The sequence below is a fragment of the Aeromonas sp. ASNIH1 genome, assembly GCF_002934285.1.
GTDB classification, from domain to species: Bacteria; Pseudomonadota; Gammaproteobacteria; order Enterobacterales; family Aeromonadaceae; genus Aeromonas; species Aeromonas caviae.
Map to the genome: position 1 here is coordinate 2179582 of NZ_CP026228.1, position 54979 is coordinate 2234560.

Here is a 54979-nt window from a genome sequence, read left to right on the forward strand (position 1 = left end):
GGACTGGATGGAACGGGTGAGCCGCGGCCTGCCTCTGCATGCAGCCCCTTTCACGGCGGCGCACCTCACGGAGGTCGGCTTCACCCCAAGCGCCCTCGACTACCTGGCCGGCATGGGGGTGCTGGCCCCGCGCGATGCGGCCTGAGGGCTTTCATGAACGGTATGCGCTCGGCAGGCTGTTGAGCTGATGTGACAAGGCCCTCGTGAAGAGGGCCTTGTGCGTGTCAGGCGCCGAGAGGGAGCAGGTCGGCGTAGTCGTCGAGCGCCGGGAAGTGCTGGAAGGTGAGCGGCGGCATCTGGCTGTCGGGGTGACGGATGCCGAGCTGGTGGGCGATGCCGAACTCGGCCGAGGCGGCCAGGATCCGCTCGCTGTCATCCACGAAGAGGGTGCGGGCCGGGTCGAACGCCAGCCGCTCGGCCAGTGCCTGCCAGCAGTGCTGGCTCTCCTTCGACCACCCGAGCTCATGGGTGCTCACCATCAGATCGAGGTGCTGGGCGAGGCCGAGGCGTGCATCCTTCACCGACAGACTGGCGGGATGGGCATTGGTGAAGAGTACCACCTGCTTGCCGGCGGCCTTGAGTGCGGCCAGGAAGGGAATGACGTTGGGGCGCCACTGGATCTTCTCCAGGATCTCCTGTTTGAGGGCGCGGATGTCGAGCCCGAGCGTCCGGGTCCAGTAATCCACGCAGTACCAGTCGAGCGTGCCGTTGACCGCATGATAGTGAGTGTCTATCTGCGCCTTCGCCTCGGCCAGCGGCAGGCCGAGTCGCTCGGCGTAGCGCGCCGGCACCAGGGTTTGCCAAAGATGGCTGTCAAAATGGAGATCGATCAGGGTGCCATCCATGTCGAGCAACACGGTATCAATCTGGTGCCAGGGCAGGGGAGTCGACATGGGGCCTCGCGATGTCTGTGGTGATGGGAAAAACGGGGCGCATTATAACGGATTTTTCAGACATCTTTCCCCTCTTTGCCCCGTGGTGTTCGGCAGGGGAGTCGTTTACTCTTGAAACACGATTTTTTAACGAGCAGTCAGCCCCCGATGAGCGATCCCCACAAGCGCAATCCCGTCCACCTCAGTGTCGAGACCATGGCCCATGACAAGAGCAAGCCGGAGATCCTCAAGGCCGAGATCGTGGCTGAGAGCCGGCTGTTCAAGGTGGAGTCCCTTCACCTGAAATTCTCCAACGGCGAGGAGCGGGTCTACGAGCGGATGCGCGGCGGCAATCGGGGTGCCGTCATGGTGGTGCCCCTGTTCGATGCCCACACCCTGCTGCTGGTGCGCGAGTACGCGGCGGGCACCCACTCCTACGAGCTGGGTTTCCCCAAGGGATTGATAGACCCCGGTGAAGATGCCTTCGAGGCGGGCAACCGGGAGCTGATGGAGGAGGCGGGCTTCGGGGCGAGCAGCCTGACCCTGCTCAAGCAGGTGTCGCTGGCGCCGGGGTATTTCTCCAGCCGGATGGACATCTTGCTGGCGCGGGATCTCTACCCCGAGCAGCGGGTCGGCGACGAGCCCGAGCCCCTGGAGGTGATCCCCTGGCCCCTCAACCGGATCGACGAGTTGCTGGCGCGCCCCGACTTCAGCGAGTCGCGCAGCATCAGTGCCCTGCTGCTGGCCCAACGTTGGCTGGCGGAGCAGCAGGATTAGCCCGTTCAGGGCGGTTAGGCAATCAGAGACAGAGGGAAGCACCATGCAGGAGTTGTTGGCCTGGATACCTGAGGTCAAGGCGATCGCCCGCGAAGCGGGGCGGATCCTTCACGAGATCTACCGTGGCGGGCAGTTCGAGCGCCAGTTGAAGGAGGATGCGACCCCGGTCACCAGTGCCGATCTTGCCGCCGACGCCTACCTCAAGCAGGCGTTGTCGGCGCTCACTCCCCATGTGCCCGTGCTGACAGAAGAGGCGGCAGACATCCCCTTCAGCCAGCGTGCGAACTGGCGCCAGTACTGGCTGGTGGACCCGCTGGACGGCACCGGCGAGTTCATCGCCGGCAGCGGTGACTTCGCCACCCTGATCGCCCTGGTACGGGACAATGTGCCCGTGCTCGGGGTCATCTATGCCCCCGAGTCGGATCTGCTCTACTGGGCGGTGCGCGGCCACGGCGCCTTCAAGGAGGCGAATGGCGAGGTGCGCCCCATCAGCGCCATGCACCATGAACACGATCAGCCTGACTCCCTGGTGGTGGCCATCAGCCGCCGCCAGAAACTGGAGAACCTGACCCGTCGCCTCAACCCGACCATCCACTACGAGCTGATCCCGCTCGGCTCCAGCTCCCTCAAGTCCTGCCTGGTGGCGGAAGGCGTGGCGGATTGCTACGTGCGCCTGGGCCCCACCGGGGAGTGGGATACCGCTGCCGCCCAGTGCATCGTGGAGGCGGCAGGGGGCCGCATCCTCAGCCTGGCGCTGCAACCGCTGAGCTACAACGAGACCGAGTCGCTGGAGAACCCGGACTTCATCGTGATGGGGGACCCGGATCTCGCCTGGGGACACATTCTGGCCCACTGACGGGTCGACCAGCTCGCAGGGAATGCAATCAGGCGACCACAGGGTCGCCTGATTGCATTGGTTTGATCCACTGGCTGGTTGCGGGGATTTTAGGGAGATTCGCTAGTGATGGCGATAACGGCAGTGGATCATCACATCCAATCTGGCTGCACTGGCATAAATTTCAGTTAATTCTGAAAACATGCATTTCATCGAAACAAAAAATCGACGTCGGTTTTAGTTTTGGTTTTATATTCCTAGCTTTCGGTTAATGTCAGGATTAATTGAATAATCCGGGGTGAAATTTCCTCCCAATCTCACTGGTGGAACAGGGCTTTGCCAGTGAGATCTGCCAGTCTCCATTTTTGAGAATTAAATGCTAAAGGAGCACAATGTTTTTAGATTTTAATACTACGTAGAAGTGATTTATAGATGAGTTTATCTGCAGACGTCTCACGGGAGCTGTCCGGTTCCCCCTCCACCATGGCCAGCACCGGCTGGCGTCGCCACGACACCCACTGGGTCATCAGCCTGTTCGGCACCGCCGTCGGCGCCGGCATTCTGTTCCTGCCCATCAACCTGGGTCTGGGGGGGATCTGGCCCCTCGTCATCGTCGCCGTGCTGGCCGGTCCCATGACCTTCCTGGCCCACCGCGGGCTGGCGCGTTTCGTGCTCTCGTCGTCGCGCCCCCAGGCCGACTTCACCGAGGTGGCCGAGGAGCACTTCGGCAAGATGGCCGGGCGCCTCATCTCGGCGCTCTATTTCCTCTCCATCTTCCCGATCCTGCTCATCTACGGCGTCGGGCTGACCAACACGGTGGAGAGCTTCATGGTTAATCAGCTCGGCCTGGCCTCCCCGGATCGGGTGATGCTCTCCGGCGTGCTGGTGTTCGCCATGATCGCCGTGATGCTGGCAGGCGAGAAGGCGATGCTGCGGGCCTTCGCCGTCATGGTCTACCCGCTGGCGGCGATCCTGCTGGCCCTCTCCTGCTATCTCATTCCCCAGTGGCAGTGGCCGGAAGTGACCGCCTTTGAAGGCACGAGCTTCCTCAACACCGTCTGGCTGGCGCTGCCGGTCACCGTGTTTGCCTTCAGCCACGCCGCCGCCATCTCGGGCTTTGCCAATGTGCAGCGCCGGGAGTACGGGGAGCAGGCCGAAACCAAGAGCGGCCTGATCCTGCGCAACACCACCGTCATGCTGGTGGGCTTCGTGCTCTTCTTCGTCTTCTCCTGCGTGCTGAGCCTCTCCCCGGCTCAGTTGGCCGAGGCCAAGGCCCAGAACGTCTCCGTGCTCTCCTATCTCGCCAACATCACCGACAACCCGGTGATCGTGACCCTGGGGCCGCTCATCGCCTTCATCGCCATCAGCTCCTCCTTCCTCGGCCACTTCCTCGGTGCCCGCGAGAGCCTGAAAAGCCTGATCGCCAAGCCCACCGGCCTGCCGCTGGCGAAGGCGGACAAGCTCGGCATCGCCCTGATGTTCTTCGCCATCTGGGGCGCCGCCATCATCAACCCGGGCATTCTGGGGTTGATGGAGACCCTCTCCGGCCCCGTCATCGCCATGATCCTCTTCATCATGCCGGTGGTGGCCATCTACAAGGTGGAGGCGCTGGCCGGCTTCCGTCACCGTTGGGTCAACGGCTTCATCCTGCTGACCGGTGCCCTGGCGGTCTCGGCCCTGCTGTTCAGCCTGCTGAAATAAGCCAGGTCGTCAGCATCAAGCAAGAGAGGCGACCCCCGGGGGTCGCCTCTCTTGTTTCTGCTCTCTGGTTGCCTTGCCGTCGTCTCACCCCAGCTTGGCGCCGTTCTCCACCGCCTGCTCGGGGATGGCGATCACCACGGCGCCATCCGGGCGATAGAAGCCGGTCAGCAGAAACTCCGACTGGATGGGGCCTATCTGCTTGGGGGGAAAGTTCACCACAGCGACGATCTGGCGGCCCACCAGATCCTCCGGTCGATAGAGGTCGGTGATCTGGGCGCTGCTCTTGCGCATCCCGAGCTCGGGGCCGAAATCCGCCCACACCTTGTAGGCGGGGCGGCGCGCCTCGGGGAAGGGCTCGACCCGCACCAGGGTGCCCACCCTGAGCTCCACCATCTCGAAATCCTGCCAGCTTATGGTCTGCATCTTGGCTCCTCGTTGCCCATACCTTGCATGAGCCTCAGCATGCCTCGAGTGCCCGAGAATTGTCTTCGGCAAAGAGCCGACCGATTACGGCAGGCAGCCGTTTTGCCGGCGCCAGAGGGAAGGGGTCAGTCCGGTCTCGGCCAGGAAACGCTCGGCAAAGGCTCCCTGGTTCTGGTAGCCGCAGCGGCTGGCCACCTCGCCTATGGGCAGGGCGGTCTGGGCCAGCAGGGTGCGGGCCAGCGCCATGCGCCGCATCCTGAGGTAGTGGGAGACGCTCGTGCCCACCTGCTGGCGAAAGGCGTGTTTGAACTGGCTCAGGCCGAGGCAGGCGATGGCGGCGAGTTCCTCGTTGGTGAGGGGGTCTGCGAGGTGGGATTCCATATGGCGCTGCACCTTGGCGATACGAGGGGCTATGCGGGGAGCGACGGCGGGGCCCATGCCGCGTCCCTCGGTCAGCAGCCCGAGCCACACCTGATCCATGCCGGCCACGTGGCGCCCCTCGGCCACCATGCGGTGCAGGAAGGCGAGGTAGTGGCGCTGGGCCTCATCCAGCTCGACGAAGGGGTGGTCCCCCAGGACGGCCGGCAGCCAGTGGCTCTCCTGCACCAGAAACACGTGCGCCGGGTCGGCGGCGTAGTCGTGGCGAAGGCCAGGGGCGATGATGCAGGCAAAGCCGGGCGCAAGCCGCCGCCCCAGGCCCTGCACCTCGATCTCGAGGGGGCCGACGAGTGGGATCACCAGCTGGGCGTGGTCATGACTGTGGCTCTGCATGTCGCTCTGGTAGTGACGCAGGCTGAAGGGGGAGGCGGCAGATAAGCATGACGCGGCACCGGGCCGCGTCATTGAAAGGGATGCATCGTTTGCCATGGGCAGCCGCATTACTCGGCGTCGAAGTCTTCGATCTCTTTGCCAAGGGCTTCCATGATGGCGCGGGCCTCGGCGGGGACGCTGTCCGGGTGATCCTTGCGCAGGTCGTCGTCACAGGGCAGCGGCTGGCCGGTGAAGGCGTGCAGGAAGGCTTCGCAGAGCAGCTCGCTGTTGGTCGCATGACGCAGGTTGTTCACCTGGCGACGGGTGCGCTCATCGGTCAACACCTTCAGCACCTTGAGCGGGATCGAGACGGTTATCTTCTTGACCTGTTCGCTCTTCTTACCGTGCTCTGCATAGGGGCTGACGTAGTCGCCGTTCCACTCTGTACCCATGTTCCACCTGTAGTCGTTTGGCCGTGAGCGCGGATTTTAACCCTTAAGGAATTCAATGGCAATCCAACAGCAAAGCCATTTAGACGTCTAGAAGTGTTGACGGCTTTTTTAAGGTGGCGTAGTGTGGTGCACCATGGGCCGGCAGTCCGGCCAGCGAAAATGAGAGCGGGGCTGGACGACCCACGAGGCGGACCGGCTCCGGCAACCCATCAAGGAGAGTGACATGACCCACAAGGCCACCCTGGCGGTACGCACCGGGATTGAGACAGATACGCAGCACGGTGCCGTGGTGCCCCCCATCTACCTCTCCAGCAACTACACCTTTGCCGACTTTGGCGAGCCCCGTCAATACGACTATGCCCGCTCCGGCAACCCGACCCGCACCAATCTGGCGGATGCCCTGGCGGCCCTGGAAGGGGGGGCCGGCGCCGTGGTGACCGGCACCGGCATGGGGGCCGTTCACCTGGTGACCACGGCTCTGCTCAAGGCGGGGGATCTGCTGATCGCCCCCCACGACTGCTACGGCGGTACCTGGCGCCTGTTCGAGTATCTGGCGGCCAAGGGCCACTACCAGGTGCAGTTCGTGGATCAGGGAGACGAGGGGGCGCTGGCCGCCGCGCTGGCCCAGAAACCCGCACTGGTGTGGGTGGAGACCCCCTCCAATCCGCTGCTGCGGGTGGTGGACATCGCCGCCATCGCCGAGGCCTCCCACGAGGTGGGGGCCCAGGTGGTGGTGGACAACACCTTCCTCTCCCCCTTGCTGCAACAGCCCCTGGCCCTTGGTGCCGACGTGGTGGTCCACTCCACCACCAAGTACATCAACGGCCACTCCGACGTGGTAGGGGGGGTGGCGATCGCCAAGGATCAGGCTCTTGCCGACTCCCTGGTGTGGTGGGCCAACTGCCTGGGGCTCACTTCCGGTGCCTTTGACTCCTACCTCACCCTGCGGGGCCTGCGCACCCTGGCCCCGCGCCTGCGCACCCATCAGGAGAACACGGATCGCATCCTCGCCTTCTTGCAGCAGCAGCCGCTGGTCAAGCGGATCTATCATCCCAGCCTGCCGAGCCATCCGGGCCACGACATTGCGCGCCGTCAACAGTCCGGCTTTGGCGCCATGCTAAGTTTTGAGCTCGATTGCAACGAGACGGGGCTGCGCGCCTTCCTCGCGGGACTGCGCCTCTTCTCGGTGGCGGAGTCCCTCGGCGGTGTGGAGAGTCTGGTGGCCCATCCGGCCAGCATGACCCACAGGGCCATGACCCCTGCGGCCCAGCAGGCGGCGGGTATCAGTGCCCAGTTGCTGCGCCTGTCGGTGGGGATCGAACACGGTGAGGATCTGGTGGCCGATCTGGCCCAGGGGTTTGAACAGGTGCAGTTGGCACAACAGGCAGAGCAGGTGAAGTAATGGAACAACAACAAGGAGAGTGTGTGGTGGCAACAGAGGCAGTCTTCAAGCGGCGCCATGTACACAAGTTCGGCGGCAGCAGCCTGGCGGATCCGGTCTGTTATCGCCGGGTCGCCAGCATCGTCGAGCAACAGGTGGGGGGCAACGAGCTGGTGGTGGTCTCCGCCGCGGGCAAGACCACCAACCGGCTGATCCAGCTGGTGGAGCTGGCGGAAGCGGGGGATGAGGCCGCAGGCGAAGCCATCACCGCCCTGCACGCCTATCAGCAGAGCCTGATCGACGGCCTGCTGGAAGGGGAGCTTCACCTCGATCTGAGCCAGCAACTGACGGACGACATGCAGCTGATCGCCAAGACCCTGGAGGGGCAGTTTGACCGCTTCGAGCGCAACGGCCTGCTCGCCTTTGGCGAGGTGTGGTCCGCCCGCCTGCTGGCTGCCCTGCTCACCAGCCGGGGTGAGGCGGCCGCCTGGCTCGATGCTCGCAGCTTCCTGCGCGCAGAAGACGGCGCCCTCATCAAGGTGGACACCGCCCTCTCCAGCGAGCTGCTCAAGGCTCGGCTGGCCGAGCACGCCGGTCGCATCGTGGTGACCGGCTTCATTGCCGCCGACATGGAGGGGCGTTCCCTGCTGCTGGGGCGCAACGGCTCCGACTACAGTGCCAGCCTCCTGGCGGCGCTGGCGGACGGCGAGTCCACCACCATCTGGAGCGACGTGGCCGGGGTCTACAGTGCCGACCCGCGCCGGGTGAAAGAGGCGCGTCTGCTGGAGCGCCTGAGCCTGGCCGAGGCCAACGAGCTGGCGCGCCTGGGCTCCTCGGTGCTGCATTCGCGTACCCTGCAGCCGGTGGCCGACAGCCGTCAGCGCCTCACTCTGCGCTGCAGCTACAATCCGGACGAAGGCTGCACCCACATCCTGCGCCGTGCACCCCGCTCCGGCGGTGCCCGCATCGTCTCCTCGGTGGATCAGATAGCCCTCATCGAGCTCAAGGTGCTGCCGCAGACTGACTTTGAGCAGACAGTGGCGGCCATCGAGGCCCATCTGGCCCGCCATCGCCTCCATCCGCTCACCCTGCAGCGCCAGCCGGATCGGCGGGTGCTGCGTCTGGCCTACACCCTGGAGGTGGCACAAGGGGCCTTCGAGGTGCTCCGTGACTTCCAGTTGCAGGGCAACTTTACCGGCCTCATCCAGAAGGAGGGGTTCAGCCTGGTCGCCCTGGTGGGGGCCGGCGTCACCGACAACGCCGAGCAGTGCCATCGCTTCTACCAGCTGCTGGCGGATCAGCCTCTCGAGTTCGTGCAGGTGGCCAAAGACGGCCTGAGCCTGGTGGCCGTGCTGCGCCAGATCGTGCTGGAGCCGCTGCTCATCGCTCTGCACAGTGCCCTGTTCAGCCGCCCGACCCGTGTCGGGCTGGTGGTGTTCGGCAAAGGCAATATCGGCGGTCACTGGCTGGGGCTCTACGCCCGCGAGAAGGCGCGCCTCGAGCATGAGCTCAATCTGGCGCTCACCCTCTACGGGGTCTTCGACTCCAAGGGCGGGCTGCTGGACGAAGAGGGGCTGGATCCCCTCAAGGTACAGGACAACTTCAATCCCAAGCCGTTCATCTGGCCGGAGCTGCTCTCCCAGCTGGAGCAGCACAGTTTTGACTCCCTGATCGCGCTCGACATGACCGCCAGCGAGACGGTGAGCCGCTACTACCCGGACTTTGCCCAGCTCGGCATCCACATCATCGCCGCCAACAAGTTTGCCGGTGCCGCCGACAGCGAGTTTTACCAGCGCATCAAGCAGACCTGCCGCGACCATCAGGTGCAGTGGCGCTACAACGCCACCGTGGGGGCCGGGCTGCCCATCCAGTCCAGCATCCAGATGCTGCGTCAGAGCGGTGACCGCATCCAGGGGGTTTCCGGCATCTTCTCCGGCACCCTCTCCTGGCTGTTCCAGCAGTATGACGGCACTCGCCCCTTCTCCGAACTGGTGGACGAGGCGTGGCAACACGGCCTGACCGAGCCGGATCCCCGGGAGGATCTCTCCGGTCAGGATGTGCGCCGCAAGCTGCTCATCCTGGCGCGGGAGGCGGGCTTCGAACTCGACTCCGCCGACATCGAGCTGGAGAACCTGGTGCCGGTGGTCCTGCGCAAGGTGAGTGCGGATCAGTTCATGGACAGGCTCAAGGAGCTGGATGACCCTATCCAGACCGCCTTCGAGGGGGCGCGCCGGGTCGGCAAGGTGCTGCGTTATGTCGCCCGCTTCGAGCACGACGGCAAGGCCCGCGTCGGGCTGGAGGCGCTGGAGCCCCATCACCCGTTTGCCAACCTCTTGCCCTGCGACAACGTGTTCGCCATCGAGAGCGACAGCTATCGCACCAACCCCCTGGTGATCCAGGGGCCGGGAGCGGGCCGGGAAGTGACGGCCGCCGCCATCCAGTACGATCTCTGGCAGATCTGCGCCAGCCTCTGAGGCTGCGTGACACGATGCAATGAGAAGAGGCGCCCCAGGGCGCCTCTTCTGTTATCGGGTAGCGGAGTTACCAGAACAGCCGGCCCAGGAGGGGGGCGAGCAGCACGGTGGCCATGCCGGCGATCATCATCACCATGCTGGAGACCACCCCCTCCTCGTTGCCCATCTGATAGGCCCTGGCTGTCCCGGCCCCGTGGGCCGAGGCACCAAAGCCCGCGCCCTTGCCAAGGCGGCTGCGGATGGCGAGCACGGTGAGCACGCTTTCTCCCACCGCCATGCCGATGACGCCGGTCAGCACCACGAACAGGGCGGTGAGATCGGCGTTGCCACCCACGGAACGGGTCGCCTCCACCGCGAAGGGGGTGGTGATGGATCTCATGGCCATGCTGCGTTGCAACAGCTCGGAGAGGTTGAGCCAGCGGGCCAGCAGCACTGTGCTGCCCACCGCCATCACCACGGACGCCACGACCCCGACCGAGAGGGAGAGCCAGTGGCGGCGCATCAGCTGGCGATTCTCGTAGACGGGCACCGCGAAGGCGACGGTGGCAGGGCCCAGCAGCCAGAGCAGCCAGTGGGATTCGGCCATGTAGTCCCGGTAGGGAATGTGGAACAACATCACCACGGCCACCAGCAGGGTGGGGGCCAGCAGCAGCGGCATCAGGGGCAGGATGCGCTTTTTGCCATAGAGCCACTTGCTGGCGTAGTAGAAGAGCAGGGTCAGGGCGAAGCAGAGCAGGCCGAGCAGGGTGTCAGACATGGCGGCGACTCCGGCGGGCCAGCTTCAGCTCGAGGCGATAGACCCTGTCCACCACCAGCGCCGTGGTGCCGAGCACCAGCACGGTGCTGACGATCAGGACCACCATGATGCGCCACCCCTCCTGCAGCAGCAGCTCCTGATAGTTGACCACGGCCACTACGGCAGGGACGAAGAAGAGCAGCATCTCCGCCAGCAGCCAGCGGGCCCCGGCACTGAACCACTGGGCCTTGACCACCCCGAGCAGGATGCAGACCAGCAGCAGCAACATGCCGGTGAGGTTGGCGGGCAGGGGCAGGTGCAAGGTGCGCACTGCGATGTCGGCCAGCAACCAGATGGCCGCCAGCAGGGCGATTTGGAAGGGGGTTTGCAACCAGCGAAGGCAGAGGGTTTTCATGGCAAGCGTCTTTCTGTGAACCTGCTCACAGTATAGAGAGGGACCAAACCTGCAAAAAATGAATTTAAATTATCAAAATCATGCCAAAGAGGCATGATTTAGCCAGCCATCCCCGTCAAGAGAGCACCATGGATATTCGAGCCCTGCGTTACTTCGTCGAGCTGGTGCGGGAGCAGAGCTTCACCCGCGCCTCCGAAAAGCTGTTCGTCACCCAGCCCACCATCAGCAAAATGATCCGCAACATGGAAGAGGAGCTAGGCCAGCCTCTGCTGAGCCGGGTCGGCCGCCGCTTCACCCTGACCGACAGCGGCCAGGTGCTGTTCAATCGGGCCCAGACCATCCTGGCGGAGATGCAGCAGCTGGAGGCGGAGCTGGCGGATCTGCAGAGCCTGCAATCCGGGCGTCTTGCCCTCGGCATCCCGCCCATGGTGGGTCATGTCTATGCGGATCTCATCCGTACCTATCGCAGCCGCTACCCCGGTGTGGAGCTCTCCATCGTCGAATATGGCGGGCGGCGCATCGAGCAGGCGGTGCTGGCGGGGGAGCTGGATCTCGCCATCACCATGCTGCCGACCAGGGAAGAGGGGGCCCTCTGCGCCCTGGATCTGGACAGTTACCCCATCCGGGTGGTGCTACCGGACCTGCCCCGCTGGCGCGAGGGGGGCGAGATCCGGCTGGAGGCTCTGCGAGACGAACCCTTCCTGCTCTATACCCAGGCCTTCACCTTGAGCGAGCGGCTGGAGCAGGCCTGCGAGCAAGCCGGGTTCGTGCCTCAGGTGGCGGCCCGCAGCAGCCAGTGGGACTTCCTCACCGCCATGGTGCGAAGCGGTATGGGGGTCGCTTTCCTGCCGGAGCCCATCTGCCGGCGGCTGACGCCGGACGGCCTGGTGTTGCGCCCTCTGGCCCCGGAGCTGAGCTGGCGGCTCGGGGTGATCTGGCCAGGGGATCGCTACCTCTCCCGCACCGCCGAGGCCTGGCTTGCCCTGTGCCGCGAACAGGGCTGAAGAGCGGGTCTGGGGTTAGGGGGTCCCCGGTGACGCCATGCCTGTGACGAAGCGGGCATAGGCTGCGGAGTGTCGCACCTCCTCAATCTCGTCCCACACCTGTTGGCTGAGATCGGGGTGGGCTTGATGGAAGGGGTGGGAGAAGATGAGGTAGTAGGGCTTTTCGACCAGGGGAGGGGTGATCCGCTCGAGTGTGGCCTGCAACTGCGGGTGGGCGGCCAGGGTCCGTTCTGCGACCCCGGTTTGCAGGGCGGCGGCAACGGCGCGCTGCATCGCGACCTTCTTGAGCAGGATCAGTGGCTCCCTGCTGGAGTCATCCACCCTGACACCGCTCTCCTGCAACTGGGCGACGATGGAGAAACCGGACTGCGCCGCAATGACGCCATGGGCGACGAGCTGCCGGCCATCCCAGCGAACCTGTCCGCCTTTTGGCTGGTAGAGGCTGTAGCTCTCGGTGAGCAGGCGCTTGGCGGGATCAGGTGCCCCGTGTCGCATGGGGTAGACCCCTATGGTGCGAGCACGCTCTTCGCTGTAGCTCAGCTTGACGGCGGCATCGAGCTGGCCCTGGCTGACGAGGGAGAGGCAGCGTTTCCAGGGCAGGGGGGTGAGAATGATGGGATGCCCGATCCGGTTTGCCACCTCCTTGAGGTGGAACTGCACTATCCCCTCGCCGGACATCAGCAACCAGGGAGGCGAATCGCTGTTCTCCATGCAGGCACGAATGCTGCCGGGGGCGGCCATGACGCAGGTCGGCAGCAACCAGAGCAGCAGCGCCAGGCAGAGAGTGCGCAAGGGGAGCCTGCCTGACAGGGGAGAACCGGCGAGCCAGTCAGGGAGCGATGCCAAAGTCATCCCTCATCGGGTCATAGAGATAGGCGCGGTAGTCGGTGCTCTCGTCGGGCAACTGCGGGTTGGTCAGCCGGAAGATCTGGCGTGAATCGAGCCGGGCAAAGACCAGGGAAGGCTGGAAATGATGGCGCCAGAGGCGCTGCAGGGAGCCATCTTTCCAGGCCAGTTGCAGGCCGCGCAAAAGGCGCTCGCGCTCCTTGCTGTAGGTGGCGTGGCTATAGAGGGAGTGGATGAGCGGATAGAAGAGGGCGACATGGCTATCCACGGTCAGCCCCGGCAGGCCGGGTCTGTGGTTTTTCCACTCGCTCAATATCTCGTTGGCACCACGGCAGAAGAGATCGATCCGGCCACGGGCCACCAGGCGAAACAGTGACTCATAGTTATCCACCTCCTGCACCCTGAAGCCGTTGTAGCGAAGGATGTCGGCATCCCGCCAGCCTGTGCCCACCCCTTGCGTGAACTGCTGCAACTGGGACAGGGTGTGAACCCCGGCAAGTGCCCGGGCACGGGCGCTGCCGACAAAACAGACCCGGTAGCCGAGCACGCCCAGATCGATGGGGAAGGGGACCAGGGTGACACCGGGTTGAGGGATCTCCTGGGGCCAGCTGTCGACGATGAAGAGGGCATTCTTGCCCGGCGTTTGCACTTCGAGCCGCATCCTCGCCTTGTTCATCCTGATGGCGTCGAGCAGTTCATAGTCGCCGTAATCGGGCCGTGTTTTCTCCAGCGCCAGCCGCATCGCCGCCCGGTAATAATTCATGCGGACATCCTGTTGGGTCTCCCCGGTGATCAGGGTGAAGCGGGTGGCCGCCATCGTGAGGGACGGGAGGGAGAGGGCGAGCAAAAGGAGCAGGATTCGATGCATCTTGACCGGGTTCGGCAACGGGATTGTGCCCAGTATAGACGGGCCATTCCCGTCGACACAGCGCTATCAGGCTCTGGCAGATCTGACCTCTTGAGAAGGGGGTCATGCGGATTTCATCAAGAGACCCAGGCGACGACAGAGTTGGCGCAGCGTCTGGTTGTCGAGGCAGCCGAAGCCGAGCAGCCACCCCTCCAGCGTCGGCGGGCCCAGGTAGAACTGGCCCAGATGGCGCAGCCCCAACCCGCAGGTATTGGCGGCATTGGTCCAGCGCGCCTCGCCACCGGGGGGCAGCAGCACGGCGCACTGCAGGCCGGCGCCGCTGTGGATGGGGGTGAGCCCCGGGCAGTGCTCTGCCAGTTCCGCCAGCAGCAGATCCCGTCTGCTCTGGTAGAGAAGGCGGCTCTGGCGCAGGTGGGTGGCGAAGTGCCCGCCCCGGATGAAGTCTGCCGTGACCGCTTGCTGCAACTGGTTGCTGTGGCCGTCGACGGCGGCCCGGGCGCGGCAGAAGGAGTCCATCAGCGGCCTGGGCAGCACCAGGTAGGCGAGGCGCAGCGAGCCGAACAGCACCTTGCTGAAGGTGCCCACATAGATCACCCGCCCCTGGCCGTCGAGCCCCTGCAGGGCGGGCAGGGGACGCTGATCATACTGGTACTCCCCGTCGTAATCGTCCTCCAGGATCCAGGCGCCGTGACGCTCTGCCTCGGCCAGCAGCGCCATGCGGCGGGGCAGGCTCATGGGGACGCCAAGGGGATACTGGTGTGCCGGGGTGCAGTAGATGAGGCGTGGTGCAGGATGATCCCCATGAGGGTTGAGCCCCTCTTCATCCACCGGCACCGGATGCACCCGGGCACCGGCGCTCTCCATGGCGGTGCGAGCCCCGGGATAACCGGGGTCTTCCACCCAGACGGTGTCACCAGCATCGATGAGCAATTGGGTCGCCAGCAGGATCCCCTGCTGGGAGCTGGTGAGGATCAGGATCTGATCCGGCTCGCACACCATGCCGCGTGACTGCACCAGATAGCTGCTGATGGCGGCGCGAAGTTCCCCAAGCCCCTGGGGATCCCCGTAGTTCATCCAGTCGCTGGCGCGCTGGCGCCACTGTTGCTGCATCAGCCGACCCCAGAGTGCCTGGGGGAAGAGACGGGGATCCGGCTGGCTGGAAGCAAAGGTGGTGCCCACCTCGGGCACGTCGTGACAGGCGCCACCCAGGGCCATCTCCTGGCCGCGACGGGAGAGGCCCGCCGCTGACTGGGGCGGGCGCGGCGCGGGGCGCACCGCCGCCAGGGCGACAAAGCTGCCGGCGCCCACCTTGCGCACCAGATACCCCTCCGCCTCGAGCCGGCCATAGGCCAGTTCCACCGTGCTGCGGGAGATACCGAGATCCCGGGCCAGGAGACGGCTGGCGGGCAGGCGGCTGTGCAGGGGCAGGTGGCCCGCCAGGATGGCCTCGCGCAGGGTACGCACCAGTTGTTCGTGCAGGGGCAGATCCCCTTGCTGCTGGCTGGCGAAGAGCGTTGGCAGAACGGTCATGATGCGCTCCCGTTGGCGCGGGGGTTGCGCCTCTTTCGAGGCAGGGATCCTGCCCGCAGGGCATGGCGCGGCTGTGGGGCTGGCGACCGACGGGCAGAGCGGGTGGGGTGGATGGTCATGGTGGCGGCCCGATGAAATTGGTCTGCCCATATTGGCAAAATTGGTCGGCGTGGCAAGGCCATTTTGTCGCTACATTGGTGGTCACAGGGTGGCGCCAGCAGGCGGCACGGATTGGCAACACAAGGAGTCTGCATGTCGGAATACAGTGCCACCATCAGTTGGCAGCGGGGGGAGCATGAGCCCTTCGTCGATCAGCGTTACAGCCGGGCCCATGAGTGGGCGTTTGATGGCGGGGTCAGGGTGCCGGCCTCCTCCTCTCCCCATGTGGTGCCGCTGCCTTACTCGGTGGCGGAACATGTGGACCCGGAAGAGGCGTTTGTGGCGGCCCTGTCCAGTTGCCACATGCTCACCTTCCTCTGGCTGGCGGCGAAGGCGGGCTATCGGGTAGAGAGCTACCGGGACGAAGCGGTCGGCATCATGGCTAAAAACGGGCAAGGTCGCCTCGCCATGACCCGGGTCACCCTGCGTCCCAGGGTGATCTTCGGGGGAGAGCGGGAGCCCGCCCTGGCCGATCTGGAGCAGTTGCACCACCAGGCCCATGAGGAGTGCTTCATCGCCAACTCGGTCAACACAGTCGTCACCACAGAGATCGTCATCTAGTTATCAGGAGCGTTCAGGATGAGTCATGTATTGAGCACAGGGGTGGCAGGGGCCGCCGAAGCCAGCGCCTTTTTCGAGGCCCAGCTGAAGTTTCGTACCGATCCGGCGGATCTGGCCGCCGATCTGCTGGCCGGGGCGGCGGGGATCGTGGTCATCGATACCCGCTCCCCCGCACACTATGCCGAGGGGCACATTCCCGGCGCCATCTCCTTCCCCCACAGGACCATGACGGCGTCGACCACGGCGGTACTGGACCGGAACCTGGTGTATGTCTGCTATTGCGACGGCATCGGCTGCAACGGTTCGACCCAGGGGGCCTACAAGCTGGCGTCCCTCGGGTTTGAGGTCAAGGAGTTGATAGGGGGCCTGCACTGGTGGCGTCAGGACGGTTTCGCCGTCGCCACGGGCAGCGAGCCCGGAGTGCTGCTGGAAGGGGGAATTGCCTGTGCCTGTTGAACGTTGCAATGAGGGGGGCGACGCCTCCCTGTCCGGCGCCGCCCTTTTCAACGACTTTGGGCAGCCTCTGGGGCGTGCGCTGCCAGAATGGCGCGGCGCCGAGTTCCCTCCCCACCGCGCACTGCATGGCTGGGGCTGTCGTCTCGAGCCCCTTGATCCCGAGCGCCACCTGGGGGATCTGTGGCAGGCATTCAGTGCCGACAGCGGGGCCATGTGGACTTACCTGACCAGCGGCCCTTTCGCGGACGAGACCGCCATGGGGGTCTGGCTGCGGGAGGTCGCCACCAAGCGGGATCCCCAGTTCTACGGCATCATCGACGAGGGGAGCGGACGGGCGCTGGGGCTGGCGAGCTACCTGCGCATCGATCCCCTGGCGGGCAGCATCGAGGTGGGCTGGCTGCACTTCTCCCCCGCCATGCAGCAGTCACGGCTGGCGACGGCGGCCATGGTGTTGATGATGGCCAATGCCTTTGCTCTGGGATACCGGCGCTACGAGTGGAAGTGCAATGCCCTGAACCTGCCTTCGCGCCAGGCGGCCCTGCGCCTCGGCTTTCACTATGAGGGGACCTTCCGTCAGGCGCGGGTGGACAAGGGACACAACCGGGATACGGCCTGGTTCTCCGTCATCGACAGCGAGTGGCCCGCCCTGAAAGGGTGCTTCGAGCGCTGGCTGGAGGACGGCAACTTCGACCATGCCGGGCGTCAGCGTCGCCGACTCTCCGAACTGACCGCCGCCTGCCGCTCTGCGGCGTGTTGAGGGCGGCAGATCACCCGCCGGGACGGGGCGGTTTCCGGTGCCGGGGCTTTGGGTATCCTTCGCACACAGGCGCCAGATCCGACATCCAGACGCAAGAGGCGCCAGTCATGGCGCCTCTTTTGTTTGCTCAGTCGTGGTGATCGCCGATGGGGGCCGCAATCCAGTTCATCAGCCGGACCATGTCCCCGGGGGCCACGCCGACCGAGAGCCCCCGCTTGCCACCGCTCACCAGGATCTCGTCGAAGGCCATGGCGGAGTCGTCCAGCACGGTGGGCAGCAGCTTCTTCTGGGCCAGGGGACTGATGCCGCCCACCTTGTAGCCGGTCAGCTTTTCGGCTTCCGCCGGCTTCATCATCTCCACCTTCTTGAGCCCGGTGGCCTTGGCGAGCTGCTTGAGGCTGCACATGCCCGAGGAGGGCACGATGGCCACCACCGCCTGCTTGTCGTGATGGGCGAGCAGGGTCTTGAACACCTGCGCCTCGGGCAGGCCCAGCTGGGTAGCGGCATGCTTGCCGAAGTCGTCGTGGGCTTCGCACTCGTAGGGGTAGAGCCTGTGGGGGATCTTGAGCTTTTTCAGCAAGTTGATGGCGGGTGTCATGGAGTCTCCTCGAACCGTGGCAAGGCCAGACAGTCTGCGCCCGGGAGCCGGATGTGGCAAGAACCAGTCTTCACACCCAATCGGGGCCTGTGTTAGCGTAACCGGGTGCCGGATCCTATGATTTGGGCACTTGTCCCCGCATTCCAATGCAATGCGCCGGCGATCGAAAGGAATCGTAGCCATGAATACCACAGCACTTTGCGCTCGCGATATCGACGCGATGGATCGATATGAGACCCTCAGCCAGGCTGACCGCCCTTGATCGGGCCTATGGCATGGTCGAGTTCGATCTCGATGGTCGCATGGTGTCGGTCAATCCCCTGTTTTGCGACATGCTGGGTTATCCCCCCGAAGCGCTGTTGGGCCAGTCCCATCTCATGCTCTTGCCGCCGGATCTGCAGGCGGAGCATGATCTCTTCTGGCAGAGGGTATTGGGTGGCGAGATCCAGTCGGGGGAGTTTCGCCGGGTCAGGCAAGGTGGCAACCCCCTCTGGCTCCATGCCACCTACATGCCCGTGACCGACGAGGCAGGCATCCTGTTGGGGGTGGTCAAGCTGGCGCACGACATTACCTCGGCTGTGATGGCCAAGCAGCGGGTCGAGCAGAAGAGCCAGCTGTTTGACATCGTGGTGGCCGCTCACCAGAGTTTTCTGCTCGATCGCAATCTCGGCTCCGCCTGCGACACCGTCTTCGAGCGGCTGCTGAGCGTGAGCGAAAGCTCCTATGGTTTCATCGGCATCATTCAGTACGAGGATGGCCGCCCCAGTCTCTATGTCCCCTCCATCTCCAATGTCTCCTGGGATGAGGCGACCCATGCCTGGTATGAGCAGCAGCGCCAGAGTCGGGGCGGGCTCATCTTCAGCAAGCTCGACAACCTGTTTGGGCACGTGGTGACCCACAATACCCTGGTGTGCTGCAACGATCTGCCGAGCCATCCAGCCAGTCGCGGTGTCTCCCCCCGTGGTCATCCACACCTGGAGAGCTTCCTCGGCATTCCCATCCGCCACAAGGGGGAGGCGATCGGCATGATCGCCCTGGCCAACCGCCCGGGTGGCTTTGACGAGACCCATGTCAGCCTGCTCGAGCCCCTCACCACGGCCCTTGGCACCCTTATCCACGCCCGCAACCTGGAGGACGAGCGCAGCGGCATGGAGCGGGTGCTGCGCTTCAACGCCGAGCATGACTTCTTGACCAAGCTGCCCAACCGCAGCAGCTTTTTCCAGCAGGCCAACGTGTTGCTGGATCACGTCCAGCACCATCCTGCCGAAGGGGAGGCCTGCTGCCTGGCCTTGATAGATATCGACTTCTTCAAACAAATCAATGATGTATATGGACACCTTGCCGGAGATGCCGTGCTGGCGTCGCTGGCGGGGCTGCTGATGCAGGCGGTACGCAGCAAGGATCTGGTGGCGCGATTTGGCGGGGAGGAGTTCATCCTGCTGCTGCGGGGCACGACCCTGGAGGAGGCCCACACCATCATGGAGCGCATCCGGCGCCAGGTGGAGCAGCACACCTTCCTGTACCAGCACCAGGCGATCACCGTCACCATCAGCGTGGGGCTCACGCCCTATCAGATGAGTTACAGGCGCATGGATGACTGGCTTCAATGCGTGGACCAGCGACTTTACGAGGAAAAACGTCGGGGTCGCAACCAGGTCTCCTGATGAGAGGCCATATCGCGAAATAAAACAGGGCACCCTCATGGCGCCCTGTTTGTTGTGGATGTTTTTTTTCCCCCTTAGAGGGGGCTGTGCTGGCGGCAATATCGGGATCCCCGTGCCCGGCAGAGATGAAAAAGGGCGCCGGGGCGCCCTTGTTTGCAACGGTCCGGGATCAGCCGGTGTTGCGCATGCCGGCGGCGATGCCGGCGATGGTGACCATCAGCGCCTGATCCAGCTCGGGGTGCAGGGTCTCCGGGTGGTTGCGGGAGCGATTGAGCAGCTCGGCCTGCAGCACGTTGAGCGGGTCTGTGTAGGGGTTGCGCAGCTTGATGGACTCCTTGATCCAGGGCTGATCGTCCAGCAGGTCGCCCTGCGGGCGCAGTTTCAGCACCACCTCGATGGAGTCGGCAAGCTCCTGACGCAGCTGCTTGCCGAGTGCCCACAGGTTCTCCGGCACCAGGCGGGTGTCATAGTATTCCGCCAGCCAGAGGTCGGCCTTGAGGAACACCATCTCCAGCATTTCGAGACGGGTGCGGAAGAAGGGCCACTGGCGGCTCATCTCGTCCAGCACGCTCTTCTGGCCGTCGTCGATGGCCTGTTGCAATCCCTTGTGGGCGCCGAGCCAGGCCGGCAGCATCAGCCGATTCTGGGTCCAGGCGAAAATCCAGGGGATGGCGCGCAGGCTCTCGACACCGCCGTTGGGCTTGCGCTTGGCGGGGCGGGAACCGAGCGGCAGCTTGCCGAGCTCCATCTCCGGGGTGGCAGCACGGAAGTAGGGCACGAAGTCCGGGTGACCGCGCACGATACTGCGGTAGTGATCGCAGGAGACAGACGCCAGCTGCTCCATCACGGCGCGCCAGCTCTCTTTCGGCTTGGGCGGCGGCAGCAGGTTCCCCTCCAGCACGGCGCTGGTGTAGAGGTTCAGGCTCTGGATGGCCACCTTCGGCAGGCCGAACTTGAAGCGGATCATCTCCCCCTGTTCGGTAACCCGCAGGCCGCCGCGCAGGGATCCCGGGGGTTGGGAGAGGATCGCCTGATGGGCGGGGGCGCCGCCACGGCCGACGGTACCGCCGCGGCCATGGAACAGGGTGAGGCGGATGTTGTTGGCTTCAGCCAGCGCCACCAGGGATTCCATGGCGGCGTACTGGGCCCAGCCAGCGGCCATCATGCCCGCATCCTTGGCGGAGTCGGAGTAGCCGATCATCACGTACTGACGGCCCTGGATGTAACCGCGATACCAGTCCACCGACAGCAGGCGTTCCATCACGGCGGTGCCCGCCATCAGGTCTTCCTGGGTCTCGAACAGCGGGGCTACCGGCATGCGGAACTTGCAGCCGGCTTCCTTCAGCAACAGCTGGACCGCCAAGACATCGGACGGGGCACCGGCCATGGAGATGATGTAGATGCCGAACGCATCGGGGTCGTGCTGGGCGATGACGCGACAGGTGTCGATGGTCTCGCGGGTCTCGGCACTGGGATCCCAGTCGCTCGGGATGAGGGGGCGGCGGGAGTTCAGCTCGCGCAGCAGGAAGGCCTGCTTGTCCTCTTCGCTCCACTCGGCGTAGTCGCCCACACCCAGGTAGCGGGTCAGCTCGGAGAAGACCTGGCCGTGACGCTCGCCATCCTGACGGATGTCCAGCTTGACCAGGTGGATGCCGAAGCAGGCCAGCTTGCGCAGCACGTCCAGCAGCATGCCGTCGGCGATGTTGCCCATGCCGCAGGCGTGCAGGGAGTGGTAGCAGAGCTCCAGGGGCTCGCGCAGCTGGGCGGTGCTCTTGACCAGATCCCGGCTCTCGCTCGCCTGGCCCTGTACCTTGGCGGTCAGGTACTCCTGGGTCTCGCGCAGCTGCTCGCGCAGCTCGCGCACCAGGGCGCGATAGGGTTCGGGATTGTCGCCGACCCGGGCACGCACGGCGTCGGTGCAATCGGCCATGGAGAGCTCGGAGGTGAGCTCCTTGATGTCCTTGTAGAACAGGCTCACCGCCATCCAGCGGCCCAGCTCCAGCACTTCGGCGGTCACCTTGGCGGTGACGAAGGGGTTGCCGTCGCGGTCACCGCCCATCCAGGAGGTGAACTTGACCGGCGCGGCATCCAGCGGCAGCCGCACACCCAGATGGTGTTGCAGGCGCTCGTCCAGATTGCGCATGAATTCGGGGATGGCCGGCCACAGGCTGTTTTCCACCACGGCGAAGCCCCACTTGGCTTCGTCCACCGGGGTCGGGCGCTGTTCGCGGATCTCGTTGGTGTGCCAGGCCTGGTTGACCAGCTGCTCGATGCGACTCTGGATCTTGTCCCGCTCGCGGGGCAGCAGATCGGAGAGTTCCAGGGCCTCGAGGCAGTCGTTGAGCTGCACGTGCTTGTGGATCAGGGTACGACGGGTCACCTCGGTGGGGTGAGCGGTCAGCACCAGATCGATGTCCAGCTCGCGCACGGCCTGGATGATGGCCTCCTGGGACAGGTTGGAGGCTTTCAGCTTGTCGAACATCTGCTCCAGCGGGTCCGGGGTGCAGACCTGCTCTTCGCAGCGACGGGAGATGGTGTGGAACTGCTCCGCCACGTTCGCCAGGTTGAGGAACTGGCTGAAGGCACGGGCCACGGGCAGCAGTTCGTCATCGGAGAGGGTACGCAGGGTGTCGAGCAGGCGCTCTCTGTCTGCCTCGTTTCCCTTGCGGGAAGACTTGGCCAGTTGGCGAATGGTCTCAATCTTGTCGAGGAAGGCCTGCCCCTGATGATCCTTGATGGATTTACCCAGCAGTTGGCCCAACATGCCTACGTTGGCCCGTAGTGCGGCGTACTTTTCGTTCATTCCACATCCTTATTTTGTTGGTGCCTCCTGACCTTCCAGGCGGGAGGCGACCTCACTTATTGTTGTGCGATTACAACATATGCTCCGTCATCTTAGGGGGACAATCTACCCAGATTGTCTGCGCAAGGTCAAATAACAAGCCGATTCAGAACATGTATTTTCCTCACCTGTCCCAAGGCGCCTGTCATGTAACTTACTTACATCCCTGTTTGGCTAGACGCAGAAGCGCCGGAGCAGGTGCTGCAGCACCGCCGTGGTCGGTTTGACGAACGACAGATCCAGGTATTCATCGGGCTGGTGGGCCTGGGTGATATGGCCTGGGCCCATCACTATGGTCTCGCAACCCAGCTGCTGGATAAAGGGGGCTTCGGTGCAATAGTTCACGGACTCGGCGGCCCGGCCGCTCGCCTTTTCCGCCTCCCGCACCAGCTCGGAGTCATCCTGGCAGGCATAGGCCGGAATGGGTTCGTGCAGGTGCTGCAGGTGCAGGCAGCCGGGCTGGTGGATCTCGATGGGGGAGAGCGCCTCTTTCAACATGCCCATCAGCTCGTCGGGGCCCACCTGCGGGGTGGGGCGCATGTCGATGTGCAGCTCGCAGCAGCCGCAGATGCGGTTTGGGCTGTCGCCCCCCTGGATGTAGCCGAGGTTCAGGGTGGGCTGGGGCACGGCGAAGCGGTGATCCGCGTACTTCTCCTTCAGATCCCGCTGCAGCTTGAGCACCTGACCCATGGCCTTGTGCATGATCTCCATGGCATTGACGCCGTTGGCGGGATCCGAACTGTGGCCGCTTCGGCCTGTGATGCGAATGGCTTCCGACATGTGGCCTTTGTGGGCCACCACGGGCACCAGCCCGGTGGGTTCGCCGATCACCGCGTAGTCGGGTTTGAGTTCGGCTGCGGCGGCGATAGCGCGGGCCCCGGCCATGGTGGTCTCTTCATCGGCGGTGGCCAGGATGCGCAGCGGTTTGCTCAGGGTCTTGAGGTCGACCTCCTTGAGCGCTTCCACGATCAAGGCGAAGAAGCCCTTCATGTCGATGGTGCCGAGCCCGTACAGGCGGTTGCCCTCTTCGGTCACCTTGAAGGGGTCTTTGGTCCAGGCTCCTTCATCGAAGGGAACCGTATCCGTGTGACCTGCGAGCAGCAGCCCCCCTTCTCCCTGACCATAGGTTGCCACCAGGTTGAACTTGCCCGGCAGATCCGGCAGGGCCGTCACCTCGCACTGGAATCCAAGCTGGCCGAACCAGTCGGCCAGCAGCCGGATTACCGCCTCATTGCTCTGATCCCAGCGAGTATCCGTGCTGCTGATAGAGGGAATCGCAATAATATTCTTATAAAGTGAAAAAAAATCCAGTTTGGCCATCAGCTCCTCCTTGCGTCCCCGGAGTGTTTCTGTTAGAAAATACAAATGCAAAGTGAGTGCATGAATATTCTATTCGAGTGCTCATCGACAAGGCCTCTAGTTGTAAGGGAAAGTTAATGTTCTGTCACCTGATCTGTAACCGACGACGCATATCCGCCTGAATTGCCCCTCCGCACTCGTTGCATCAAAGGGGCGATAGCCGACCCCTTGCACCGCAGCACCATGCTGTGAATTTCGAACCCAGACTTGGAATACTCAAACATGCTTAAGACCGTTATCGTCGGTGCCAGTGGCTACGCGGGGGCCGAACTGGCCGCTCTGGTCCAGAACCATCCACAACTCGAGCTGTTCGGCCTCTATGTTTCCGCCGGCAGCCAGGACGCCCACAAGCGCTTCTCTTCCCTGCATCCCCAATGGGTGGGCAAGCTGGATCAGCCGCTGCTGCCTCTGGACGAAGACGGCATGACCCGGATCCTGACCCAGGCCGATCTGGTGGTGCTGGCTACTGCTCACGAGGTGAGTGCGGAACTCGCGCCCAAGTTCCTGGCCAAGGGGTTGCCGGTGTTCGATCTCTCCGGTGCCTTCCGGGTCAACGATCAGCAGTTCTACTCCTCCTTCTACGGCTTCACCCACGAAAATGAGCAGTGGCTGGAGCAGGCCGCCTACGGTCTGGCCGAGTGGAATGCCGATGCCGTCAAGGCCGCTCAGCTGATTGCCGTGCCGGGATGCTACCCGACCGCCTCCCTGTGCGCCCTCAAGCCGCTGCAACAGGCCGGGCTGATTGCCCAGGGGTGGCAGCCCATCATCAATGCGGTTTCCGGCGTCTCCGGGGCCGGTCGCAAGGCCGCCATCAACACCAGTTTCTGCGAAGTGAGCCTCAATCCCTACGGCACCTTCAATCACAGGCACCAGCCGGAGATCAGCCACCACCTCGGCAAGGAGGTGCTGTTCCAGCCCCACCTCGGCAACTATGTGCGGGGCATCCTGGCCACCATCTATGTGCAACTGGCGGAAGGGGTGACGCCGACCCAGGTGGATCAGGCCTACCTCAAGGCCTACGAAGGCAAGCCCCTGGTACGCCTCACCGGCCAGATGCCCTCCATCCGCGGCGTGGCGAGCACGCCCTACTGCGACATCGCCTGGCAGCAGCAGGGCAACATGCTGGTGGTGGTTTCTGCCATCGACAACCTGCTCAAGGGGGCCGCCTCGCAAGCCATGCAGTGCATAAATATCAAGTTTGGTTTTGAACCGGCCACCGGCCTGATTTAACGCTTTAAGAAAGGATCGAGAAGATGGACAAGCAGACGCTGGTAATCAAGTTGGGTGGTGCCCTGATCGAGAACGACGAGGCCCTGACCGCCCTGTTCGCCACCCTGAAGACCTTCCTGGATGATCAGCACCGTCCTCTGGTGCTGGTGCACGGTGGTGGCTGCCTGGTGGATGACCTGCTCAAGGGGCTGGGCATGACCTCCACCAAGAAGAACGGCCTGCGGGTGACCCCGTTCGAGCAGATCCCCGTGATTGCCGGTGCCCTGGCCGGGACCGCCAACAAGATGATGATGGCCAAGGCCATCTCCACCGGCATTCCTGCTGTGGGTCTGTGCCTCGCCGACGGCGGTCTGTGCCAGGTGACCCAGCTCGATCCGGATCTCGGTGCGGTCGGTGACTGCAAGCCGGGCAACCCGGCGCTGGTGGCCGGCATCCTGGGGCAGGGCTTCCTGCCGGTGGTGAGCTCCATCGGCATTACCGCCGACGGACAGATGATGAACGTCAATGCGGATCAGGCGGCCACCGCCATCGCCGAGGCGCTGGGCGCCGATCTGGTGATGCTGTCGGATGTGAGCGGCATTCTGGATGGCAAGGGCAAGCTGGTGCCGCAACTGGACAAGCAGAGCGCGCTGGACCTGATGGAGAAGGGGGTTATCACGGACGGCATGGCAGTCAAGGTGAAAGCCGCCCTGCACGCCGCCGAAACCCTGGGCAAGCCGGTCTGTGTCGCCAGCTGGCGCTACCCGGATCAGCTGCTCAAGCTGCTGGCTGGCGGCGCGGTCGGCACCCAGGTCACCCTCTGATCTCCACCGGGAAAAGGACAATCCGATGCAACATCTTCTGAAAGACAGTGATTTAAGCAAGGCCCAGATCGAGGCGCTGCTGGCGCTTGGCAAGGCGGTCAAGGCCGATCCGAAGAAATACAGCCAGGCCCTGGCGGGCAAGAGCGTGGTCACCCTGTTCGAGAAGCCCTCCCTGCGTACCCGGGTCACCTTCGACATCGGCATCGCCAAACTGGGTGGTCACAGCGTCTATCTGGATCAGCAGAACGGGGCGCTCGGCAAGCGGGAGTCGGTGAAGGATTTCGCCAGCAACCTGTCCCGCTGGTGTGACGCCATCGTCGCCCGGGTGTTCGATCACCAGACCCTGGTCGAGCTGGCCGAGTTCGGCTCGGTGCCTGTGGTCAACAGCCTGTGCAACCTCTACCACCCCTGCCAGGGGCTGGCGGATTTCATGACCATCAGCGAGCACTACAGCGATCTGTCCAAGGTGAAGCTGGCCTATCTCGGCGATGGCAACAACGTGAGCCACTCCCTGCTGCTGCTGGGGGCGACCCTCGGTACCGACGTGACCCTGGTCTGCCCGAAAGGCCATGGCCCGGATACCCAGATCTTCCTGCAGGCCCAGGCGCTGGCAGCTCAATCTGGCGCGACCATACATATCAGCGATGATGTCGCGGATATCGAAGGCTTTGACGTGGTTTATACCGATACCTGGGTTTCCATGGGTGACAACACACCAATGGAGCAGGTAAAAGATATCTTCATGCCTTATCAGATCAACCAGGCCCTGCTCGATCGGACCGGCATCCAGCACGTGCTGCACTGCCAGCCGGCCCACCGGGAGCTGGAGATCACCTCGGAGGTCATGGACGGCCCAGCCTCCCTCATCATGGATGAGGCAGAAAACCGGATGCATATCCAGAACGCCGTGCTGCTGACCCTGTTCGGACAGGGCCAGAAGTAATCCGGCAACCGACCCGGAATCACCCCTTTTTATCGAATCATCACGGAGAGAAGTAAATGAGCGGAATCAACAAGATCGTACTGGCTTACTCGGGCGGACTGGATACCTCGGCCATCATTCCCTGGCTGAAGGAGCACTATGACGCTGAAATCATCGCCTTCGTCGCCGACGTGGGCCAGGAGCGTGACGATCTGGAAGGTATCGAGCAGAAGGCCATCGCCTCCGGCGCGGTCAAGTGCATCGTCAAGGATCTGCGGGAAGAGTTCGTCAAAGAGTATGTCTACCCGACCCTGAAGACCGGCGCCGTCTATGAAGGCACCTACCTGCTGGGTACCTCCATGGCCCGTCCGGTGATCGCCAAGGCGATGGTCGAGGCTGCCCTGGCAGAAGGGGCTGATGCCATCTCCCACGGTTGCACCGGCAAGGGCAACGACCAGGTGCGGTTCGAAGGGGCGGTGGCTGCCCTGGCGCCCCAACTGAAAGTGATCGCCCCGTGGCGGTTGTGGGACATGCGTTCCCGGGAAGATCTGCTGGCCTATCTGGAAGCCCGCAACATCCCCTGCAAGGCGACCCTGAAGAAGATCTACAGCCGCGACGCCAACGCCTGGCACATCTCCACCGAGGGTGGCGAGCTGGAGAGCACCTGGAACGAGCCGTCCGAAGCCGTCTGGCAGTGGACCGTCTCTGCAGAGGATGCCCCGAACGAGCCGGAATACGTCAAGCTGACCGTGGCCAAGGGCGAAGTGGTCGCCGTTGACGACCAGCCGCTCAGCCCGCACCAGATCCTGACCACCCTGAACGAGCGTGCCGGCAAGCACGGCGTGGGCCGGATCGACATCACCGAGAACCGGATGGTGGGCATGAAGTCCCGTGGCTGCTACGAGACCCCGGGTGGTACCGTGATGGTTGCCGCACTGCGCGCCGTGGAAGAGCTGGTACTGGACAGACCGACCCGCGCCTGGCGGGAAAAACTCGGCGCCGAGTTCTCCCACCTGGTGTATGACGGTCGCTGGTTCACCCCGCTGTGCAAGGCCATTGTCGCCTCCGCCAACGCCATCGCCGAGGAGCTCGACGGTGAAGTGGTGCTGAAGATGTACAAGGGTCAGGTCACCGCGGTGCAGAAGAAGTCGCCGAACAGCCTTTACTCCGAAGACTTCGCCACCTTCGGTGCCGACGAAGTGTACGATCAGAGCCATGCCGAAGGCTTCATCCGTCTCTACACCCTGGCGAGCCGGATCCGCGCCATGAAAGAGCAGCATCAAGCCATCGGTGGCGACCATACCCACGGCTAAACAAGCGCTATCACCCGTTGATTCGAGGGGGCATGGCCCCCTCTTTTACAGGCAGAGAGGCCCTTTGCCGTCATCATCGGGTGTGACAAGAGCGGCTGCGCCCTGGCCGCTTCTGTGAGATAACAGGCTCGCAGAAAAACAGGGCAAGATTTCAAGTTCGACGGCGCAAGGCGCCGCCGACAACGCATTCAAGGAGAGCAGTATGGCACTTTGGGGTGGACGCTTCAGTCAGGGAGCCGATAGCCGGTTCAAGCAGTTCAACGATTCGCTGCGGTTCGATTACCGGCTGGCGGAGCAGGATATTCAGGGCTCCATGGCCTGGGCCAAAGCGCTGGTCAAGGTGGGCGTGTTGACCGAGGGTGAGCAGGCCAAGTTGCAGCAGGCGATGGAAGTGCTGCTCGCCTCCGTGCAGCAGGATCCCCAGCAGATCCTGAACTCGGACGCCGAAGACATCCACTCCTGGGTCGAGAGCCAGCTCATCGACGCCGTCGGCGCCCTTGGCAAGAAGCTGCACACCGGCCGCTCGCGCAACGATCAGGTCGCCACCGACCTCAAGCTCTGGTGCAAGGCGCAGGGTGAGCTGCTGCTCGGCTCCATCACCGCCCTGCAACAGGGGCTGGTCACCTCCGCCCGCGCCAATCAGGCCGCGGTGCTGCCCGGTTACACCCATCTGCAGCGGGCCCAACCGGTCACTTACGCCCACTGGGCCCTGGCCTATGTGGAGATGCTGGAGCGGGACCATTCCCGCCTGCAGGATGCCCTCAAGCGCCTCGACACCAGCCCCCTCGGCTGCGGCGCCCTGGCAGGCACCGCCTATGCCATCGACCGCGAAGCCTTGGCGCTCGACATGGGCTTTGCCGGCGCTACCCGCAACAGCCTGGATTCGGTCTCCGACCGGGATCACGTGGTGGAGCTGATGCACGTGGCGTCCCTCTCCATGACCCACCTGTCGCGGTTTGCCGAAGACCTCATCTTCTACAACACCGGCGAGGCGGGCTTTGTCGAGCTCTCAGATGCGGTCACCTCCGGCTCGTCCCTGATGCCCCAGAAGAAGAACCCGGACGCGCTGGAGCTCATTCGTGGCAAGACCGGCCGGGTGGTCGGCGCCCAGATGGGTATGTTGATGAGCCTCAAGGCGTTGCCGCTGGCCTACAACAAGGACATGCAGGAAGACAAAGAGGGGCTGTTCGATGCCCTCGACACCTGGCACGATTGCCTCGATATGGCGGCGCTGGTGCTGATCGATCTGAAGGTCAATGGCGAGCGCACCATGGCAGCGGCCCAGGGCGGCTATGCCAACGCCACCGAGCTGGCGGACTATCTGGTGGCCAAGGGCATCCCGTTCCGTGAGGCGCACCATATCGTCGGCGAGACCGTGGTCTATGCGATCCAGGTGAAAAAGCCCTTGGAAGAACTCTCCCTCCCCGAGTTCCAGCGCTTCAGCCCCGTGGTGGGGGAGGATGTTTACCCGAACCTGGAGCTGGAAGCGACTCTGGCCAAGCGGGTTGCCACGGGAGGCGTCGCTCGCGAGCAGATCGAATCGGCCCTCACCGCCGCCGAAGCCTGGCTGAGCAAGCGGGCGGGTTAAGCCAACCGGCTTGCCATGGGAATTAGAAGGCAGAACGGCAACCTCAGGGTTGCCGTTTTTTTTATGGGTACGCCTAGGCGCCGTGGGGCGCGTTGACCAGGCGCTGTTCAGCCCCTGTGTCCGGCGCTGGCATGATGTACGGCGTCCGTGAGCAGTCGTTGCAACTGGCTCCTGGCCTCGTCGGTTTCATGGCTGGCGGCGAGTAGCACCACCCCCAGGGTGCCCGGTGAGGGCAGCACGCCGCCGAGGGTGGCGAGACTGGCCGGCATGCCGATGGCGGAACGCACCGTGATCCCGAGCCCGGCCTGTACGGCGGCCCAGATCCCGCCCAGGCTCTGGCTGGTGAAGGCGATCCGCCAGGGGATCCCTGCATCGTCGAGGGCGCGGATGGCCCGTGCCCGCATCAGGCAGGGGGCATCGAAGAGCACCAGGGGCAGGGGCTCCCCGCGCGCGAGCAAAGGGGCGGGGTCCCACTCGGGGTGGGCAATCCAGGCCAGTTGCACCACCTCGATGAGGGAAAGATCCTCCCGCTCTCCCTGTGGCTGCCAGGCGAGAGCCATGTCGAGGGTGCCTTCCCTGATCCCCTGCACCAGGGCCCCGTTGCGATCGATACGGGTCGTCATGCGCAGGGCCGGGTGCTGGCGACAGAGGGGTCCCAGCACGGCGGGGAGCAAAGATTCACCGAAGTCCTCCTGCACCCCGAGCCGGATCTCCCCTTGTAGCAGTTCCCCTTTGAGGGCGAGTACGGCTTCGTCATTGAGCGCCAGCAGCCGCTTGGCGTAGCCCAGCAGGCGCTCACCGCTGGCCGTCGGCACCAGGTGACGTCCCTGCTTCATGACCAGATCGGTGCCGCACTGTTGTTCGAGTTTTTTCAACTGGGCGCTGACCGCCGAGGTGGAGCGGCACAGCCGCTGCGCCGCCAGCGCAAAGCTGCCGCACTCCAGCCCCAGCACGTAGCTGCGCAGGGCATCGAGATCCAGGCTGGGGGGAAGGGGTGACATAACTATCCTTATAATCGGGATGATTGGTCTTGAATATTTCGATTTTTTAAATTGTAGCAGTGAGGGAGAGTGGCTTCATCTACCAAGGAGATTGCCATGACACCCGATGTTCCCGATCGCGCCGCCCTGGCGCAGCTTGCCCCCCGACTCGCCCGACTGGCGGAAGAGACGCTGTTTGGCGATATCTGGCAGCGCCCCACCCTCTCGGCCCGCGAGCGCAGCCTGATCACCCTGGCCATCCTGGCATCCCTGGGCCGGGTGCAACAACTGTCCTGGCATATTGCATTCGCCCGGCAAAACGGCCTGTCCCGGGATGAGCTGGAAGAGCTGTTTACCCATCTTGCCTTTTACGCCGGTTTGCCCGCCGCAGTGACGGCCGTGGGTTATCTGCCCCCCCGCGAGGAGGTGACCCCATGCCGCTGACCCGTATCACCCTGTGCGAGGAGATGAGCGACGCACACCTGCAGCAACTCAGCGCCCTCTACCACCAGACCCTGGTGGAGGTGTTCGAGGTGCCGCTGGAGGATAAATTCCAGATCCTCGAGATCTTGCCTGCCAGTGCGCTCATCTATGACCCCCACTACCAGACCGGCCGCCGGGACCAAGGTTTCATCCTCTTCCAGATCCTGGCGGGCAAGGTGCGCAGCACCGCGACCAGGGAGCGGCTTTATGCACGTCTCGCCGAGCGCCTTGAGGCCGAGCTTGGGATCCATCCCGACAACCTCATGGTGGTGATCCAGCAGAACGATGCCGAGGCGTGGAGTTTCGGCCAGGGCCGGATGTTCAGACAGGAGGTGGCCTTATGATCGCCATGCACTACCGATTCACCCTGCCCGCAGACTACGACATGGCGCTGATCGAGCAGCGGATCGCCAGCAATGGCGCCAGACTGGACGGCTTTCCCGGTCTGTTGTTCAAGGCCTATCTCTACAGCCGTCAGGACGATGGGGCCCTGCCGGGGCAGGAGAACCGCTATGCCCCCTTCTATGTGTGGCACAGCGCCGAGGCGATGCACCGATTTCTGGCAAGCGAGGGATTCGCGGCGCTCACCCGGCATTTCGGCTGGCCCCGCATCGAGACCTGGCATCTGCTGCGGGCGCCGGATCCGGCCTCCCTCGACGGGGCTTGCATGGCCAGGCTGCGGCGCACCAAGGTCACTTCCCACGGCGAGCTTGCCGACCTGCACGGCGAGGCCATGGTGAGCGGCTGGGATCTCACCCGATGGGAATGGCTGGAGGCGGATTTTCTCCCGTCCCTCTCATCGCCCTTGCCTGCCGGGGGCGAGATCTACCGTATCGGCTATCTGGCGAAGGGGGGTGGGGTGTAAAGCGGAATTATCTTTGTCATTGATGTTGTTTTTCCATTCACTTTGGCTGTGAAAGTGATATTCGCATCGTGAACATAGGGTGTTATATCGCGTTCGTGGATGATGATGTGGAATTGCGGCCACCTGCGGCAATGAACTGGCTCAGTGGGCACATTCGGGGTGACGGCCCGCGCCGGGCAGGGCATGATCCCGCTGCAATGCGTATGGACGCGTCAACCGGATCAAGGAGTTCCCATGTACCTGCCACCCCATTTCGCCGTTACCGACCCCGAGGCGCTGCACCAGCTGATGCAGGCGCACCCTCTGGGGGCCCTGATCACCTGTGGTGAAGGGGGGCTGGATGCCAACCACCTGCCGTTCGAGTTCGATGGGGCGCAGGGGGCCCACGGTGTGCTGCGGGCCCATGTGGCTCGCAACAACCCACTCTGGCAGGAGGTGAAAGACGGCGACGAGGTGCTGGTGATCTTCCGGGCCGCCGAGGGTTATATCTCCCCCAGCTGGTATCCGGGCAAGCAGGTGCATCACATGCAGGTGCCCACCTGGAACTATGCCGTGGTGCACGCCCATGGCCGTATCCGGGTGAGGGACGATGCCCGCTTCGTTCGTCGCCTGCTCGCGACCCTGACCCGTACCCACGAGGCGGGAGAGTCCATTCCCTGGAAGATGGCGGATGCACCGAGAGACTATCTCGAGACCATGGTGCAGGCCGTGGTGGGCATAGAGATCGAGATTGAGCGGCTGGTCGGCAAGTTCAAGCTGGGTCAGAACAAGGAGGCGGCGGATCGCCAGGGAGCGGCCAATGCCCTGCTGGAGCGCGGGCAGAGCGCGCTGGCCGGCGCCATGCTGTGTCCGCCTCCTTCACAGCCCTAGCGTGGCATTATGGGATCCGGCCCGACAAAAACGGCAACCTCCAGGTTGCCGTTTTTCATGGTTCCACTCCCGTTCACGCGCTGGCATTGAGCAGTTTGCCGACACCTTCCACCTTGCCATTGGGCAGGGTTTGCTTGAAGGCGTAGAGCAGCTGATCGAGGTTGAGGTCGCTGTTGCCAAGGGAGCCTTTGAGGGTGTCGAGCTCGCTCTGCAGCGCGTCGAGGCGGGTGCTCTGGGTGCCGTCGGCCAGCTGGGTGCGGGCGGCATCGATGGCCTGGGGCAGCGACTGGCCCGAGGATTCCTGGCCCAGGGTCTGCATCAGCGCCCCCATGAAGTGGTTGATGGCAGGGCGGTTCTGCTCGCTGTCAGCCTCCTGGATGCCAAGGCGCTGGAACAGGCTCTGCACCGTGGGGGCAAGGTGCTCTTCCTGCACGGCAGGCTCGGTCTGGGCGGGCGGCGTGCCGTCGCCCAGCAGCTTGCTGCCGAGCTTGATGGCAAGGGAGGCGAGGGGAAGCAGGGTGCCGATGGCGATCATGATGTCACTCTCCGTACGACTGATGTCATGACGGAGCAGGGATCGGGCCAGCTTGGCGAACATTCAACCGAAAAATGGCAGGGGATTGATCCTGCTGTGAATTTCGTTTTTGCCAGGCGGAGGACGGGCGGGGGCGGCGGCAAACCCTTGCAGCCCGGGGGCTGGCCGGTTTGCCGCCCGGCTTGCCGGATCAGAGCTCCTTGAACGGGCGGCGCTTCTCCTCCTCGATGACGATGGCCTCCAGATTGGCGATGCGCTCCTGCAACTCCCTGATGATGAGATCCTGTTTGCCGAGGCGATCCGTGATGCGGGCATCCCCCATCTGGTAGCGGGCGCGTTTGGTGAGATAGCTGAACGACACGCTGATAAAGACGATCAGGACGATACCTGTCCACATGGTCATGAATGACTCCTTTCAAGATTTGAACGAGAGGATCTGTCTCCCGCGCTGTCGTTGTCTCATACCCGACCTTGGGCGGCAATGCCCGCCTGGTTGTTCAGAGCGGCCAGATCGGCCAGCCGAGCCAGATCCCGAGTAGCAGCAACTGCCCCCAGACGATGGCCCAGAACCGCAGGCGGTAGCTCCCTTTCTGGGTCTTGTGGCGCAGCCACTGGCGGGCGACCAGGGCGCCAGGCCAGCCGCCGCACAGCTCAAGCAGATGCAGGCGGGCCTCGGGGACGCGCCAGCCGCCACGAATGGCCTGGCGTTTGTCCCAGGCGTAGGCAGCCAGGGTCAGCAGGCTCATCAGCAGGATCAGGGCCAGCGGCCACCAGTTGGCGTCCCGCACCCCGAGCCAGCCTGCCCAACCCAAAGGCAGCAGGGCAAGGGCCATCATGACAGGCACGCCGGATCCCGAGTCTCGCCCGGTTGTAGCGTGCGGATCACCCGGGCCGGATTGCCCACCGCCAGGGAGTCCGCCGGGATGTCCCGGGTCACCACGGCGCCAGCCCCTATGATGGAGCGCGGCCCTATGGTGACGCCTGGGCAGATGATGGCCCCGCCGCCAATCCAGCAGTCATCGCCGATCCGCACCGGCTTGTTGTAGGCGGTCCAGTTGCGTCGCTCCAGATAGTCCATGGTGTGGGTGGCGGTGTAGATCTGCACGTTGGGGGCCAGCAACACATGGTTGCCGATGTGCACCTCGCCCACGTCGAGTATGGTGACGTTGAAGTTGAAGAAGGTCTTCTCGCCGATGTGGATGTTGCGGCCGAATTCGCAGGTGAAGGGGGTGCTGATCCAGCAGGAGTCGGGACAGTGGGCGAAGAGGTCGCGGCAGATCTGCTGGCGCAGGACGTGATCCCCCGCCGGTGAGGCGTTGAGCCGGCTCAGCAGCGCCTGGCCGCGAATGCGGTCGTTCGCTATCTCCTCGCTCTGGCTGTCCAGGGCGCCCCCCGCCAGTACCTTGTCCCAGTCGCTTGCCATGGTCATCTCCTCCTGCTGCAAGAGGGGGCAGTATACGCGACAAGGGGAGGGGGTGTCAGAGTGCCGGGCCCGTCAGGTGATCCCCGTCATCCTGTCATCAGGACAAGGGGCAGGATGAGCAGGATGGAGACGAGGTAGGGGAGCAAGACCCGCCGCCCCAGGCTGCGTCCGCCAATCACCAGTGCCAGCACCCCTTTCACCAGGGAGTTGACCAGCCCGGCGAGCAGTATGCCCCTGGCCGCCACCTCCAGGGACAGCTCCTTCTGGGCGAGCTGGGAGAGGGAAAGGGTGATGGCGTCCACGTCCGTGATGCCGGAGACCAGCGACAGCAGATAGACCCCGGAGTTGCCCACCTTGCTTTGCAGCAGGGTGGCCATGAAGCCGATGAGGGCGAGCAGCAGACCGAACTTGATGGCGGTGGCGAGATCCAGCGGGTTGCGGGTTTCGGGCTGTACCGGGCCGTCCGGCATCTCTTCCCGCTGGCGCCAGAACCAGAAAGCAAAGCCGTAGACGATGGCTGCCAGCAGCAGCAGGGGGACAGCCAGACGCAGCGCCAGCTCTCCGTGGATGATCAGCACCAGTGCCAGCAGCCTGAGCCACATGGTGGCTCCCGCCAGCAGAATGCCGGTGGCCAGCAGCCGCTCCAGCCCTCCCTGCTCCTTGTTGAGGCGGGCAAATTGCAGGGTGAGGGCGGTGGAGGAGGCGAGCCCCGCCAGCATGCTGGTGAGCACCAGCCCGGAGCGGGTGCCGAGCAGGCGCACCGCGAAGTGACCACAGAACGAGATGCCGGCGATCACCACCACCATGAGCCAGATCTTGAAGGGATTGAAGGCATTGAGGGGACCCATCTCGGTATCGGGGAGCACCGGCAGCAGCACCAGGGAGATGAGCAGAAAGCGCAGGGTGGCGTGAAACTCCATTTCGCTCAAGAACAGCATCCCCTGCTGGATCTTGCCCTTGAGCCCCATCAGGAGGGCCGCCAGCACGGCGCAGGCCACCGCCTCGCTCGGGCTCTGCAGCACCGACATCAGCCCCAGCAGATAGGTGAGCACCATGGCCACCGAGCTGGTGAGACCGAACTCCCCCTGCCAGCGCAGGGCCAGCCAGACCGAGAGGCCGCACCCCGTCACCACGGTCAGCAGACCGAGCAGGGCCAGCCAGGGCCCCAGGGTGGGCAGCAGCAGGGCGCAGACCCCGCCGAGCAGACCGATGAGGCCATAGGTGCGCATCCCGGCGATGCGCTGGTTGTCTCCGAGCTGGCGCACCTGCCAGCCCCGCTCCAGCCCGATGATGAGCCCGATGGCCAGGGACACCAGGGCGCCGTAGACGGGCTCGGCCTCTATCCACATGGGTTTCTCCTCCCGCTGCCGTTTCAGTGAGGATGGCACAGGGCATCCCGGGGCAGGGGGAGCTGGCTCACAGAGCGGGCGCGCACCCTGGCCGCTGCACGACACGCAAAAAAAAGGCGCCACCCTGAGGGGACGCCTGAAAACCAAACCTTGCGGTTTGCAGACCAACGGAACCAAAGATCACACACTTCACACTCAGCACTGCTGTGGGGGCAGGGCTCAACCCTGCCACTTGCCTCCTTCCACTATCACGTCGTTGGGATCGGTATCGGCGCTCAGTTTGTCGCGCACATACTGGTCGTAGAGTTTCAGCAGGTACTTCTCTTCCCCCAGCTTGGCGAGACGGTCGTTGACCCAGTCACGCAGCTCGATATTGCCCTTCTTCACCGCCGGGGCGATGGGGTCTTCCGAGCCCAGCTTCTCGGGCAGCACCCGATAGCCCGGGTTCTCCTTGGCCCAGCTGAACAACACCAGGTTGTCCTGGGCGTAGGCGTCGCCGCGGCCCTGGGCCAGGGCCTGCAGGGATTCGGTGTTCTTCTCGAACTTGAGCACCTTCCAGTCCGGGTGGTTGCGGGTCAGCCAGATGTCGGCCGTGGTGCCGGTGGTGACGATAAGCCGCTTGCCGGCCAGATCGTCGAGCTTCTTGGCGTCGCTGCCTTCCGGCACCAGCACCTGCACCGCGACCTTGAGGTTCGGGTTGGTGAAGTCCACCACCTGCCGCCGCTCCGGGGTCACCGTCATGTTGGCGAGGATGAGATCCACCTTGTCGCTCTGCAGGAAGGGGATGCGGCTGGCGGGCTCCACCGCCACGAACTCGACCTTGTTCTCGTCCCCCAGCAGATCCTTGGCGAAGCGGCGGCCGAGATCGGTGTCAAAGCCGACGTAGTTGCCCTTCTCGTCCACATAGCCAAACGGCGGCTTGTCGGTGAAGACGCCGACGATGAGCTTGTCCCGCGCCTTGATCTTGGCGAGGGAGCCGTCTTCTGCCTGGGCGGCGCCGCTGGCGAGGCCCAGGCCGATGAGGGCGCTAAACAGGACCGAGGTAATTATCTTCATGCTGACTCCTTTCGTTTGCTGACAGTTGTATAAGAAAACTTGGCGAGGAACTGGCGGGCACGCTGGCTCCTGGGATTGTCGAAAAATTGATGGGGGGCGGCCTGCTCCAGGATGTGGCCGCCGTCCATGAAGACGATGCGATCCGCCACCGCCTGGGCGAACGCCAGCTCGTGGGTGACGATAAGCAGGGTCATGCCGCTGCCGGCGAGATCCCGGATCACCTCCAGCACCTCCTGCACCATCTCGGGATCCAGCGCAGCGGTCACCTCGTCAAACAGCATCACCTGGGGGTTCATGCACAGGGCCCGCACGATGGCGATGCGCTGCTGCTGGCCGCCGGAGAGCTGGCGTGGATAGTCGTGGCGCCGCTCCCACAGGCCGATGCGGGTCAGCAACTGCTCCGCCTGCAGCAGGGCCTCGGCCCGCTCCCGCTTCTGCACCTGCACAGGGCCGAGCAGCACGTTCTCCAGCACCGTCAGGTTCGGGAAGAGGTGATAGCTCTGGAACACCATGCCGATGCGCTGGCGTACCCGCTGCCAGTCGGTGCTGGCATCCAGCAACTCTCCGTCGAAGCGAATGTCGCCCCCCTGAATGGGTTCGAGCCCGTTGAGGGTGCGCAGCAAGGTGCTCTTGCCGCAGCCGCTCGGCCCCAGGATGACGATCACTTCCCCGGCGTTCACCGTGAGGCTGACCTCGTCCAGTACCCGGTTTTGGCCGAATTGTTTGCTGACAGCATTGAGTTCAAGCAGAGGTGTCATACCGCGTTACCCCATTGTTGCTCCAGCCGGCGCGAGGCGAGCGAGAGCGGATAGCAGACCAGAAAAAAGAACAGGAACAGCAGACCGTAGATAAGCAGCGAGCCATAGGTGCGCTCGATGATCTGCTGGCCTACCTTGATCACCTCCACCACCCCGATCAGCACCGCCAGCGAGCTGGTCTTGATGATGCGGGTGTAGATGTTGATGGTGGGCGGCGTCAGCCGTTGCAGCGCCTGGGGCAGCAGCACGTGGCGATAGAGCTGCCAGCGGGAGAGCCCGAGCGCCAGACCGGCCTCCTGCTGGCCGCGGGCGAGGGATCCCAGGCCGCCGCGCACCACTTCACCCACCTCGCAGGCGCCCCACAGGGCCAGCACCAGCACGGCGCACCAGAAGGCCGGGATATCCAGGCCGAAAAAGATCGGCAGCCCGAAGAAGAAGAGGTAGAGCCACACCAGCACGGGCACCACCCGAAACAGCTCCAGATAGACCCGCAGTGCTCCCCGAGTCAGCCTTCCCCCTTGCTGGGCCAGCACGCCGTAACCGACCCCGCCCAGGGTGGCGAACAGGATGGCGAGCAGGGAGATGGCGAGGGTCTGACCCGCGCCCACCGCCAGCAGCGGCAGCGCCTGCGTCAGCTGCTCAGTGACCGGACTGGCCATAGTGATCCCTCCTTTCTTGTGCATGGGTGGCGAGTGACGGCGGCAGCAGGACAATAGGTGCCTTCATCAGTTGCTCAATGACCGAACTGACCATGTTGCAGCCTCCTTTCAACGACGCGCAGGGCAAGGGAGAGCGGCAGAAAGATCAGCACGCACATCAAGGTCAGCACCGTCAGCATCTCGTAGGTCTTGTAGTAGAGGGCGATGTAGTTCTTGGTGGTGTAGAGCAGTTCCGGCACCGCCACCGCCGAGGCCACCGTGGTCTCTTTGAGCAGAAAGATGAAGTTGGCAAACAGCGCCGGCAGGCTGGCGAGCCAGGCCTGGGGCAGCTGGACGTGGCGCAGCAGCTGCCAGCGGGAGAGGCCGATGGCCCGGCCCGCTTCCAGCTGGCTGGGGGGGATTGCCTGAATGCCTGCACGCAGCGCCTCGGTCAGGTAACCGCCGCCGAGGAAGGTCATGGCGATCACCGCCGTGGCAAAGCCGGAGAGCGAGATGCCGAGCGCCGGCAGCCCGAAGTAGAGAAAGAACAGCTGGATCAAGAGCGGCGTGTTGCGGGCCAGCTCCACATAGGCGCGGATCACCCCGTTCAGCCAGGGCTTGTGCAGGCTTTGCAGCGTCACGTTGAGTATCGCCACGGCGAGTGAGGTGAGGATCACGATGGCGCCGAGCTGCAAGGTGACCCAGACCGATTGGCCGAACGCCGGCAGGGTGGTGAGAACAAAGGACCAGTCGAAGCTCATGCCGGGATCCTCCCGTCGCGGCGCAGCCGCTGGGGCACGACCGTGATGGCGTCAGGGTACTTGATGCCGGCGCCGGTGTTGAGCACCACTACCCGCTCGCCCCCCCGTATCCAGCCCGCTTCCCGCAGCTGGCGGGCGGCGGCGAAGGCGGCCGCCCCTTCCGGGCAGACGAAGCTGCCTTCGCGCGCGGCGAGCTGGCGGATCTCGCGCTGGATGGCGCCATCGTCCACCGCGACGGCGCACCCCTCGGTGCGATAGAGGGCGTCCAGCACCAGAAAGTCCCCCAGCGCCTTGGGCACGTTGATGCCGAACGCCAGGGTCTGGGAGTCGGGCCAGAAGCGCGATTCGCGCTCCCCTTGCTGCCACGCCTGGACGATGGGGGCGCAGCCGCTCGCCTGCACCGCCACCAGTCGCGGCAGCGGGCCTTTGACCCAGCCCAGCTCCTGCAACTCCCGCAGCGCCATGTAGATGCCGATGAGACCGACTCCGCCACCGGTGGGGTAGAGGATGACGTCCGGCAGGGTCCAGCCGAGCTGCTCGGCGATCTCCAGCCCCATGGTCTTCTTGCCCTCGATGCGATAGGGCTCCTTGAGGGTGGAGGCATCGAACAGCCCCTGCTCGGCCACCGCCTCGGCCACCTGGCGACCGGCGTCGCTGATGAGGCCATCCACCAGATAGAGGCGGGCACCGGCCAGCGAGGTCTCCAGTCTTGTGATGGCGGGTGCCGCCTGGGGCATGACTATGGTGCTGCGCAAGCCGGCGCGGGCGCCGTAAAGCGCCCAGGCCGCACCGGCGTTGCCGTTGGTGGGCATGGCGAAGTGGGTGATGCCGAGCTCCCGGGCGCGGGAGACGCCGACCGCGGCGCCGCGGGCCTTGAAAGAACCGGTGGGGATGATGCTCTCATCCTTCATCCAGAGATCCGGAATGCCGATCTGTTTGCCGAAAGCGGGCAGGGGCAGCAGAGGGGTGAAGCCTTCCCCCAGGGTGATCACCTGGGCGGGGTCGCGCACCGGCAGCAGCTCGTGGTAGCGCCACAGGCTGGCGGGGCGGCCCAGCAGCGCGGCCGGGTGCCAGGCCTGTTTCAGGGCCTCGAGGTCGTAGCTGGCCAGCAAGGGGGCACCGACCGGGCTCAACTGCTGGGGCTGATCGGCATCCACTATCTCGCCGGTCTTGCTGCAACGCAGATGTGATAGGTAGCTGTACGGCATGCTTTATCCTGAATGGCTCACGTTGGCTGGTGTCTTATTCCATCCTGTGACCCAAGGGCCGGATAACAAACAAAATAAAGCGGCAAACTTAAGCGAAAAAATTCATATGGCTCCCCCGTGCCGACGGGCCACCCTCTGCCACCGGTCGGGGGGTTGGGCCATCCGGCGCGCTTTGTTAACCTGCCCGCTCACTCAAACCGCAGGGAGCCGCCTCGATGCGAGCCATTGTCAGCCTGCTGGCCCTGTCACTGCTCTGTGCGTGCAGCGGCCAGCCAACCAGAGAGGATGCCATGTCAGGGAATACGCGCCTTCACTACCCCGTCACTCGCCAGGGTGAGCAGGTGGATCACTATTTCGGCCAGGCCGTGGCCGACCCCTATCGCTGGCTGGAGGATGATCGCAGCCCCGAGACGGAGGCCTGGGTCAAGGCCCAGAACCGGGTGACTCAGGGTTACCTGGCGCAGATCCCGTATCGCGCCGCCATCAAGGAGAAGCTGGCCGCCTCCTGGAACTACGCCAAGGAGGGAGCGCCGTTTCGCGAAGGGCGCTACCACTACTTCTTCAAGAACGACGGTCTGCAGAACCAGTACGTCCTGTGGCGCCAGCTGGAGGGCAAGCCGGCGGAGGTGTTCCTCGATCCCAATACCCTCAGCCCTGACGGCACCACGGCGCTGGATCAGCTGAGCTTCTCCCGTGATGGCCGCATCCTGGCCTACTCCTTGTCGCTGGCCGGCAGCGACTGGCGCGAGATCCACCTGATGGACGTAGAGAGCAAGCAGCCGCTGGAGGCGCCCCTCAAGGACGTGAAGTTCAGCGGCATCAGCTGGCTCGGCAACGAGGGCTTCTTCTACTCGAGCTACGACAAGCCCGACGGCAGCGAGCTGTCGGCCAGGACCGATCAGCACAAGGTCTATTTCCACCGGCTCGGCACGGCGCAGGAGGATGACCGGCTGGTGTTTGGCGCCATCCCGGCCCAGCACCACCGTTACGTGGGGGCGACCGTCACCGAAGATGACCGCTTCCTGCTCATCTCGGCGGCGAACTCCACCTCCGGCAACCGCCTCTATGTGAAGGATCTGAGCCAGGAGAACGCGCCGCTGCTGACGGTGCAGGGGGATCTGGATGCGGACGTGAGCCTGGTGGACAACCAGGGCGGCACCCTTTACCTGCTGACCAACCGGGACGCCCCCAACGGCCGGCTGGTGACGGTGGATGCCGCCAACCCGGGCCCGGCCCACTGGCGGGATCTCATCCCCGAGCGCCAGCAGGTGCTGACGGTACACAGCGGCAGCGGCTATCTGTTCGCCGAGTACATGGTGGATGCCACCGCCCGGGTCGAGCAGTTCGACTACGAAGGCAAGCGGGTGCGCGAGGTGGCGCTACCCGGCCTTGGCAGCGTCAGCGGCTTCAACGGCAAGCACGACGACCCCGCCCTCTACTTCGGCTTCGAGAACTATTCCCAGCCGCCCACCCTCTACCGGTTTGAGCCCAAGAGCGGCGCCATCAGCCTCTATCGCGCCTCGGCGGCGCCGTTCAAGCCAGCGGATTACGTTTCCGAGCAGCGCTTCTACCAGAGCAAGGACGGCACCCGGGTGCCGCTCATCATCAGCTACCGCAAGGGGCTCAAGCTTGATGGCAGCAACCCGACCATCCTCTACGGCTACGGCGGTTTCGACGTGAGCCTGACCCCGAGCTTCAGCGTGTCGGTGGCCAACTGGCTGGATCTGGGGGGCGTCTATGCGGTGGCCAACCTGCGCGGGGGCGGCGAGTACGGCCAGGCCTGGCACCTGGCGGGCACTCAGCAGAACAAGCAGAACGTGTTCGACGATTTCATCGCGGCGGCCGAGTACCTCAAGGCCGAAGGCTACACCCGCACCGATCGGCTGGCGATCCGAGGTGGCTCCAACGGCGGTCTGCTGGTGGGGGCGGTCATGACCCAGCGGCCGGATCTGATGCGGGTCGCCCTGCCGGCGGTGGGGGTGCTCGACATGCTGCGCTACCACACCTTCACCGCCGGGGCGGGCTGGGCTTATGACTACGGCACCAGCGCCGACAGCGAGGCGATGTTCGACTACCTGAAGGGCTACTCGCCCCTGCACAACGTCCGACCCGGTGTCAGCTACCCCTCGACCCTGGTGACCACGGCGGATCACGACGATCGGGTGGTGCCGGCCCACTCCTTCAAGTTTGCCGCCACCCTGCAAGCCGACAATACCGGCCCCCATCCCCAGCTCATCCGCATCGAGACCAATGCCGGGCACGGGGCGGGCACGCCGGTGGCCAAGCTTATCGAGCAGAGTGCGGACATCTATGCCTTCACCCTGTACGAGATGGGCTATCAGCAGTTGCCGCGTCAGCCTTGATCCGGGCGAGGCGGGCGTCAGCCATCCACTATCATCAGGGCCCTGCGGGGCCCTTTTTATTGCCGCGCGCTTGAACGCGGACCTGCGACCATCCCTGTCTCGCCGCTGGCCCGTTTTGGCAGACGGGCCCCATCTGTCATCCCCCCGGTGGTATAGTCAGCCACAAGATCCGCATTCAAGGAGTCCATCGTGAAGAAGATCATCTACATCCTGCTGGGGTTGGCGCTGGCGGCCGTGGTGGCCATCGCCGCCCTGGTGTCCCTCATCGATCCCAACCAGTTCAAGCCCCAGCTGGTGGAACAGGTGCGCAAGAGCACCGGCCGCGAGCTGGTGATACAAGGTGATATCGGCTGGCGTTTCTGGCCAAGCCTGGGCCTCTCCCTCGAGCAGGTGGCGCTGCGCAACCCCGCCGGTTTCGCCGAGCCCGACCTAGTGCACTTCACGCGCGGGGAGGCCTCGGTGGGCCTGCTGCCCCTGCTCTCCCACAAGCTTGAGATAGGCAAGGTGACCCTGAGCGGCGCTCATCTGTTTATCCAGACCAGGGCTGACGGCAGCTCCAACCTGAGGGATCTGCTCAAGTCCTCCGCCGAGCCCAAGGGGGAGGCGACAACCTCCGAGCCCGCCGCAACGACGCCCCCAGCCGCCAGTGACAAGCAGCCCTGGCAGATCAGCCTGCAAGGCATCGCGCTGGTGGATGCCAGCGCCCTGGTGCGGGACGACCGCAGCGGTACCGTCTCCCGGCTCGACCGGCTGGATCTCGATCTGGGGCAGTTGACCCCGGGGGAGTGGGTACCGGTGACCCTGGCCGCCAAGGGGGCCCAGGGTGAGCTGGCGTTTGATCTCAAGGGTCAGGCCCAGCTCAAACCGGCCCGGGAGGCCATGAAGAGCGAGCTCAAGGATCTCAATCTCAGCGGCAGCCTGAACCAGCCGGCGCAGCGGCTCGATGCCTTCACCCTCAAGGCCGACCGGCTGGCATTGGGGGAGTGGAGCAGTCTGAGCCTTAGCCTCAGCGGGGCACAGGGGGCGGCGGACAAGCCGACCCTGGCCGGTACGCTGGAGGGGACCCTCAAGGCGCGCCTCGATGAAAACCGGCAACTGCTGGAGATATCGGATGCCGTGCTGGCCGCCAAGCTCAGCGGTGATTCTCTGCCGCACCCGCAGATGCAGGTGAAGCTCGCCGGCTTTGCCCGCGCGGAGCTCGACAAGCAGAGCGTCGCCCTCAGCAACCTGGTGCTGGGAGCGGACGATGCCCTGCTGAGCGGCAGCGGCGCCGTTCGTCTGGGGGCCGTACCCAAAGTGGACTTTGACCTCAAGGGGGACAAGCTCGATCTCGACGCCTGGCTCGGTCAATCGGCCAAGGCCGCGCCCGCTGCGGCCACCTCGGGAGCGGCTGCACCGGCCGGAGCAAAGGATCAGGCTGCGGCGCCCGCCAACAGGGCGCTCTCCACGGTAGAGCCTGATCTGACCGCCCTCAAGTCGGTGGACCTGGCTGGCCGCCTGCAACTGGGCAGCCTGCGCCTCAAGGGGCTGGATCTGAGCGCCGTCGATCTGCAACTGGCCCTGGCCGGTGGTCAGCTCACCCTCAAGCAGTTCAGTGCCGGGGTGGCCGGCGGCCAGGTGACCGCCAGCGGCGTGCTCGATGCCCGTCAGCAGCCGGCCCGCTATCAGGTGCACAAGCGGGTGCAGGGGGTCGATGTGCGGCCGCTGCTGCAGACCCTGGCCCAGACCGACCTGCTGGAAGGCAAGGGGGATCTGGAGGTCGAGGCGCAGGGCGCAGGCCTCTCCGAGCAGGCGCTGCGCAGCCGGATGCAGGGCAAGGTGAGCCTCAAGTTGAGCGATGGCGCCCTTCACGGCATCAACCTGGCGGAGATGATCCGCGAGGCGCGGGCCACCCTGAGCGGCAAGGGGGCGGATCAGGTGAAGGAGGTGCGCAAGACCGACTTCAGCGCCCTCACCGCCAGCTTCCAGATTGCCGACGGGGTTGCCAGGAGCGATGACATCCAGCTGTTTGCCCCCGCCCTGCGGGTGAAGGGGCAGGGCCAGACCGCCCTGGTGCCGGAGACCCTCGACTTCCTGTTCCTCACCTCCGTGGTGGAGAGCAGCAAGGGGCAGGGGGGCAAGACAGTGGATGAGCTCAAGGACATCACCATACCGGTGCGCATCGGCGGCCACTGGCAGGCGCCGAGCTACAAGCTCGACGTGAAGGCACTGCTCAGCAACAACAAGGTGCTGGAGGAGAAGGCCCGCAAGGAGGCCGAGCGCGGTCTCAAGAAGCTGCTGGGTGACAAGGCCGACAACGAAGGGGTGAAGGGGGTGGCGGACCAGCTGCTCAAGGGCCTGTTCAAATAGCCACCCTCCCGTTGTTGTCATCAAGAGCCCGCCCCGTGCGGGCTCTTTGCTGTGGTGCCGGGCGTCACGGGACGAGGTGTGGTCGGCAACATGAGGTACTATGCGAAATAGTCTTCGAAACCGGGAACCAGGAGGGTTCATGAACAAACGGGTGCTGATCACCGGCGGTGGCAGAGGTATCGGGGCCGCGACAGCCCGCTATCTGGCGGCGCAGGGTTACCATCTCTGTCTCAACTATCGTCAGGACAGGGCGTCCGCCGAGGCGGTGGTGGCCGAGATCCTGGCCACCCATCCGGTCGAGTGCATCGCGGTGCAGGCCGATGTCAGCGTGGAGGCCGAGGTGGTGCGCCTGTTCGAGGAGATGGACGCGCGGCTCGGCCCCGTTACCCACCTGGTGAACAACGCCGGCAGGTTGCAGCCCCAGATGCGGGTGCTGGAGATGAGCGCCGAGCGCATCAACCAGACTCTGACCACCAATGTCACCAGCTGCTTTCTCTGCTGCCGCGAGGCAGTGCGCCGCATGACGGCGGGGGGCGCCATCGTCAACGTCTCTTCGGCCGCCGCCCGGCTGGGCTCCCCCGGGGAGTACGTGGATTATGCCGCCGCCAAGGGGGCCGTCGACGTGCTGACCAGAGGCTTGTCGCTGGAGCTGGCGGCTCAGGGGATCCGGGTCAACGGGGTGCGTCCGGGTTTCATCTACACCGACATGCATGCCGACGGCGGCGAGCCCGGCCGGGTGGACAGGATCAAGGGGGCCATTCCGCTGCAACGGGGCGGCGAACCCCGTGAGGTAGCGGCCGCCATCGCCTGGCTGCTGTCGGACGAGGCCTCCTATGCCACCGGCACCTTTATTGATGTGGCGGGCGGGCGCTAGGTCATCTTCAACAAGCCTTTCGTCAACGAGAAGGGGCGCCATGGCGCCCCTTCTGCTTATTCTCCCAGCAGCTGTTGCCAGACCGCCAGCACATGGCCCCGCTCTCGCGGCAACTGATCGTCCCCCACCTTGCGGGAGATCTCCGAGAGGTTGAGGCGATGGCCGAGGTTGCGGATCTCCAGATAGGCCTGCTTGAGCCCCTCTGCCTGCTCCAGTGTGAGCACTCCCGCCATCACGCACTCATCGAAGATGCGCACATTGTCTGACCAGCGGGTGAGGGCGTCCGGCTCACCGCAGGCATGGGCCAGCACCAGGTACTGGGCGATGAACTCGATGTCCACCATGCCGCCGGGGGACTGCTTGAGATCGAACTCTCCCTCTCCCGCCTTGAGCAGGTGATCCCGCATCTTCTGGCGCATCTCCCGCACTTCGCGGGCCAGGGTGGGCAGATCCCGCTCCCTGGCCAGCACGTCGCGGCGGATGCGGGCAAATTCGGCGACCACGGCATCATCGCCATAGATGGGACGGGCTCGCACCAGGGCCTGATGCTCCCAGGTCCAGGCTTCCTGCTGCTGGTACTGCTCATAGGCCGACAGCGATGAGACCAGCAGGCCTGAGTCGCCGGAGGGGCGCAGCCGCATGTCGATCTCGTAGAGGATGCCGGACGGAGTGCGGGTGCTGAACAGATGCAGGATCCGCTGGGCCAGGCGCAGGTAGAACTGGCGGCTGTCGATGGGCTTGCGGCCATCGGTGTAACTGTTGGGGTCGCCGCCGTGCAGGAACACCAGATCCAGATCCGAGCCGTAGCCCAGCTCGATGCCACCCAGCTTGCCGTAGGCCACTACCGCAAAGCCGCGCTCACCGCTCACCGCCACCTCGGGCGGCACCCCGTAGCGTTCGCTCATCTGGGCCCAGGCCTGGTTGACCACCTCCTCGGTGATCGCCTCCGCCAGCCAGGTGAGGTGGTCGCTCACCTTCATCAGCGGCAGGGCGCCGGCGATGTCGGCGGCGACGATTCGCAGGAGCTGCACCTGCTTGAACTGGCGCAGCGCCTCCATCTGCTGCTCCACATCCTCCTCGGGGATGCGCAGCAGGAACTGGCGCAGCTGGGGCTTGTACTGATCCAGCGGGGTGGGGTGGTAGAGGTGCTGGGGATCCAGCAGCTCGTCCAGCAGGATGGGGTAGCGGGCCAGCTGCTCGCTCACCAGGTTGCTCTCGTCACACAGGCGTACCAGCTGGCGCAGGGCGGCGGGGTTTTCCGCCAGCAGTTGCAGATAGGCGCTGCGGGTGAAGATGCGAGTCAGCAGGGTGCAGACTCGCTCGAACAGGCGGGCGGGCTCGCGGCTCGCCACCACCAGGCGCAGCAGCTCCGGCATCAGCCAGTCCAGGGCGATGCGCCCCTGGGGCCCCACCTGACGGCGCTTGTACTCCTCCTTGAAACGCAGCAGGGCGGCGCAGAGGGGGGCGGGCTCCACCACTCCCTGCATGGTCAGCAGTTTTTCCAGCTCGGCGGCATCGAGCTCGGTGCGCCAGAGATCGAGCCAGAGCTGTTCCAGGTGGGCGGGGGCCTCCTTCTCTTCCCCCACCACGGCGACGAACTCCTGATGGACGGCGGCCATCTCCTCATCGAGGTGGGCCATGAAGGCGTCCCAGTCGGTAAAGCCGAGGGTGGCGATGAGCCGCTGGCGATCCCGATCCTCGGTGGGCAGAGTCTGGGTCTGCTGATCGCCGATCTCCTGCAAGATGTTTTCCACCCGGCGCAGGAAGCGATAGGCGGTGAGCAGGCGTTCGCACTGGCTCCCCTCCAGGGCCCCCCCCTGGGCGATGGCGGCCAGCGCCTCGGGCAGGTGGCGTACCCGCAGGGCGGGCTCGCGCCCGCCACGGATGAGTTGCAGCGCCTGGGCGATGAACTCCACCTCGCGAATGCCCCCGGCCCCCAGCTTGATGTTGCCCTCCAGTCCCTTGCGGCGCACCTCGGCGGCGATCATCGCCTTCATCTGGCGCAGGCCGTCGATGACGCCGAAGTCGATATAGCGGCGGAACACGAAGGGGCGCAGCAGTTCGGTCAGGGCCATGGCGTGTTCGCACTGGGGGCCCAGCACCCGCGCCTTGACCATGGCGTAGCGTTCCCAGTTGCGGCCGTGATGCTGGTAGTAGTCCTCCATGGCGGCGAAGGAGATGGCGAGCGGCCCCGCATCGCCAAAGGGGCGCAGCCGCATGTCGACCCGGAACACCTGACCATCCTGGGTGGGCTGGTGGAGGGCGTTGATGAGACGCTGCCCCAGCTTGATGAAGAACTGCTGGTTGGCGAGCTCCCGCCGACCGCCAACGGTGTAGCCGTTCTCGGGGAAGGTGAAGATAAGGTCGATGTCCGAGGAGAAGTTGAGCTCGCCGCCGCCGAGCTTGCCCATCCCGAGGATGAGCAGCGGCTGGGGGTTGCCATCGCCGTCCATGGGGGTGCCCAGCTCGCTGCACTGTTTGGCATAGAGCCAGTCGCGGGCACCACAGATGAGGGCATCTGCTAGCTTGGTGAGATGGATGAAGCTCTCTTCGACCTCGGACTCCCCGAGCAGCTCGCGCCAGGCGATCACCAGCATGCGGCTGCGGCGGAACTGGCGCAGGATGCGCTTGAGCGCCTCCTCGTCCGCGATCTCGGCGAGCAGGGCTGCGAGTTCAGGTTCATAGGCGGGCCAGCGCTCGGCCCGGGTCAGTGCGTCCGATGCCAGGGTATCGGCCAGCAGCCGCGGCTGCTTGATAAGGGAGTCGGCGACAAAGTCGGAGAGGCCGAGCAGGGTCAGCAGGGTCTGGCGGGTGGGCTCGGGCAGGGCGTCATACTGGGGCGCCAGGGCGAGCAGCCGCTGCCAGTGGCGCAGGGCCTGCTCCTGCAACAAGGGGGAGAAGGCGGAGAAAGAGGGAGAGTGCTGGGCCACGGTTGCCATCCTTGTGGTTGACGAGTCTGCAGGGAGAGTGAAATGCCGGCTGCCAATCTAGCACTCCCGGGCGCTGGCGTCACAGCGCCGCTGCCCGGAAGGTGATCCGGCGACGGATCTGGCGATCGGCCGGGTTCAGGGACGCCGGTAGATCTCGGGGTCGTAGATTTCCATCAGGCTGCCGGGGCTTCTCGGCGGCACAAAACCGAAACCGGCGTAGAGGCCGTGGGCATCGGAGGTGGCGAGGGAGAGACGGCGCAGCCCTTGCAGCTCCGGGTGGGCGAGGATGGCTGCCACCAGGGCCTTGCTGTGACCACGCCCGCGATGTTCGGGCAGCACGAAGACGTCGGCGAGATAACCGAAGGTGGCCTTGTCGGTGATGACCCGGGCGAAGGCGACCTGCTGGCCGTCGAGATAGGCTCCGAAGCACAGGGAGTGGTTGATGGCCCGCTGCAGGGTGGCGAGGGGAATGCCGAGGCACCAATAGGCCTCTTCACTGAGGAAACGGTGAATGAGCGGGACGTCGAGGCGCCCCTTGTCGTCGCTTATCTCAAGCGCACGTTCTGTGGTCTGCATCCTGGCTCCTTGCCGTGATGAAAAAAGAAAGGCCCCTAAGGGGGCCTTCCAGTGTACTCAAATCACGACCTCAGGCCAGCCTGTAGGTTTGACGATGGGCGCCAGCATCAGGCCAGCTTGAAGGCCTGGATATGGCTGTCCAGCGTCTGGCTGTGGTGTTCCACCAGTTCGGAGGCATCTTTCAGCTCCCGCAGCACCACGACGGAGCCTTCCACCACCTGTTTGACCTGCTCCAGGTTGGCATTCATCTCTTCGGCGACCGAGCTCTGCTGCTCGGAGGCGGCGGCGATCTGGCGGTTCATGTCGGCCACTCCCTGCACCCGCTGCACTATGGTGTCGAGCTGGGTACCAGCCTGAGTCACCTGCTCCACCCCCTTGTCCGCCTGCTGCACGCTCTCGGCCATCAGGCCGACGGCCTGGCGGGCGTTGCCCTGAAGCTGCTCGATCATCTTCTGGATCTCGACGGTGGCCGCCTGGGCACGGTTCGCGAGTTCGCGCACCTCGGAGGCGACCACTGCAAAACCGCGACCCGCCTCACCGGCGCGGGCGGCCTCGATGGCGGCGTTCAGGGCCAGCAGGTTGGTCTGCTCGGAGATGCTGCGGATGGTGTCCACCACGGAGCCGATGCGATCGACCCCGTGTTCCACTTCGTTGACCACGGTGGAGGAGCGCTGGATGTTGCCGGAGAGAGTGTCGATGGTGTTGACGGTAGCCGCCACGCAGCGGCTGCCCTCCTCGGCCAGCTGGCTGGTTTCGGCGGTGGCATGGGACGCCTGCTCCGCGTGGTTGGCCACTTCTCGAATGGCACCCACCATCTGGCTCATGGCGCTGGCAAGCTGCTCAATCTGGGTGAACTCCTCGTTGATGGCCTCGTTCGCCTCATCCATGCAGAGAGTCACCTGGGAGGCGATCTCGTTGAGCTCCTTGCAGGCGGCACGCTGGGTCCCGAACACCTCCTTGAGGTTCTCCTGGGAGTGGGCCACCGCCTTGGCGATGTCGCCGAACTCGTCCCGGGACTTGAGCAGCACGCTGTGGCTGAGATCCTTGTTGGCGAAACGCTCCAGCAGCCCCACCAGGTAGTGGACCTGCTTGACCATGAGGCGGGAGCCGGTGAGCAGCAGCACCACGAAGACGACCCCCATGAGCGCCGTCTCCACCAGCCCGGTCCAGAGCAGGCGATCGGCGATGGTGTTGGCCATGGCGGCATCAATGCCCTCGCTGAGCAGGGTCGCTTCCAGGTTGCTGGCATCGAACCAGAGTTTGGCCAGCAGCAGCAGGGTGCTGAACACCATGAGCAGCACCACCTTGGGCACCAGTCGGATGTTGCTCATGCGCCTCTCCAGCGGGTTCAACTGCATAATTTTTCTCCTTTCAACGTCCATTATTCCTTTGCCGTCATAGCTATCGGCATTATCTTCCTTTTTATTAATTTGCACCGTGCTTAAAGTTGGAAAATGTATGCGACATCACTTAACTCATTTGCGTACCATGGATCTGCTGATGGGGTTTCTCTCCGTGATTTCGGTTTGCCTGGTGGCTGCTCGCTGGCTGGGGCACGGTGAACTGAGCTCCCAGACTTTGCAGCTCTTTTATGATGTCGACAGCCTGATCTGCTACTTCTTCCTCGCTCACTTCGCCTATGGCTGGGCGCGCGCCTCCGACAGGATGGCCTTCTTCAAGAGCAACTGGTTCTATCTGCCCGGCAGCCTGCCCATGGTGGAACAACTGCGCTGGGCGCGGCTCATCCAGCTGTGGCGGGTTTACCAGTTGCTCCGGGACAGACCGGATCTGCTGGCCATGTTCCGTCGTGAACGCAACGAAACCACCCTCTCCGGTATTCTCTTCCTCTTCTTCCTGTTGCTGGGGGTCGGCTCCGGCGTCATGTACTGGCTGGAGACGGGGCAACCCGGCAGCCAGATCCAGACTCCTTACGATGCCTTCTGGTGGACGCTGGTGACCCTCTCTACCGTGGGATACGGGGATCTGGTGCCCAAGACGGAGGAGGGGCGCTTCGTCGCCAGCCTGCTGATCCTCTTTGGAGTGGGGTTGTTTGGCGCCCTCAGCGGCTTCATGGCCAGCCTGTTCGTCCATCCCGGCAAGACCAACGATGACACCGCTGTGTGGCGACGCCAGCAGAGCGAGCAGCAGGCGCAACTGCTCAAAGAGCTCAAGGCCCTGCGCGCCGAGGTGCAGGCGCTGAAACAGAAGTAGGTGCGACGTCTGGAATGGTCGCGTGGCAAACCGGCGGCGCTGCGAGACAGCTCTCACTCGGGGAGATGGCGCTTTTCTTTGCTTGTCCTTTGACCCGCAGGCGGCTTAACATTCGGCCTGCAACCTAATCCAACGAAGAGAATCGATCGACCATGCGCGCCCTTCTCGGGATCCTGATCTGCTTGTGTGCCCAACAGGCACTGGCCGATACCCGCTATGTTTCAGACAACATCTTTACCTATATCCACAACGGTCCGGGTACCCAGTACCGGATCCTCGGCAGCGTCAAGGCCGGTGAGCCGCTGGAGGTCAAGGCGGTGAACCAGGAGGCCGGATTCACCCAGGTGGTGGACGGTCGTGGCCGCGAAGGCTGGATCAAGAACAGCGAGCTGCAGGGGGAGATCAGCCTGCGTGAACGCCTTCCCCAGGTTCAGAAAGAGCTGGACGAAGCCAAGGCCCGTCTGCTGAACCTCAATGGCGACAACGAGAAACGCTTCGCCGAGAAGGATGGCAAGATCGCCGAGCAGAGCAAGGAGATCGCCAGCCTCAAAGCCCGTCTGGACAGCCAGAGCGCCGAGATGAGCAGCCTCAAGGAACAGAACGACGCCCTGACCCAGAGCTATGACAACCGTGAGCACGACATGCAGATGGACTGGTTCATCCGCGGTGGTGCCATGGTGGGGGGCGGCATCCTGCTCGGGATCCTCCTGCCCATGCTCCCGCGCCGTCGCAAGAGCAGCGAGCGCTGGATGAACTGATCGCCCGGGCGGTCAACAGGATGAAAGGTCGCCAGAGGCGGCCTTTTTTCATGGTGTGTCTGGCGAGAAGAGGGCCATGTCGGGGGTCGCCATCGGCCCTTCCCGCTCGTAAGATGAGGCGAACGATCCTGTGCCGCGCGCATTCTCAACAAGAGCCTTCATCATATGTCATCAACTGAACAGGCCTTCTGGTTCGTGCTGGGGGGCGATCACCTCGTCCTGCTGGATGAACAGGGGCGCATTCCACAAGGGGCCCGCGCCGTTTTGCCCACCCATCTGCACACCGCCCCCTTCGAGCGCTTCGACGAGTGGGACGGCCTGCCTTGCCATCTGCTGGATCTGGGGGGCGAGGTGGAGACCGGGGCCATGGCCCCGCTGCGCCAGCTCATGGTGGCGGGGGACGAAGAGGGCTTTCGCCTCGCAGGACGGGCCTGGCAGCTCGCCACCTTTCGCCGAACCCATCGTTTCTGCGGTGAGTGCGGCGCCCCCATGAGCCCAAAGGCGGGGGAGTGGGCGCAAGGGTGCCGCCATGGCCACGTCGCCTATCCGCGCATCTCCCCCTGCATCATCGTGGCGGTGCGCAAGGGGCCCGCCATCTTGCTGGCGGCCCACCGCCGTCACTATCAGGCGGATGATCCCATGTATACCGTGCTGGCCGGCTTCGTGGAGGCTGGGGAGAATCTGGAGCAGTGCGTGGCGCGGGAGGTGTTCGAGGAGAGCGGCATCCGGGTGGCCAATGTGCGTTACGTGGCGAGCCAGCCTTGGCCCTTCCCCCACAGCCTGATGATGGGCTTCACCGCCGACTACGAGAACGGCGAGATCAAGGTGCAGGATGACGAACTGGTGGCGGCAGGGTTCTTTGAGGCTGACCGGCTGCCGCGCTTGCCCCCTCATGGCACCATAGCGCGCCGGCTCATCGAACAGTGCCTCGCCGAGGCGCGTTGAGGGAAAACGGGGGCGCTTGTATGCGCCCCCTCACATCTTTGCACTCCTGCGGCGATGTGCGGCGTCAGGGTCGCCCTCAGCCTTGCACAAAGTGGTATCATGTCCGCCATTTTATGCGTGACATGACTCAGGAACTGGGATGAAAGAGCTGAAAAACGATCGATACCTGCGTGCCCTGCTGCGCCAGGAAGTGGACATGACCCCGGTATGGATGATGCGTCAGGCTGGCCGTTATCTGCCGGAATACAAGGCGACCCGCGCCGTTGCGGGGGATTTCATGTCCCTGTGTCGCAACGCCGAGCTGGCCTGTGAAGTCACCTTGCAGCCCCTGCGCCGCTATCCACTCGATGCCGCCATTCTCTTCTCCGACATCCTTACCGTGCCCGATGCCATGGGGCTGGGCCTCTACTTCGAGCACGGGGAAGGCCCGCGCTTCGAGCGCCCGATCACCTCCATGGCCGACGTGCAGGCCCTGCCCATCCCGGATCCGGAAGACGAGCTCGGCTACGTGATGAATGCGGTGCGCACCATCCGCCGCGAGCTCAAGGGCGACGTGCCGCTCATCGGCTTCTCCGGCAGCCCCTGGACCCTGGCCACCTACATGGTGGAGGGGGGCAGCTCCAAGGCGTTCACCAAGATCAAGCAGATGATGTATGCAGAGCCGCAGACCCTGCACCTGCTGCTCGACAAGCTGGCGGACAGCGTGATTAGCTATCTCAACGCCCAGATCAGGGCGGGTGCCCAGGCGGTCATGGTGTTCGATACCTGGGGCGGCGTGCTCACCCCGCGGGATTACCGCGACTTTTCCCTGCAGTACATGCACAAGATCGTCGATGGCCTGATCCGTGAACATGAGGGCCGCCGTGTGCCGGTCACCCTGTTCACCAAGAACGGCGGCCAGTGGCTGGAGCAGATCGCCGCCACCGGCTGCGATGCCCTGGGGCTGGACTGGACCACCGACATCGCGGACGCCAAACGCCGGGTGGGCGACAAGGTGGCGCTGCAGGGCAACATGGATCCCTCCATGCTCTACGCCACCCCGGAGCGGATCCGCGAAGAGGTCGCCACCATTCTGGCCGGTTTCGGTCATGGCAACGGCCATGTCTTCAACCTGGGGCACGGCATCCATCAGGATGTGGACCCGGAACATGCTGGCGTGTTCGTCAACGCGGTGCATGAGCTCTCCGCCCGGTACCACGGTCGCTGAGGGCTGCAAACAGCGTGATGAACGGGGCCTGCGGGCCCCGTTTTGCTGTCCGTGACACAGGGGGCTGCATCCTGGTCGCGGCTCGGGTTACACTGCACCCCAATGTTGGCAGTCGTGGCCGGGATGGGGTCGTTGAGGGGCAGGAGGCTGGATGGAGAAGCGGGCGTGGGATTGGGGCATCGACCTTGGCGGGACCAAGTGCGAGTGCGTGGTGCTCGATGGCGACGAGGTGTTGCTGCGCCACCGCATTCCCACTGAACGGCGCGGCGGCTACCAGCACATGCTGGGCCAGATCGCCAAACTGGTGGACGAGTGTGCCGCCAAACTCGGTCAGCGTCCTGCACTCATCGGCATGGGGACGCCAGGGGCCCGGGACCCCCAGACCGGGCTGCTGAAAAACAGCAACACCACCGAGTTCAACGGCAAGCCGCTCAAGGAAGATCTGGAACGCAGGCTGGGCGTCCCCGTGCTCATCGCCAACGACGCCAACTGTTTTGCCCTGGCGGAAACCCATCTGGGGGCGG

54 protein-coding genes (2 of these 54 running past the window's edge) are annotated in these 54979 nt (G+C 64.4%); 28 read left to right on the top strand and 26 right to left on the bottom strand.

From position 1 onward, the window contains the following. On the top strand, window positions 1–145 hold the 3' portion of the coding sequence (locus C2U37_RS10605; RefSeq protein ID WP_048208481.1) for an NADH:flavin oxidoreductase. It extends 962 nt beyond the left edge of the window; the window shows 145 of its 1107 coding nt (coding positions 963–1107); its start codon lies beyond the left edge, outside the window; its stop codon occupies window positions 143–145. 79 nt (window positions 146–224) lie between these two features. On the opposite strand, the gene yrfG is transcribed toward C2U37_RS10605, so the two are convergent. Next, window positions 225–893 (bottom strand): GMP/IMP nucleotidase, encoded by a 669-nt coding sequence (yrfG, locus tag C2U37_RS10610; protein WP_041211711.1) that lies wholly within the window; start codon window positions 891–893, stop codon window positions 225–227. Between the two features lie 147 nt (window positions 894–1040). Here yrfG and nudE point away from each other — a divergent pair, with 147 nt between their 5' ends. The 3 genes from nudE (at window position 1041) to C2U37_RS10625 (ending at window position 4185) form a co-directional block, all read left to right on the top strand. After that, on the top strand, window positions 1041–1649 hold the full coding sequence (gene nudE / locus C2U37_RS10615) for an ADP compounds hydrolase NudE (protein WP_199770524.1): 609 nt from the start codon (window positions 1041–1043) through the stop codon (window positions 1647–1649). A gap of 43 nt (window positions 1650–1692) precedes the next feature. Further along, window positions 1693–2505 carry a 3'(2'),5'-bisphosphate nucleotidase CysQ gene (gene cysQ / locus C2U37_RS10620; RefSeq protein ID WP_104452246.1) on the top strand — a complete coding sequence of 271 codons (813 nt, stop codon included), beginning with the start codon at window positions 1693–1695 and terminating at the stop codon, window positions 2503–2505. A 411-nt stretch (window positions 2506–2916) separates the two neighbouring features. Beyond that, the gene (locus C2U37_RS10625; RefSeq protein WP_104452247.1) at window positions 2917–4185 is read left to right on the top strand and encodes an aromatic amino acid transport family protein; all 1269 of its coding nucleotides are present in this window, start codon (window positions 2917–2919) and stop codon (window positions 4183–4185) included. Window positions 4186–4269: 84 nt separating this feature from the next. Here C2U37_RS10625 and C2U37_RS10630 read toward each other — a convergent pair whose 3' ends face one another. The 3 genes from C2U37_RS10630 to metJ all read right to left on the bottom strand — a co-directional run bounded on the left by C2U37_RS10630 (window position 4270) and on the right by metJ (window position 5810). Next, window positions 4270–4608 (bottom strand): tRNA-binding protein, encoded by a 339-nt coding sequence (locus tag C2U37_RS10630; protein WP_104452248.1) that lies wholly within the window; start codon window positions 4606–4608, stop codon window positions 4270–4272. Between the two features lie 84 nt (window positions 4609–4692). Beyond that, window positions 4693–5451, bottom strand: coding sequence for an AraC family transcriptional regulator (locus C2U37_RS10635; protein ID WP_104453219.1), 759 nt, complete (start codon window positions 5449–5451; stop codon window positions 4693–4695). 35 nt (window positions 5452–5486) lie between these two features. Next, the gene (gene metJ / locus C2U37_RS10640) at window positions 5487–5810 is read right to left on the bottom strand and encodes a met regulon transcriptional regulator MetJ (RefSeq protein WP_005327165.1); all 324 of its coding nucleotides are present in this window, start codon (window positions 5808–5810) and stop codon (window positions 5487–5489) included. 223 nt (window positions 5811–6033) lie between these two features. Between metJ and metB the strand changes: the two genes are divergently transcribed. Both metB and C2U37_RS10650 read left to right on the top strand, forming a co-directional pair. After that, window positions 6034–7212, top strand: coding sequence for a cystathionine gamma-synthase (gene metB, locus C2U37_RS10645; RefSeq protein ID WP_104452249.1), 1179 nt, complete (start codon window positions 6034–6036; stop codon window positions 7210–7212). Continuing rightward, on the top strand, window positions 7212–9665 hold the full coding sequence (locus C2U37_RS10650) for a bifunctional aspartate kinase/homoserine dehydrogenase II (protein WP_104452250.1): 2454 nt from the start codon (window positions 7212–7214) through the stop codon (window positions 9663–9665). Before metB ends, C2U37_RS10650 begins: the two co-directional genes overlap by 1 nt. A 67-nt stretch (window positions 9666–9732) precedes the next feature. Here the strand turns inward: C2U37_RS10650 and C2U37_RS10655 are convergent, their stop codons facing one another. Together C2U37_RS10655 and C2U37_RS10660 are read right to left on the bottom strand one after the other, a co-directional pair. After that, window positions 9733–10422: an LrgB family protein gene (locus C2U37_RS10655; RefSeq protein WP_010675703.1), complete on the bottom strand. Its 690-nt coding sequence runs from the start codon at window positions 10420–10422 to the stop codon at window positions 9733–9735. Further along, on the bottom strand, window positions 10415–10816 hold the full coding sequence (locus C2U37_RS10660; RefSeq protein WP_039040574.1) for a CidA/LrgA family protein: 402 nt from the start codon (window positions 10814–10816) through the stop codon (window positions 10415–10417). Before C2U37_RS10660 ends, C2U37_RS10655 begins: the two co-directional genes overlap by 8 nt. A 128-nt stretch (window positions 10817–10944) precedes the next feature. Between C2U37_RS10660 and C2U37_RS10665 the strand changes: the two genes are divergently transcribed. Continuing rightward, entirely contained in the window at window positions 10945–11820 is an 876-nt protein-coding gene (locus C2U37_RS10665) for a LysR family transcriptional regulator (protein ID WP_104452251.1), read from the top strand. A gap of 15 nt (window positions 11821–11835) precedes the next feature. Here the strand turns inward: C2U37_RS10665 and C2U37_RS10670 are convergent, their stop codons facing one another. From C2U37_RS10670 to pdxR, 3 genes are all read right to left on the bottom strand, one after another. Next, window positions 11836–12666, bottom strand: a complete 831-nt coding sequence (locus C2U37_RS10670; protein ID WP_223933103.1) for a substrate-binding periplasmic protein — start codon at window positions 12664–12666, stop codon at window positions 11836–11838. Next, window positions 12650–13534 carry a hypothetical protein gene (locus C2U37_RS10675; protein ID WP_233768468.1) on the bottom strand — a complete coding sequence of 295 codons (885 nt, stop codon included), beginning with the start codon at window positions 13532–13534 and terminating at the stop codon, window positions 12650–12652. The genes C2U37_RS10670 and C2U37_RS10675 overlap by 17 nt, the downstream gene beginning before the upstream one ends. A 102-nt stretch (window positions 13535–13636) precedes the next feature. After that, window positions 13637–15064, bottom strand: a complete 1428-nt coding sequence (gene pdxR / locus C2U37_RS10680; protein WP_104452252.1) for a MocR-like pyridoxine biosynthesis transcription factor PdxR — start codon at window positions 15062–15064, stop codon at window positions 13637–13639. A gap of 252 nt (window positions 15065–15316) precedes the next feature. Here pdxR and C2U37_RS10685 point away from each other — a divergent pair, with 252 nt between their 5' ends. From C2U37_RS10685 to C2U37_RS10695, 3 genes are read left to right on the top strand one after another with little or no spacing between them, the layout of a single operon-like run. After that, window positions 15317–15784 carry an OsmC family protein gene (locus C2U37_RS10685; RefSeq protein ID WP_039040571.1) on the top strand — a complete coding sequence of 156 codons (468 nt, stop codon included), beginning with the start codon at window positions 15317–15319 and terminating at the stop codon, window positions 15782–15784. Between the two features lie 18 nt (window positions 15785–15802). Further along, complete coding sequence (locus C2U37_RS10690) at window positions 15803–16240, top strand: rhodanese-like domain-containing protein (RefSeq protein ID WP_042878345.1); 438 nt, start codon at window positions 15803–15805, stop codon at window positions 16238–16240. Continuing rightward, entirely contained in the window at window positions 16230–16997 is a 768-nt protein-coding gene (locus C2U37_RS10695) for a GNAT family N-acetyltransferase (RefSeq protein WP_223914999.1), read from the top strand. The genes C2U37_RS10690 and C2U37_RS10695 overlap by 11 nt, the downstream gene beginning before the upstream one ends. Before the next feature lie 127 nt (window positions 16998–17124). Here C2U37_RS10695 and ybaK read toward each other — a convergent pair whose 3' ends face one another. Further along, window positions 17125–17595 carry a Cys-tRNA(Pro) deacylase gene (gene ybaK, locus C2U37_RS10700; protein ID WP_010675694.1) on the bottom strand — a complete coding sequence of 157 codons (471 nt, stop codon included), beginning with the start codon at window positions 17593–17595 and terminating at the stop codon, window positions 17125–17127. 230 nt (window positions 17596–17825) lie between these two features. Between ybaK and C2U37_RS10705 the strand changes: the two genes are divergently transcribed. After that, window positions 17826–19259 (top strand): GGDEF domain-containing protein, encoded by a 1434-nt coding sequence (locus C2U37_RS10705; RefSeq protein WP_233768469.1) that lies wholly within the window; start codon window positions 17826–17828, stop codon window positions 19257–19259. 169 nt (window positions 19260–19428) lie between these two features. On the opposite strand, the gene ppc is transcribed toward C2U37_RS10705, so the two are convergent. Further along, entirely contained in the window at window positions 19429–22062 is a 2634-nt protein-coding gene (gene ppc, locus C2U37_RS10710) for a phosphoenolpyruvate carboxylase (protein ID WP_010675692.1), read from the bottom strand. A gap of 213 nt (window positions 22063–22275) precedes the next feature. Next, entirely contained in the window at window positions 22276–23421 is a 1146-nt protein-coding gene (argE, locus tag C2U37_RS10715) for an acetylornithine deacetylase (protein WP_104452253.1), read from the bottom strand. 261 nt (window positions 23422–23682) lie between these two features. On the opposite strand from argE, the gene argC reads away from it, so the two are divergent. The 5 genes from argC (at window position 23683) to argH (ending at window position 29316) form a co-directional block, all read left to right on the top strand. Further along, window positions 23683–24690 carry an N-acetyl-gamma-glutamyl-phosphate reductase gene (argC, locus tag C2U37_RS10720; RefSeq protein WP_010675690.1) on the top strand — a complete coding sequence of 336 codons (1008 nt, stop codon included), beginning with the start codon at window positions 23683–23685 and terminating at the stop codon, window positions 24688–24690. Between the two features lie 23 nt (window positions 24691–24713). After that, entirely contained in the window at window positions 24714–25493 is a 780-nt protein-coding gene (gene argB / locus C2U37_RS10725; protein WP_010675689.1) for an acetylglutamate kinase, read from the top strand. Between the two features lie 25 nt (window positions 25494–25518). Then, on the top strand, window positions 25519–26436 hold the full coding sequence (locus C2U37_RS10730) for an ornithine carbamoyltransferase (RefSeq protein WP_010675688.1): 918 nt from the start codon (window positions 25519–25521) through the stop codon (window positions 26434–26436). Between the two features lie 56 nt (window positions 26437–26492). After that, window positions 26493–27728 (top strand): argininosuccinate synthase, encoded by a 1236-nt coding sequence (locus C2U37_RS10735; RefSeq protein ID WP_010675687.1) that lies wholly within the window; start codon window positions 26493–26495, stop codon window positions 27726–27728. A 202-nt stretch (window positions 27729–27930) separates the two neighbouring features. Continuing rightward, window positions 27931–29316 (top strand): argininosuccinate lyase, encoded by a 1386-nt coding sequence (argH, locus tag C2U37_RS10740; protein ID WP_104452254.1) that lies wholly within the window; start codon window positions 27931–27933, stop codon window positions 29314–29316. A gap of 107 nt (window positions 29317–29423) precedes the next feature. Here the strand turns inward: argH and C2U37_RS10745 are convergent, their stop codons facing one another. Further along, complete coding sequence (locus C2U37_RS10745; RefSeq protein ID WP_104452255.1) at window positions 29424–30317, bottom strand: LysR substrate-binding domain-containing protein; 894 nt, start codon at window positions 30315–30317, stop codon at window positions 29424–29426. A 96-nt stretch (window positions 30318–30413) separates the two neighbouring features. Between C2U37_RS10745 and C2U37_RS10750 the strand changes: the two genes are divergently transcribed. From C2U37_RS10750 to C2U37_RS10765, 4 genes are all read left to right on the top strand, one after another. Continuing rightward, entirely contained in the window at window positions 30414–30740 is a 327-nt protein-coding gene (locus C2U37_RS10750; RefSeq protein ID WP_104452256.1) for a carboxymuconolactone decarboxylase family protein, read from the top strand. Beyond that, entirely contained in the window at window positions 30731–31123 is a 393-nt protein-coding gene (locus C2U37_RS10755) for a tautomerase family protein (protein WP_104452257.1), read from the top strand. Before C2U37_RS10750 ends, C2U37_RS10755 begins: the two co-directional genes overlap by 10 nt. After that, a complete protein-coding gene (locus C2U37_RS10760; protein WP_104452258.1) occupies window positions 31120–31644 on the top strand; it encodes a DUF4865 family protein in 525 nt (174 codons plus the stop codon). The genes C2U37_RS10755 and C2U37_RS10760 overlap by 4 nt, the downstream gene beginning before the upstream one ends. Window positions 31645–31878: 234 nt before the next feature. Next, window positions 31879–32514 carry an FMN-binding negative transcriptional regulator gene (locus C2U37_RS10765; protein ID WP_104452259.1) on the top strand — a complete coding sequence of 212 codons (636 nt, stop codon included), beginning with the start codon at window positions 31879–31881 and terminating at the stop codon, window positions 32512–32514. 73 nt (window positions 32515–32587) lie between these two features. Here C2U37_RS10765 and C2U37_RS10770 read toward each other — a convergent pair whose 3' ends face one another. The 10 genes from C2U37_RS10770 to C2U37_RS10815 all read right to left on the bottom strand — a co-directional run bounded on the left by C2U37_RS10770 (window position 32588) and on the right by C2U37_RS10815 (window position 40242). Then, the gene (locus C2U37_RS10770) at window positions 32588–33049 is read right to left on the bottom strand and encodes a hypothetical protein (RefSeq protein ID WP_104453222.1); all 462 of its coding nucleotides are present in this window, start codon (window positions 33047–33049) and stop codon (window positions 32588–32590) included. Window positions 33050–33239: 190 nt separating this feature from the next. Further along, entirely contained in the window at window positions 33240–33452 is a 213-nt protein-coding gene (locus C2U37_RS10775) for a hypothetical protein (RefSeq protein WP_104452260.1), read from the bottom strand. Between the two features lie 94 nt (window positions 33453–33546). Next, on the bottom strand, window positions 33547–33885 hold the full coding sequence (locus tag C2U37_RS10780; RefSeq protein ID WP_010675679.1) for a DUF1294 domain-containing protein: 339 nt from the start codon (window positions 33883–33885) through the stop codon (window positions 33547–33549). Beyond that, window positions 33882–34472 (bottom strand): sugar O-acetyltransferase, encoded by a 591-nt coding sequence (locus C2U37_RS10785; RefSeq protein ID WP_104453223.1) that lies wholly within the window; start codon window positions 34470–34472, stop codon window positions 33882–33884. The genes C2U37_RS10780 and C2U37_RS10785 overlap by 4 nt, the downstream gene beginning before the upstream one ends. An 86-nt stretch (window positions 34473–34558) precedes the next feature. Further along, window positions 34559–35821 carry an MgtC/SapB family protein gene (locus C2U37_RS10790; protein ID WP_104452261.1) on the bottom strand — a complete coding sequence of 421 codons (1263 nt, stop codon included), beginning with the start codon at window positions 35819–35821 and terminating at the stop codon, window positions 34559–34561. Window positions 35822–36040: 219 nt separating this feature from the next. Then, a complete protein-coding gene (locus C2U37_RS10795) occupies window positions 36041–36877 on the bottom strand; it encodes a transporter substrate-binding domain-containing protein (protein WP_039040560.1) in 837 nt (278 codons plus the stop codon). Continuing rightward, window positions 36874–37635 (bottom strand): amino acid ABC transporter ATP-binding protein, encoded by a 762-nt coding sequence (locus C2U37_RS10800; protein ID WP_104452262.1) that lies wholly within the window; start codon window positions 37633–37635, stop codon window positions 36874–36876. The genes C2U37_RS10795 and C2U37_RS10800 overlap by 4 nt, the downstream gene beginning before the upstream one ends. Continuing rightward, entirely contained in the window at window positions 37632–38294 is a 663-nt protein-coding gene (locus C2U37_RS10805; RefSeq protein ID WP_104452263.1) for an amino acid ABC transporter permease, read from the bottom strand. The genes C2U37_RS10800 and C2U37_RS10805 overlap by 4 nt, the downstream gene beginning before the upstream one ends. A gap of 74 nt (window positions 38295–38368) precedes the next feature. After that, the gene (locus C2U37_RS10810) at window positions 38369–39034 is read right to left on the bottom strand and encodes an amino acid ABC transporter permease (protein ID WP_104452264.1); all 666 of its coding nucleotides are present in this window, start codon (window positions 39032–39034) and stop codon (window positions 38369–38371) included. Continuing rightward, a complete protein-coding gene (locus C2U37_RS10815) occupies window positions 39031–40242 on the bottom strand; it encodes a threonine synthase (protein WP_104452265.1) in 1212 nt (403 codons plus the stop codon). The genes C2U37_RS10810 and C2U37_RS10815 overlap by 4 nt, the downstream gene beginning before the upstream one ends. Window positions 40243–40457: 215 nt before the next feature. Here C2U37_RS10815 and C2U37_RS10820 point away from each other — a divergent pair, with 215 nt between their 5' ends. The 3 genes from C2U37_RS10820 to C2U37_RS10830 all read left to right on the top strand — a co-directional run bounded on the left by C2U37_RS10820 (window position 40458) and on the right by C2U37_RS10830 (window position 45828). Further along, window positions 40458–42605, top strand: coding sequence for a prolyl oligopeptidase family serine peptidase (locus tag C2U37_RS10820; protein WP_104452266.1), 2148 nt, complete (start codon window positions 40458–40460; stop codon window positions 42603–42605). 189 nt (window positions 42606–42794) lie between these two features. Further along, complete coding sequence (locus C2U37_RS10825; protein ID WP_104452267.1) at window positions 42795–44954, top strand: AsmA family protein; 2160 nt, start codon at window positions 42795–42797, stop codon at window positions 44952–44954. A 139-nt stretch (window positions 44955–45093) separates the two neighbouring features. Further along, a complete protein-coding gene (locus C2U37_RS10830) occupies window positions 45094–45828 on the top strand; it encodes an SDR family oxidoreductase (RefSeq protein WP_041213919.1) in 735 nt (244 codons plus the stop codon). 56 nt (window positions 45829–45884) lie between these two features. Here the strand turns inward: C2U37_RS10830 and glnE are convergent, their stop codons facing one another. From glnE to C2U37_RS10845, 3 genes are all read right to left on the bottom strand, one after another. Then, window positions 45885–48758 carry a bifunctional [glutamate--ammonia ligase]-adenylyl-L-tyrosine phosphorylase/[glutamate--ammonia-ligase] adenylyltransferase gene (gene glnE / locus C2U37_RS10835; RefSeq protein ID WP_233768470.1) on the bottom strand — a complete coding sequence of 958 codons (2874 nt, stop codon included), beginning with the start codon at window positions 48756–48758 and terminating at the stop codon, window positions 45885–45887. Between the two features lie 135 nt (window positions 48759–48893). Further along, window positions 48894–49334 carry a GNAT family N-acetyltransferase gene (locus C2U37_RS10840; RefSeq protein WP_010675667.1) on the bottom strand — a complete coding sequence of 147 codons (441 nt, stop codon included), beginning with the start codon at window positions 49332–49334 and terminating at the stop codon, window positions 48894–48896. 107 nt (window positions 49335–49441) lie between these two features. Then, a complete protein-coding gene (locus C2U37_RS10845) occupies window positions 49442–50692 on the bottom strand; it encodes a methyl-accepting chemotaxis protein (RefSeq protein WP_010675666.1) in 1251 nt (416 codons plus the stop codon). A 100-nt stretch (window positions 50693–50792) separates the two neighbouring features. Here C2U37_RS10845 and C2U37_RS10850 point away from each other — a divergent pair, with 100 nt between their 5' ends. From C2U37_RS10850 to C2U37_RS10870, 5 genes are all read left to right on the top strand, one after another. Continuing rightward, on the top strand, window positions 50793–51545 hold the full coding sequence (locus C2U37_RS10850; protein ID WP_104452269.1) for a potassium channel family protein: 753 nt from the start codon (window positions 50793–50795) through the stop codon (window positions 51543–51545). Between the two features lie 152 nt (window positions 51546–51697). Beyond that, complete coding sequence (locus C2U37_RS10855) at window positions 51698–52303, top strand: TIGR04211 family SH3 domain-containing protein (protein WP_010675664.1); 606 nt, start codon at window positions 51698–51700, stop codon at window positions 52301–52303. A 165-nt stretch (window positions 52304–52468) separates the two neighbouring features. Then, window positions 52469–53248 (top strand): NAD(+) diphosphatase, encoded by a 780-nt coding sequence (nudC, locus tag C2U37_RS10860; protein WP_104452270.1) that lies wholly within the window; start codon window positions 52469–52471, stop codon window positions 53246–53248. A gap of 139 nt (window positions 53249–53387) precedes the next feature. Next, on the top strand, window positions 53388–54455 hold the full coding sequence (gene hemE, locus C2U37_RS10865) for a uroporphyrinogen decarboxylase (RefSeq protein WP_010675662.1): 1068 nt from the start codon (window positions 53388–53390) through the stop codon (window positions 54453–54455). Window positions 54456–54606: 151 nt separating this feature from the next. Then, window positions 54607–54979: the 5' end (the start) of an ROK family protein gene (locus C2U37_RS10870; RefSeq protein ID WP_042881550.1), read on the top strand. The gene runs 557 nt beyond the window's last position; only the first 373 of its 930 coding nucleotides appear in the window; it begins with the start codon at window positions 54607–54609; its stop codon lies beyond the right edge, outside the window.

What these genes read in the sequence shown, in the direction of transcription:
- yrfG (WP_041211711.1), bottom strand. Translation starts at nt 893, where the DNA reads ATGTCGACTCCCCTGCCCTGGCACCAGATTGATACCGTGTTGCTCGAC.
- nudE (WP_199770524.1), top strand. Translation starts at nt 1,041, where the DNA reads ATGAGCGATCCCCACAAGCGCAATCCCGTCCACCTCAGTGTCGAGACC.
- cysQ (WP_104452246.1), top strand. Translation starts at nt 1,693, where the DNA reads ATGCAGGAGTTGTTGGCCTGGATACCTGAGGTCAAGGCGATCGCCCGC.
- C2U37_RS10625 (WP_104452247.1), top strand. Translation starts at nt 2,917, where the DNA reads ATGAGTTTATCTGCAGACGTCTCACGGGAGCTGTCCGGTTCCCCCTCC.
- C2U37_RS10630 (WP_104452248.1), bottom strand. Translation starts at nt 4,608, where the DNA reads ATGCAGACCATAAGCTGGCAGGATTTCGAGATGGTGGAGCTCAGGGTG.
- C2U37_RS10635 (WP_104453219.1), bottom strand. Translation starts at nt 5,451, where the DNA reads ATGACGCGGCCCGGTGCCGCGTCATGCTTATCTGCCGCCTCCCCCTTC.
- metJ (WP_005327165.1), bottom strand. Translation starts at nt 5,810, where the DNA reads ATGGGTACAGAGTGGAACGGCGACTACGTCAGCCCCTATGCAGAGCAC.
- metB (WP_104452249.1), top strand. Translation starts at nt 6,034, where the DNA reads ATGACCCACAAGGCCACCCTGGCGGTACGCACCGGGATTGAGACAGAT.
- C2U37_RS10650 (WP_104452250.1), top strand. Translation starts at nt 7,212, where the DNA reads ATGGAACAACAACAAGGAGAGTGTGTGGTGGCAACAGAGGCAGTCTTC.
- C2U37_RS10655 (WP_010675703.1), bottom strand. Translation starts at nt 10,422, where the DNA reads ATGTCTGACACCCTGCTCGGCCTGCTCTGCTTCGCCCTGACCCTGCTC.
- C2U37_RS10660 (WP_039040574.1), bottom strand. Translation starts at nt 10,816, where the DNA reads ATGAAAACCCTCTGCCTTCGCTGGTTGCAAACCCCCTTCCAAATCGCC.
- C2U37_RS10665 (WP_104452251.1), top strand. Translation starts at nt 10,945, where the DNA reads ATGGATATTCGAGCCCTGCGTTACTTCGTCGAGCTGGTGCGGGAGCAG.
- C2U37_RS10675 (WP_233768468.1), bottom strand. Translation starts at nt 13,534, where the DNA reads ATGCATCGAATCCTGCTCCTTTTGCTCGCCCTCTCCCTCCCGTCCCTC.
- pdxR (WP_104452252.1), bottom strand. Translation starts at nt 15,064, where the DNA reads ATGACCGTTCTGCCAACGCTCTTCGCCAGCCAGCAGCAAGGGGATCTG.
- C2U37_RS10685 (WP_039040571.1), top strand. Translation starts at nt 15,317, where the DNA reads ATGTCGGAATACAGTGCCACCATCAGTTGGCAGCGGGGGGAGCATGAG.
- C2U37_RS10690 (WP_042878345.1), top strand. Translation starts at nt 15,803, where the DNA reads ATGAGTCATGTATTGAGCACAGGGGTGGCAGGGGCCGCCGAAGCCAGC.
- ybaK (WP_010675694.1), bottom strand. Translation starts at nt 17,595, where the DNA reads ATGACACCCGCCATCAACTTGCTGAAAAAGCTCAAGATCCCCCACAGG.
- C2U37_RS10705 (WP_233768469.1), top strand. Translation starts at nt 17,826, where the DNA reads ATGAGACCCTCAGCCAGGCTGACCGCCCTTGATCGGGCCTATGGCATG.
- ppc (WP_010675692.1), bottom strand. Translation starts at nt 22,062, where the DNA reads ATGAACGAAAAGTACGCCGCACTACGGGCCAACGTAGGCATGTTGGGC.
- argE (WP_104452253.1), bottom strand. Translation starts at nt 23,421, where the DNA reads ATGGCCAAACTGGATTTTTTTTCACTTTATAAGAATATTATTGCGATT.
- argC (WP_010675690.1), top strand. Translation starts at nt 23,683, where the DNA reads ATGCTTAAGACCGTTATCGTCGGTGCCAGTGGCTACGCGGGGGCCGAA.
- argB (WP_010675689.1), top strand. Translation starts at nt 24,714, where the DNA reads ATGGACAAGCAGACGCTGGTAATCAAGTTGGGTGGTGCCCTGATCGAG.
- C2U37_RS10730 (WP_010675688.1), top strand. Translation starts at nt 25,519, where the DNA reads ATGCAACATCTTCTGAAAGACAGTGATTTAAGCAAGGCCCAGATCGAG.
- C2U37_RS10735 (WP_010675687.1), top strand. Translation starts at nt 26,493, where the DNA reads ATGAGCGGAATCAACAAGATCGTACTGGCTTACTCGGGCGGACTGGAT.
- argH (WP_104452254.1), top strand. Translation starts at nt 27,931, where the DNA reads ATGGCACTTTGGGGTGGACGCTTCAGTCAGGGAGCCGATAGCCGGTTC.
- C2U37_RS10745 (WP_104452255.1), bottom strand. Translation starts at nt 30,317, where the DNA reads ATGTCACCCCTTCCCCCCAGCCTGGATCTCGATGCCCTGCGCAGCTAC.
- C2U37_RS10750 (WP_104452256.1), top strand. Translation starts at nt 30,414, where the DNA reads ATGACACCCGATGTTCCCGATCGCGCCGCCCTGGCGCAGCTTGCCCCC.
- C2U37_RS10755 (WP_104452257.1), top strand. Translation starts at nt 30,731, where the DNA reads ATGCCGCTGACCCGTATCACCCTGTGCGAGGAGATGAGCGACGCACAC.
- C2U37_RS10760 (WP_104452258.1), top strand. Translation starts at nt 31,120, where the DNA reads ATGATCGCCATGCACTACCGATTCACCCTGCCCGCAGACTACGACATG.
- C2U37_RS10765 (WP_104452259.1), top strand. Translation starts at nt 31,879, where the DNA reads ATGTACCTGCCACCCCATTTCGCCGTTACCGACCCCGAGGCGCTGCAC.
- C2U37_RS10770 (WP_104453222.1), bottom strand. Translation starts at nt 33,049, where the DNA reads ATGATCGCCATCGGCACCCTGCTTCCCCTCGCCTCCCTTGCCATCAAG.
- C2U37_RS10775 (WP_104452260.1), bottom strand. Translation starts at nt 33,452, where the DNA reads ATGACCATGTGGACAGGTATCGTCCTGATCGTCTTTATCAGCGTGTCG.
- C2U37_RS10780 (WP_010675679.1), bottom strand. Translation starts at nt 33,885, where the DNA reads ATGATGGCCCTTGCCCTGCTGCCTTTGGGTTGGGCAGGCTGGCTCGGG.
- C2U37_RS10785 (WP_104453223.1), bottom strand. Translation starts at nt 34,472, where the DNA reads ATGGCAAGCGACTGGGACAAGGTACTGGCGGGGGGCGCCCTGGACAGC.
- C2U37_RS10790 (WP_104452261.1), bottom strand. Translation starts at nt 35,821, where the DNA reads ATGTGGATAGAGGCCGAGCCCGTCTACGGCGCCCTGGTGTCCCTGGCC.
- C2U37_RS10795 (WP_039040560.1), bottom strand. Translation starts at nt 36,877, where the DNA reads ATGAAGATAATTACCTCGGTCCTGTTTAGCGCCCTCATCGGCCTGGGC.
- C2U37_RS10800 (WP_104452262.1), bottom strand. Translation starts at nt 37,635, where the DNA reads ATGACACCTCTGCTTGAACTCAATGCTGTCAGCAAACAATTCGGCCAA.
- C2U37_RS10805 (WP_104452263.1), bottom strand. Translation starts at nt 38,294, where the DNA reads ATGGCCAGTCCGGTCACTGAGCAGCTGACGCAGGCGCTGCCGCTGCTG.
- C2U37_RS10810 (WP_104452264.1), bottom strand. Translation starts at nt 39,034, where the DNA reads ATGAGCTTCGACTGGTCCTTTGTTCTCACCACCCTGCCGGCGTTCGGC.
- C2U37_RS10815 (WP_104452265.1), bottom strand. Translation starts at nt 40,242, where the DNA reads ATGCCGTACAGCTACCTATCACATCTGCGTTGCAGCAAGACCGGCGAG.
- C2U37_RS10820 (WP_104452266.1), top strand. Translation starts at nt 40,458, where the DNA reads ATGCGAGCCATTGTCAGCCTGCTGGCCCTGTCACTGCTCTGTGCGTGC.
- C2U37_RS10830 (WP_041213919.1), top strand. Translation starts at nt 45,094, where the DNA reads ATGAACAAACGGGTGCTGATCACCGGCGGTGGCAGAGGTATCGGGGCC.
- C2U37_RS10840 (WP_010675667.1), bottom strand. Translation starts at nt 49,334, where the DNA reads ATGCAGACCACAGAACGTGCGCTTGAGATAAGCGACGACAAGGGGCGC.
- C2U37_RS10845 (WP_010675666.1), bottom strand. Translation starts at nt 50,692, where the DNA reads ATGCAGTTGAACCCGCTGGAGAGGCGCATGAGCAACATCCGACTGGTG.
- C2U37_RS10850 (WP_104452269.1), top strand. Translation starts at nt 50,793, where the DNA reads ATGCGACATCACTTAACTCATTTGCGTACCATGGATCTGCTGATGGGG.
- C2U37_RS10855 (WP_010675664.1), top strand. Translation starts at nt 51,698, where the DNA reads ATGCGCGCCCTTCTCGGGATCCTGATCTGCTTGTGTGCCCAACAGGCA.
- nudC (WP_104452270.1), top strand. Translation starts at nt 52,469, where the DNA reads ATGTCATCAACTGAACAGGCCTTCTGGTTCGTGCTGGGGGGCGATCAC.
- hemE (WP_010675662.1), top strand. Translation starts at nt 53,388, where the DNA reads ATGAAAGAGCTGAAAAACGATCGATACCTGCGTGCCCTGCTGCGCCAG.